The organism is Exiguobacterium sp. s35 (assembly GCF_018617535.1).
GTDB lineage: Bacteria > Bacillota > Bacilli > Exiguobacteriales > Exiguobacteriaceae > Exiguobacterium > Exiguobacterium aestuarii.
Map to the genome: position 1 here is coordinate 1268656 of NZ_JACSKI010000001.1, position 57671 is coordinate 1326326.

Below are 57671 nucleotides of genomic sequence, written 5' to 3' on the forward strand. Positions count from 1 at the left end.
AAGAACTGAGACATGGATAAGATCAACAAGAGCACTCCGAGCGAAAACGCAAGGTGAGATGTAACTTTGAAAACGCGACTCCGTAAAAAAGAGTGGCTGTATTCAAAGCGACGGACGATCAATACATGAATGAGTTCAAAAAGAATGACTGCCGCCGTAAAATAGAAGGTCATCATGATATGAAAGCCAAAAAAGAACATGGCCAGTATCCCTAGTCCAAGATTATGAATTCGATTATGGACGTCATCCCGATCCCCAACGGTCGTTTGTACATGTTGCATCCAATCACCTCACTCTAAAAACCAAAACTACGTAGCTATCCTTAATGACAATTTATCACATTTTTCCAACCCTTAAACTCGAAGTCATGACTTTTTACCTAAACGAAATATTTGGAAATTAACTGTAATAAAAAAAGTGCTGATCGCTCAGCACTTTACGCATTCGTCTCTTCAGTCTTGTTAAACTTCCGCTTCAACTTCAGTTTCTGCTTCGTTCCACCAAAGACAGGACCACTCTCTTCTTCGTTAATGTCCGTCTCCTTCTTCAGAACGAAATAAGGACATCCGAAATTGCAATACTCGTATACATAGTCCATCACGTGATCAATCCGGTTCTCATACGTCGCTAACTTTGATTGCGGTTCATAGAACCCCTTCAAACGCAGCTGTCCGTGTCCCCAGTCACCGACAATATAGTCGTATTTATCAAGCACGTCACTATACCTTGCGATAAACGCTTCTTCATCAAATCCGTCGCGCTTCTCTTCTAAAACGGTATATCCGTGGCGATTCACTCGAATCATCGCTCCCACCTCCACTCTACTATCATAGCATGTCCCGCTATGACGGCTCTATCCTTTTCGAATGACCTCATGACGAGCGACAATTGTCTCTCGCAACACATCTCGTAGTAATTCCGGCATGAAATATCGCTTCGGCTGGTCTGCTAAGTATGGAAGGAGCGGTCCAAACGTCAACATATCGACCGTCGCGACGCGATATGTCCGATTCAAATCTAGCTTTTCTCCCATGACGTAGTACTGACCGTCCCGCTGTTCGATTTGATAGTAACTCGGCTCACCGAGTACGGTGCCTCTGAATCCTAGACCTCTGACGTGCATATTCGTGAACGTTTCCTCATTTACGTCATGTAAAAATCGTTCGAGCGTCTTACCGTCAAGTGTCAGGACACATGGGTTGATTGGATGTGGACAAATCCGATGCAACATGTTCAGCGTGACTTTTCCTGGAGCGAGACCGTCTAGGACGACTCCGGACGGAATGATTCCGACATCGGCTGCACACCATTCGACCATCCCTTCTACAAGCAACTCACCAAGCGGAGAATGCCCGAACCAATCAGATGCATATCCTTCAGTTTCTGCAATTATGATATCAAGGAGGCGTTCGGCATCTGCCCCTTCTGTATCTAACAACGCCAACGTATCTGGACTATCTGATTGTTGTGACAGTTCGTGGAGGCGAGCTTCTTTCGAAACGACTCCTGACTCATCGAGCGTCAGCGTCACTTCCCCGACATACTTCCCATATTTCCCGGCTTGTGCAATGAGCACTCCGTTCGTCGTCACGCCTTCATCTAAAACGTGATGCGTATGGGCCCCGAGAATGACGTCAATGTCAGGATACATGTCTGCTAATCGTTCATCCCCGAAGAAACCGAGGTGACTGAGTGCGATGATGACATCACAATGTGCCAACCGCTCTAACGCTCGCTTTGTCGCTTCGTAAGGCGATTCGATTTGCCAACCAAGTTCGGGATACAACTCTTCATAAGGGGCTGTGACACCAAATAAGCCAATTTTCAACCCATCACGCTCAAGAACAAGCGTTTCTTCGACCCAATGTGGTCGCGACCCGTCTGCTTCATACACATTCCCAAGCAAAATCGGGAACGTCGCCTCTTCATACAACTCGGCTAACCAATCGTGCGGAAACGTGATGCCTTCATTGTTTCCAATCGTAACGGCCGTCGGTTGAAGTCGCTCGAGTAAGCGAACGTTCAACTTCCCACGCGTCACTTCAGTCGCCGGATGTGTGCGATCGGCATGATCCCCTAAATCAAAGTAGAGGGTATCGTCCGTACGACGTTCTTCTAGAAATGAAACAAGTTTCGGCCATTGGTCGAACTTTGAGTGAAGATCATTGTAATGAAAAATAGTAAGTTTCGTCACGGCCATCCCTTCCTTCTAAAACAGACTAATTTGTCTAGGTGCAAGCTCGTATTCGAGCCCGAGAATTTCAATCAAACGTTTGGCGTTCGGAGCCGCGTCCCCGGCCGAGTTGTTGTTAAAGTATACATACACATCTTTCGCTTCACGGTCAATCTCACGGAGCGAGGCGGCGAGTTCCTGAAGTTCTTCCTCACTATAGCGATATAGACAACGGACGTGTCGCCATTCTTGACTCGTCATGCCCGGCTTTTTGAGCCACCCTGACGTATTACGTCCATGTAATCGAACGACGGCTACCTCAGGGTGTGTCACGACCGGCACGAACGGAATACTGCTCTCTTTCGTTTGTGGCTCATCACAAATCGTGTTGATGAATCGCTGTTCCTTTAAAAATTGAAGCGTACGATCCCGGAACGCTTCAGAGAACCAAGTCGGATTACGAAACTCGATAGCAATCTCATAATCGGAGAGTTCGGCACGGAGTGTTCGCAAATAGTCGAGATGTGGTTTCGATACGTCGAACCAAGGCGGAAGTTGGACGAGCACGGCACGTAACTTCCCTGCCTGTTTCAATGGGTCAACAGAAACACGATAACGCTCAAACAACTCAATAAGTGGCATTTTTGGTTCACGGTCATGCCCGCTCATTTCCCGGGAAACTTTGACGACGAATTGGAAATGGTCCGGCGTCTCGGCATCCCACTTCTCGAAATTTTTCACGGGCTGTATCGCATAAAATGTCGAATCGACTTCAACGGTCGGGAAGTGACCCGCGTATGTCGATAGTTTATGTTTTCGTTCCTCTGGGGTTGTATATAACAGATCGTGGTCACCCCATCCAGTCACACCAACGTAAATCATAGTGTCCTCCTTTATGACTCCGAAATGACGGTCGCTTTCCGTTTCGACCAGTTCCATGTGCCTGTATACGTAATGAGCAACAAGACCAGTCCCATGATGAACGGATAGCGCATATCAATATCAAACACAATACCCGCGAGTGTCGGTCCTAAAATATTTCCGATACTCATATAGGCGTTGTTCATCCCCATCGCGAGTCCCTGCTCGTTTCCGGCAAGTTTTGAGACGAGCGTGTTTAATACCGGGCGCAAGATGGACGTCGACAAGAAAATGACGAGTGTCACTGCAAAGAACAACATATACGTTCCTGCGAAGAGCGATAATAAGAAACCAAACGCCGCGAGTGCGATGAAGGCGAGGACGACTTTGACCTCTCCCATCAGCTCGACTAAACGGTCGACCGCGAACAATTGGACGATGACGCTGACGATGCCCGTTCCCGTCACCATGATGGCAATCTCTTGAGGCGTCGCGCTGAACATCTCGCTGACGTATAATCCAAGCACTGATTCATACGCCATGAGTCCGAACGCCATGACCAAGTTGATCAATAACACGAAGAAGTATGGCTTGCGTGTCGACATGACCAATTGTGTCGGTAAAGATTCCTTTATTTTCGGTGCCACGTAAGGAGCACGGTCCGGTTCTTTTAAAAGAAGGACGGATGAAATGACAGCAATGAACGAAACGATTGCTGAGACGAGTAATGGTGTCTTTAGCCCGAACTCGGCAAAAAATCCACCAATCCCTGGTCCGACGACAATCCCTAGCGACATTGCCGCGGAAATATAACTATTCCCTCGTGCTCGTTGTTCGAGCGTCGTGATATCCGCGACATAGGCAAAGATGGCAGGAATCAATAACGCTGCCCCGACTCCCCCAATGGCACGCGATACGAGCAAGATTGTTAAATTATCCGATAGGTAGAAGACGCCCATCGAGATGGTAAATCCAATGAGACCCAAAATAATCATCAAGCGACGACCATACACGTCTGCCCATTTCCCCGCAATCGGTGACATGACGAGCTGAGCACCCGCGAATACGGAAATCATCAACCCGGCGGCGGTTCCCCCTTCGCCAATCATCTTTAAGTAATCCGGAATAATCGGGATGATGATCCCGAAGCCGGCGACGGCGATAAACATATTTAACATGAGGATCGCCAATTGATTTTTTTGTTTTGTTGTCAACGCATGTCACTCCCTTTTCATCTTTCCATTTTACTGTTTGAGCTCACATATGGGCAAACAATAAGACAGAAAAAAGCCCATCCTTGACCAAAGGATGGGCTAGACTTATGAGATGCGTGACTGAGCAAGTGATTCTTGCGATGCACCCTTCGGAAGAAGGAGTGTGATCGCATAGACAATCATCGTTGGAACCGCCCAAGCAAGACCGATTTCCGCCATTGGCAAGCTTGAGATCCAAGAAGTGACCGCAGACGGCTGGATGCCATTCCACGTCTCAAACAATGAAAGAACGAGTGCCGTGTAAATCGTAGCCTTCATCGCCACACCAGGGTTGCGTTGAAGTCGTTCTGTCACCGACACGAGCACGAGCGCGATCATGACCGGATAGAGAAGCGTGAGAAGTGGGACCGCGATTTGGATCAACGTGCCCAATCCGACGAGTGAGATCAAATAGCCGAACAATGTAGTCGCGATGACGACATGGTGGTATTTGAGTGAATCAAACTGGTTGCTGATGAAGCGTGAAAACTCCGAGATGAGTCCGACCGCTGTCGTCAAACAAGCGAGGAAGACCGCTAACCCGAGAGCGAGCATTCCGACTTGTCCGTATGACGTACCAGCGAACGCTTGGAGAAGGCTTGCGCCACTCGTTGTTCCTTCTGCGACCGTCATATTCGCACCGATTGATCCGAGCGAGATGTAGACGAGCATCAAACAGGTAACCGCGAGCATCCCTGCAGAGCGAAGGAGTGAAGACGCTTCTTTTTGGTCACTCAATCCATTGGCTTTCAACGTGACGAGGACGATTGCCCCAAAGACGAGGGCCCCGAATACATCCATCGTCAAATAACCTTGTTGGAAACCTTGACCGAGTGCGCCAACCCATGTCTCAAACCCTTCTGCTGGAGCTCCTGGCTCTCCGAGAGGAGCGACAAGGTTCGTGATTCCAATCGCTGCGAGCAAGAACAAGAGGATTGGTGTGATGATTCGTCCGATGACTTCAATCAACTTTTGAGCACGAAGCGTTAAGAAGAACGTCAACCCGAAAAAGACGGTCGAACTCATCGCAAGTGTCAAAGTTGAAGGTGCATCGAGAAACGGAACAAGTCCCATTTCATACGTGACAGCAGCCGTACGCGGGATTCCGAAGAATGGTCCGATGGCTACATACATCAATCCCGTCAAGACGAGCGCGAGACGTTTTGGAATATAACGAGCAATTTGGTCTGTTCCGCCGCCTACCCGAGCGACTGCGAACAAAGCAAGAAGCGGTAAACCGACACCCGTAATGACGAACCCGATCATCGCCGGTACGAGGTTTTCCCCCGCCAAGGCGCCGAGCTCTGGTGGGAACAGCAAGTTCCCGGCCCCAAAGAATAAAGCAAAAATCGTAAACGCTAACGGGAACAATGTCGATTTTTTCATACAACTACCTCCATACACTTGATAATCCGAACGACTTAACAAAAAAATAATAACTAAATTTTCTGACAATATATCGCTTGGTCTATTCCATTATACACACTTCCTATCGTTTGACCACCCCATCTCCAAAAATCGAGGTTTATTTTTTTGAAATGTGGATTTCACTAAAAATCCTCCTTCACTACGAAGGAGAATGTAAGCGTTTAATAGCGAATTTCGAACTTCCGAAATCCTTGATCATCTGTTTTCGCCTCGTCAATTCGCTCGACGCCGACGAAACGATTTCCATCTTTTAAAGCTTTTTGAAATGACTCGATGTCTTCATTTGTGCCTTCTACGTGAAGTTCGACCGTTCCGTCATTCAAGTTTCGCACCCATCCTTTGATTCCGTATTGGCGAGCGGACTCTTGGGAAAAGTATCGAAACCCGACGCCTTGGACACGTCCAGATACGATCAAATGTTTGGCGACTCTCATTCTATATTCCTCCTTTATTTTGACAAAGATGTTTAGAGATCCTTACTTTAGGAAACAGTATTTAAGTAAAATAATGGAATTGGAGTGGTTATATGAATGCAGTTATCGATATCGTCACGAGTTTTTCGAATTGGCTTTGGGGCGTGCCAATCATCTCGTTACTCGTCTTGTCTGGTGTGTTTCTCACGATCAAACTTGGTTTCTTTCAGTTTCGCTATCCAATCTACATATTTAAGCAAACATTCGGCAGCATCTTTAAAAAACCAAAAGGTGAAGGCGACATAAGCCCGAGACAAGCCTTAACGTCAGCGCTCTCTTCAACAGTCGGAGCCGCGAACATCATCGGTGTACCTGCAGCGATCATGTTCGGGGGACCGGGTGCCATCTTCTGGATGTGGGTCATCGCCATCATCGGCATGGCCATCAAGTTCTCGGAGAGCGTACTGGCCGTCCACTATCGTGAAAAGAATGACGCCGGCGAATTTGTCGGGGGACCTGTCTACTACATATCAAAAGGCCTTCGTTGGAAATGGCTTGCGACTTGGTTCGCCTTTGCCCTCATGATCGAACTCATCCCGAGTATCATGGTACAGGGGAACGCTGTCAGCTCCGCAGTCCGTGAGACGTTCAACGGAAACACGCTCATCACCGGCATTGTCGTTGCCGTTCTTGTCGGCATCATCGTCTTCGGTGGTCTGAAACGAATCGCGAAAGTGACCGAGATCGTCGTTCCTGGGATGGCACTCGTCTACGTCGGGGCCGGACTCATCATCGTGTTGATGAACCTGTCTGAGATTCCAAACGTACTCAGTCTTATCTTCTCTTATGCGTTCGAGCCGATGGCCGCGTTCGGTGGTTTCGCCGGAGCCGCAGTCGCCGAAACGATTCGTTGGGGTTTCGCCCGCGGACTCTATTCGAATGAAGCCGGTCTTGGGACGGCACCAATCGCCCATGCCGCTGCACAGACGGATCATCCGGTACGCCAAGGATTCTGGGCGGTCATCGGAATCGTCATCGATACGTTGATTATTTGTAGCACGACAGCCTTCGTCGTCTTATCTTCAGGTGTGTGGACGGCGGATGGGGCAATGGAAGACCCAGCAGCGTTGACGACGATCGCCTTCCGTGAATACTTTGGGTATACGGGAAGTTTACTCGTCACCATCTCCCTCATTTTCTTCGTGCTCTCGACGATCATCGTCATCATCTTTTACGGTTCGCGTCAGGCCGAGTACTTGTTCGGTTTGACAGCAGGAAAAATCATGAAGGCGGTCTATATCGTCTCGATTGTCATCGGTTCGATTGGAGGCGCTCAAATGATTTGGAACTTCCTCGACTTGATGCTCGCGATGATTCTCATCCCGAATATGATTGCCGTATTGTTACTCAGCAGTGAGGTGAAGCGATTAACGACCGAATTCTTCACGTCCGAGAAGTACTATAAGAAAGATATCGCCGAAGAAGAGGCGTCTTAACCAACAATCCGACTGCTCACGCAGTCGGATCTTTTTTTAGGATGCCGGTTCAACTTTCTCGATTCCAGCCTTGATCGCTTGTACCGAGGCATCAAACTTCTGTTGTTCTTCGTCCGTCAATTCAATCTCGATGATCTTGCGAATGCCGCTCCGGTCAATCAAGGCCGGTACACCGATATGCACGTCATTCGCCCCATACTCGCCTTCTAAATGAGCCCCAATCGTGACGACAGAGTTTTCATTTCGAACGATGGCTCGAATGATACGTAGCAAGCCAACCCCAATCGCATAATAAGCGGCACTCTTATATTCAATGATCTGATAAGCAGCGTCTCGCACATCTGTATAGATGGATTCCAAGTCCTCAAACTGATACTGTTCGTTCTCTGCCAACAGTTCATCGATACTCTTTCCATAGATGCGCGCGTTGTTCCATGCGACAAATCCCGTATCGCCGTGTTCTCCCATATAATAGGCGTGGCAGTTTCGTGGCGACAGTTCGAAATAGTCTCCAAGTTTGTAGCGGAGTCGTGCCGTATCGAGGACAGTCCCTGAACCGATGACACGTTCTTTCGGTAGACCCGATGTTTTCCATGCGACGTGTGCCATGACATCGACCGGGTTCGTCGCGACGACCAAGATGCCGTCAAATCCACTCTTCATCAAGTCTTCCGTCACGGTGCGGACGACTTTCGCGTTTTGCTCGACGAGGTCCATCCGTGTCTGCCCGAGTTTTTGCGCCGCTCCTGCAGTGATGACGACGATGTCTGCGTCTTTACAATCTGAATAGTCCCCTGCCCAGATTCGGACCGGTGTCGGGGCAAAGGAGATCCCGTGATTGAGGTCCATCGCCTCCCCTTCTGCCTTGGCATGATTCGAGTCGATTAAGACGAGCTCCTCACAAAGGGCTGCCGTCGATAATTGATAAGCAAAACTGACTCCGACCCAACCGGCACCGATCACGGCGATGCGGGTGATGTCTTTCGGGTCAATATCATCTTTATGCGGAATACGTGTCATGTAGATCCTTCCTTTCTATATATCATTCTCTTTTTAGCATACCCGACTCTTCCATCTTTAACGACAAAAGCCGCATGAAAAATACATGATTACGTTAAATATCCTACTTCGGTTCAAAGATTCCTGTATTCCGAATATAACCGAAAATTTGAATTGTCTCACTTTCCAAGGTGAACGGAATTCTTTCTCTCTCTAAAATTGAAATGAGTTCGGTGGACATATCACAAACGTCTGGGTCAAGAATCACTCCCTTATAGAGCAGTACGCTTGGTCGCAAACGAATCCATTCGATGGACCGTAAACGGGATTCCAGCCAGATTTCATCCCACTCTCCCCACAATATTTCATACTCGGATAACGAATCACTTGGAAATAACGTATCCTCCCCTAAGTATTTCATTTGATACGGCGGCGCATGCGTCAACGTTTCAGAAATAGCTCGATTGAGACGTTGCCATTTTGTCTCGTTCATCACCGATGTCAATTGGTGTCTCTCTATGTATTGGAATTCCTCTCGTCGGTTCATGCTGTTGAACCTTCTATCGTAAGCTCTAATTTTTCAATCGTTCGTAACACTTCTTTACGGTTCCGCTTGCTTTTCATCCAAGCGGGTAATCGACTTTCGAGACTACGGTTCGTTCCCTCGCTCGTCCGAATCTTCGCCTCGATATAATCCTTAATATAGTTGAGGTGTTCACGGTTGTAAGCCCATAACACATGACCACAACAACCTGTTTGTAAAAATAGCGGCAAGCTAAAATGAACATCGATTGCTTCTCCGACGTATTTAGCACCGCTCTCCTTTGTTTGCAAATGACTGCAATGAAGACAACTTAGGCGCACCTCATCATTCTTTTCCCACACATCGGCCTGTCCCCCACATCTCGGGCAAATGACAAGCATGGGATTCATGAATGAATAAATCTCTCGTCTCTCTACTAAAAATCGATGGGTCACGTTATCGCCTCCTTATTTCATTATACAAAAAACCAGCGAAGCTTAGCTTCGCTGGTTTCAAAGTCACGATTATCCAATCGAACCTTCCATCTCGAACTTGATGAGACGGTTCATTTCGACCGCATATTCCATTGGCAATTCTTTTGTGAATGGCTCGATGAAGCCCATAACGATCATTTCTGTCGCTTCTTCTTCCGAGATTCCACGGCTCATAAGGTAGAAGAGTTGCTCTTCTGACACTTTTGAGACTTTCGCTTCGTGCTCGAGCGACACTTGGTCGTTCAAGATTTCGTTGTACGGGATTGTATCTGACGTCGACTCGTTGTCCATGATGAGCGTGTCACACTCGATGTTCGAGCGCGCGCCCTTCGCCTTACGTCCGAAGTGGACGATTCCACGATACGATACTTTTCCGCCTTGTTTCGAAATCGATTTCGAGACGATTGACGAAGATGTGTTCGGTGCGAGGTGAATCATTTTCGCTCCAGCGTCTTGGTGCTGCCCTTTACCAGCGAGGGCGATCGAGAGTGTCATCCCACGTGCGCCTTCCCCTTTCAAGATGACAGCCGGGTATTTCATCGTGAGTTTCGATCCAATGTTTCCATCGATCCACTCCATTGATCCACCCGCTTCACAGACTGCACGTTTCGTTACCAAGTTGTAGACGTTGTTCGCCCAGTTTTGGATTGTCGTGTAACGGCAGTATGCATCTTTGTTGACGAAGATCTCAACGACCGCTGAGTGAAGCGAGTTCGTTGTGTAAACCGGTGCTGTACATCCTTCGACGTAATGAACCGATGCGCCTTCGTCGACGATGATGAGCGTACGCTCGAACTGACCCATGTTTTCCGAGTTGATGCGGAAATAAGCTTGGAGCGGTTGCTCGAGTTTTACACCTTTTGGTACGTAGATGAACGAGCCACCCGACCAAACAGCTGAGTTGAGGGCCGCGAACTTGTTGTCTGTCGGCGGAATCAACTTACCAAAGTACTCTTTGAAGATTTCTTCGTCTTCTTTGAGTGCTGTGTCTGTATCTTTGAAGATGACACCTTTGGCTTCGAAGTCTTCTTGCATGCTGTGGTAGACAACCTCAGACTCATACTGAGCCGAGACACCTGCCAAGTATTTTTGCTCTGCTTCTGGGATACCGAGCTTGTCAAACGTACGTTTGATTTCTTCTGGTACCTCATCCCATGAGCGTTCTGTCTTTTCAGATGGTTTGACATAGTAAGTGATTTCGTCGAAATCAAGTGCCGAGAGGTCTCCGCCCCATGTCGGCATCGCCATCTTGTTGAAGTGATCCAACGACTTCAAACGGAAGTCGAGCATCCATTGTGGCTCTTCTTTCATGCGCGAGATCGTCTCTACGATTTCTGTCGTCAAGCCGCGGCCTGAACGGAAAATCGAAACGTCCCGATCATGGAAGCCGTATTTATAATCGCCAATTTCCGGCATGTTCTTTGCCATATCGGTCTCCTCCTTCTCCTTACGCGTCCTCGTCTACTCCTTTTTCAAGCGCCTTCCACGCGAGCGTGGCACACTTGATTCGAGCCGGGAATTTCGATACGCCTGAGAGCGCCTCGATATCACCGAGGTCAAACGTATCCGTGTCGTACTCTTTGCCTTGAACCATTTCAGAGAAGATGTTAGCGAGTTGAAGCGCCTCTTCTACTGTTTTTCCTTTGACGATTTGGGTCATCATCGATGCCGAGGCGAGACTAATCGAGCAGCCTTCTCCTTCAAACTTCGCATCTTTGACGATGTCGTCTTCGACTTGTAGTTGAAGACGAAGCGAATCCCCACATGTCGGGTTGTTCAAGTCCACCGTCACGCCATCTTCGATGACGCCACGGTTTCTTGGGTTTTTATAGTGATCCATGATGACCTGGCGGTACAACATGTCGAGATTATTAAAACTCATAATTGAAATACTCCTTCGTTTGACGTAATCCCTCGATGAAACGGTCGACCTCTTCTTTTGTGTTGTACAAATAGAAGCTCGCCCGCGCCGTCGATGATTGCTTCAAAAGACGCATGAGTGGTTGTGCACAGTGGTGACCGGCACGAACCGCGATGCCTTGCATATCGAGAACGGTCGCGAGGTCGTGCGCATGCACGTCTTTCAAGTTGAACGTAACGAGACCGACGCGATCTTCAGGACCATAAATCTCGATTCCTTCAATCGTTTTCATCTGCTCGATCGCGTAAGAAGCGAGTTCACGTTCGTGTGCTTCGACGTTCTCAAGCCCGATTTCTTCTAAGAAATCGATGGCTGCCGCAAGTCCGACCGCCCCAGCAATGATTGGTGTTCCCGCTTCGAAGCGGTAAGGGATGTCTTTCCACGTCGATTCATACAAATCGACATAGTCGATCATCTCGCCACCGAACTCGACCGGTTCCATGTTTTTGAGAAGTTGTTTCTTTCCGTATAAGACACCGATTCCAGTCGGTCCGAGCATCTTATGTCCAGAAAAGGCAAGGAAGTCACAGTCGAGCGCTTGAACGTCCAGTTTACGATGCGGTGCACTTTGTGCGGCATCGACGACCATGACGGCACCTTTCTCATGCGCAAGTCGAGCGACTTCGGCAATCGGATTGATCGTACCGAGCACGTTCGAGACGTGGCTCATCGCGACAATTTTTGTCCGGTCCGATAAGACGGCTTGAACGGCATCCAGTGTGACACGTCCGTCCGGCGTGAGTTCGACGTAACGAAGCGTCGCGCCTTTCCGCTTGGCAAGTTGTTGCCACGGAATCAAGTTCGCATGGTGTTCCATCGGAGTGAGGACGATCTCGTCGCCTTCACCGACATTTGCATCTCCGTAGCTCGATGCGACCAAGTTGATGGCCGTCGTCGTCCCACGTGTGAAAATGATTTCTTCAGGAACCGCCGCATGGATGAACGAGCGAACGCGTTCGCGTGCTCCTTCATACGCATCCGTTGCTTGCGTCCCGAGCGTATGGACGCCACGATGCACGTTCGAATGGTTGCGACGATAATAGTCCTCGATCGCCTCGATGACAGCGAGCGGCTTTTGTGAGCTCGCCGCGCTATCAAGATAAACGAGCGGGTGTCCATTGATTTCCTGATCTAAAATCGGAAACTGTTCACGAATCGAGGCGTTCAACATCTTAACGTACTTTCCCTTCGATGACTTCGCGGAGACGGTCTTTGACCGAATCGATTGCGAGTTCTTCGACGACAGGCGTCAAGAATCCGTGGATGATTAAACGCTCTGCCTCTTGGCGAGACAATCCACGGCTCATCAAGTAGTACAATTGAACATCATCGACACGGCCGACTGATGCCGCGTGACCTGCCATAACATCATCTTCATCGATGAGAAGAATCGGGTTGGCATCCCCACGTGCTTTTTCAGAGAGCATCAAGACGCGCTCTGTTTGAACACCGTTCGATTTTGAAGCACCGTGGTGAATCATCGATGTCCCGCTGAAGATCGCAGTAGCTGCGTCTTTTTGAACACCGTGAATCAAGATGAACCCTTCAGATGCTTTTCCGAAGTGGTCGGTACGGATGTTGAAGTTTTGTTTTTGTGCACCGCGACCGATTGTCACAGCTTTTGTATCCGAATATGTGTTGTCTCCGACGAGGTGAGTCTTCGTTTCGACGACCGAGTTCCCGTCATTCATGTGACCGAGCGCCCAATCGAGGCGACCGTTCGCATAGACGACACCGCGACGGTTCATGAACGTGAGGGCTGATTCAGCGAGCTGATCGACACCACCGAAGACGACTTTCGCGTTCTCTCCAGCGAATACTTCCGTCACGACGTTGACCATATGCGGTTCGTTCGTACCAGAGAGGAAGTTTTCGATGTATGTCACTTCACTACCTTCGTCAGCGACAAGGATCGTGTGGTGATAGAGGGCACCGTTCGCCTGTTCCATCGTGAAGATGGCTTGAAGCGGATCTTTCAATTGTGTGTTTTTCGGTACGTAAATGAACGCCCCACCGTTTGTGAGGGCAGCGTTCAACGCCGAAAGACGTTCTTCATCGACACGTACGCCTTCCGTCATGAAGTATTTCTCAACGAGCTCTGGATGTTGCTCCATCGCTTCTTTGATTCCCATGAACAAGACGCCTTCTGGCATCGACAATTCGTTATAGACGACATGACCGTTGCGTTCAACGAGCACGTTTGTCCGGTGGTCTCCGAGAAGTGATTCGATATCAGCTGTCAAACCGTCTTTCGGTTCGAGATTGACATCACCCGCTGCGAAGTCCCATTTATCAATCTTAATCTTTTCAACTTTTGGCAAAGCAAGTGTCGGCGCAAGTTCTGCTGCCTCTTTACGTCGGTTGACCATCCATGCTGGTCCGCCGAGCGCTTCTGCACGTGCCGACAACGCTTGTGCATCCAATTCAAATTGTACGGTCATCGTACAGCCTCCTTACGCTTCTGTGTCTACTGTCATTCCGAGTTCTTGCTTCACCCAGTCGTAACCTTCTGCCTCGAGTCGCTGTGCGAGCTCTTTTCCACCAGACATGACGATTTTACCTTCCATCATGATGTGTACGAAGTCTGGTTCGATATAGTTGAGGAGACGCTGATAGTGCGTGATGATCAAGCAGCCGAACTCTTCTGAACGCATTTCGTTGACACCTTTTGCGACAACTTTAAGCGCATCGATATCAAGACCTGAGTCGATTTCATCCAAGATGGCGATGTTCGGTTGGATCATCATCATTTGAAGAATTTCGTTACGCTTCTTCTCACCACCTGAGAATCCTTCGTTTAAGTAACGGTGTGCCATTTCTGAAGGGATTTCGAGAAGTTCCATCTTCGCATCGAGTTCACGGATGAACTTCATGAGTGAGATTTCCTGACCTTCTTCACGACGTGAGTTGATTGCTGAACGCAAGAAGTCTGCGTTTGTCACACCGCTGATTTCAGCCGGGTACTGCATCGCAAGGAACATCCCTGCTTGTGCGCGCTCGTCGACTTCCATCTCGAGGACATCTTCGCCGTTTAATTCGACGCTTCCCCCAGTGACCTCATAAAGTGGATGACCCATGAGTGCTGATGCGAGTGTTGATTTACCAGTCCCGTTTGGACCCATGATGGCATGAATTTCGCCACCTTTAATTTCTAGGTTAAGACCTTTGACAATCTCTTTTCCTTCGATTGAGACGCGGAGGTCATCAATTTTCATTTGTGGTACGTTAGACATTCGGATACCCCTTCCGTATTTTCTCGCCATAGTGAATGGCGTAGATTAGATATATTCTAATCTTAGACTAGTCATTTTTTTATTTCAAGCGACTCACCTTAGAATTCATTCTCAATAAAATGATAAAAGTTGAGAATGCTAATAGTAGGAAATCAAGACATTATCCGGCATTCTCTTCGATGAGTGCGAGGACGGCTTTCCGCTCTCGTACTGCGGCCGCGAAGAAGAAGGCACCACATCCCGTCAACACCGCCAAACTTCCGAACACCGGAAGCGATGATTGGCCAAACGTATCCAGTAACACCCCACCGATAATCGGTCCAATCGTCTGACCGAGTGACGTCAATCCCATCGCCCCAAAATAAGTTCCCCGTAAATGTTCGGGAGCCAGTTCATCCGTCAATACATCTGTCATCGTGAACATCAACACTTCGCCGACCGTGAAAATGGCCATTGCAACGAATAACACCCACTCCACTGTCGCAAATCCGATGAGCAAGAGTCCGAACGACAATGTTGAGATTCCAAAAAAGAGTGACTTGATCGGAGAGACACGAATCCCGAAACGCATAATCGGATATTGCACGATGAGCACCGTGATTGCGTTCGTCGTCAATAAGTAAGCGAACAATCTCGAACCGTCTTCTAACCCGTCGCTTAATGCGATGAATTGAGGAAGCGTCGAATTGAACTGACTGTAACCGATAATCGCGAAGATCATCCCGATGATGACCGCACGGAATGTCCGGTCGTCTCGTAAAACGCGAAACGTCTCCGTCAAGCGTGGCCGTGCCTTGACCCCGTCTCCTTCTTCAAATGGATACTTATAAAACAAGATCGAGATGATGATTCCATACAATATGTATACTGCCGTCACGACAAAGAATGCGGTCTTCACTCCGGTGAGAGATAAGACGACCGCCAAGAGTGGCCCGATGGCCGCGGCGATATTGATCATGAAGTAACGGACGTTATAGACGATGACCCGTTGGTCTGCCTGCGTCGTGTCACTGATGAGTGCCCGCGAAGCCGGTTCTAAGAAAGATCGCGACATGCCCATCAACATCGATAACATATAAAACCAAATCAGCTCGGTCGCGAGCGCGAGACCAGCGAACGTGACGGCATTGAGCACGATGCCGATCAACATGAGCTGTTTTCGCCCATATCGGTCAGAGAGTGTCCCCCCAAAGAAGCTCATGAACAGACCCGAAAGTGCCGTCACGGCAAAGATTGTTCCAATCACACTCGCCGAAAAGCCGAGCGTGGCCAGATAGATTGCAAAAAATGGCATGACAAAAAACGTCGCCAGTCGTGCAAAAAATGTCCCGAACAGGACGCCCCACGTCAGTGGATGAATCTGTCTGAGCTTCATCCAAATCCCCCCTTTTCTTTCATATATGTAGTGTACTTCTCTTTATGAAAGAACACTAGACAAAAAAAGACCCAGGGGATGACCCCTGAGTCGAGACTGCTTATTGTTGTACCGGTACGACCGCACCTTTGTATTCGTCTAAGATCCACTGTTGTGTCTCTTCAGAAGTCAATACTTCGAGGAGTGCTTTGACGCGCTCATCTTCTTCGTCCCCTTCACGTGTGACGATCAAGTTGACGTATGGTGAGTCTTCGCCTTCGAGTGCGATGGCATCTTCAAGTGGGTTGAGACCTGCGTCGATTGCGTAGTTCGTGTTGATGAGGACCGCATCGCCTTCTCCGTTGTTGTAAGCTGTCGGAAGAAGTGCTGCTTCAACGTCTGTTTTGAACTTCAAGTCTTTAGGATTGTCAACGATGTCAGAGACTGTCGCATCGACCGTCTTGCCTTCAGCAAGTGTGATGAGACCTTCTGATTGGAGCATCGTGAGAATTCGTCCGTGGTCAGCGACCGATGAACTCATGATGATTTCTGCGCCTTCAGGAAGTTCATCGAGCGATTTGTATTTCTGTGAGTACACACCTATTGGCTCGATGTGAACGCCACCCGCAGATGCGAATTTGTAGTCTTTGTTTTCAGCCATTTGTGACTTGAGGTATGGCTCATGTTGGAAGTAGTTCGCATCGAGCTCACCGCTTGCGAGTGTCTTGTTCGGAAGTACGTAGTCTTGGAACTTCTTGATTTCGAGTTTGTAGCCTTTTGCTTCATATTCTTCTTGTACGTGCTCTAAAATCTCAGCGTGCGGTACGTTCGACGCACCGACAATCAATGTTTTTTCATCGCCAGAACCTGTTTCTGCCTCTTCTCCGCCGCAAGCCGCGAGAACTGTGAATGCTGATAAAGCTGTCAATCCAAGTACTGTTTTCCAAGTTTTCATTATGAATCCCTCCAAATGGTGTATGTGTAATTAAGCTGAACGTTTATCAATTTTTGTGACGAGTCGGTCACCGATGAACTGGATGACAAACACGATGATCAAGATGAGCACCGTCGCCACGAACGTGACGTCGTTTTGTGAGCGTTGGAAACCTTCCAAGAAGGCCAAGTTCCCGAGTCCGCCGCCTCCGACGACACCGGCCATCGCCGTATAACCGACGATTGCCACAATGGTCACCGTGAGTCCTGAAACGATTGCCGGAAGAGCTTCCGGAATCAAGACTTTGTAGATGATTTGCCATTTCGTCGCTCCCATCGATTCGGCCGCTTCGATGACCCCACGGTCGACTTCACGAAGCGCAAGTTCGACCATTCGAGCATAGAACGGTGCCGCTCCGATGATGAGCGCCGGAAGCGCCGCCGTCGAACCGAGCATCGTACCAAGCAGGAACAACGTGAACGGGATGAGTAAAATGATTAAGATGATGAACGGGATCGAACGAAACACGTTGACGATTGCGCTGACGAAGACGTAAATTGGACGATTCTTCAATAATAGCGATTCGTTTGTAATATAAAGAATCAAACCTAAAGCGAGTCCAATCACAAACGTCGCGACACCCGCGACGAGCGTCATGTATAACGTCTCCCATGTCTGTTCCATCATGATTTGCCAGTCTACGTTAGGAAACATCGCTTTCCACCTCCACTTCTACTGATTGCGAACGAATCGACGCGATGGCGCGTTCGATTTCTCGTGCTTCCCCAATCAATTGGATGAATAGCGTGCCGAGCGCACCGACTTGTGACTGAGTCACGTTCCCGCCGATGATGTTGAATCCGATGTCGTGCGTCTTAAGGACGTCAGACAAAATCGGTTGTTCTGCCGTTTCGTTCAAGAATTTCAATTTGACGATTTGCCCACTCGGATAGCGTGCTTTCAAATGTTCGAACGTGAGCGACAGATCGTCGACCGCTCCGATTTGTTTCACGAATTCTTTTGTGATTGGCTGCTCCGGATGTTGGAACACGTCAGAGACTTGACCTGTCTCAACGACTTTCCCTGCCTCCATCACGGCGACGCGATGACAAATCTTTTGGATAACGTGCATCTCATGTGTGATGAGGACGATTGTCAATCCGAGTTTCTTATTGATGCTGACGAGCAGTTCAAGAATCGAATCCGTCGTCTTCGGGTCGAGCGCGCTTGTCGCTTCGTCACAGAGGAGCACCTCTGGATTTGTAGCGAGCGCGCGGGCAATCCCGACTCGCTGTTTTTGACCCCCGGATAATTGTGACGGATAGCTGTCTTCGCGACCTGATAGTCCGACGAGCTCGACGAGTTCCTGGACCCGACGCTTCCGCTCACTTGCCGGAACCCCGATCAATTCGAGTGGGAAGCTGATGTTTTCTGCGACCGTGCGCGACCACAGAAGGTTAAAGTGCTGGAAGACCATCGAGACGTTCTTGCGAACCCCTCGTAATTCTTTCGGGCTGAGCTTCGTGAGTTCACTCCCGGCGACCTCGATTTCACCGCTAGACGGTGACTCGAGACGGTTGAGCAATCGGATGAGCGTCGACTTCCCCGCCCCCGAATATCCGATTATTCCAAAAATTTCACCGCGATCAATCGTTAGTGACACATCATCGACCGCCTGGACACGACCATTCTTCGTATCGAACCATTTGGCGACGTTTCGTAATTGAATCAATTCCTTTCCCTCCTGACAACAAAAAAAGCGCGCACGTTTGAGCAAACGTGCGCACTTTATCGTACGGACAACGATTGCTCTCATCTCTCAAGGTTTCTCACCTTGCTGGAATTAGCACCATTTCGGATTGCTCCGCGGTTGCTGGGCGTCATAGGGCCAGTCCCTCAGCCTCTCTTGATAAGAGTGTTGTGTATTCGATTAGCTTTATCATAGCGACAGCTTTTTCTGCTGTCAAATCATTTTTTCAAAAAAATCAAAAAAAGGTGCCGTCCGAGGACGACACAGAACGTAGCACCTTGAGTCACGGAAGGACAGCCCATAGATGAAAATCTTTTGCCCGTTCAAGATTTACATCCTTATATGGGGGAGATTCACCAATCATCACTCGATCTTGACTTGGACCGTGCGATTATACGGAACGTCTTTCTTCGCTTGATTTTTTTGGGGGACAATCGAAGGGAAGATTGACGTGTATTCGTATAAAGGTAGCAGCGGCTTCACCAAAACGTCTTGATGTCGGGAATATCGCGTCCTATTTTGTGTTCAAGTAAGATGTTGTAATGAATATACCATTCGTGAACTTTCTGTGTCAACTGATTATTTAAAATTTTCAGATTATTCTAATGTTCCTCTCTCACTTTACGAAAGAGAGGACGTGTTGAACGTTTTGAAAAGCGTAAAGACGATCCCGAACCTCGCCATTTTCAAGCTTTAACAGCGCTGGGACGCTCATCACCTGATAAGCTTCAAGTTCTTTTGGGATATAGTTCGCATCGCGCTTTTCAATCTGAATTTCAGGGTCGACCGCCTCGACAACCGTCAACATTTTCTCCGCGACAGCGCATGTACCACACATTGGGGCGTATATATATAAGTATCCGTCTGTAATCATTTTTCTCACCTCTCTTGTCATTATAATAGTCGTTCGAGTCCCGTTCAAAAATCGTGCTCTCGTGAAATTTCAGAATTTTTCAATGATTCTCTTGACTCTTCTGTCGGATAGGAATAATATGGGTTCTAACTTTATCGCTTTTGTACATAACAGCAAAGAAGAAGGACAGGTGAATGAATGATGACGGAACAGGCAACAGGTACGACAAAGCAATTTACGATGAACGTCTTAAACGGTCTCAGTATGGCGATTCTGATCGCCCTCATCCCGAGCGCGCTGCTCGGTGAACTCACGAAAGCTATACTCCCTTATTTTCCGTCTCTTCAATTCATATTGGATGCGACGACGATTGCGATGCGACTCCTCCCGGCCATTATCGGTCTTGCCGTCGCGATGCAGTTCGGACGATCGATTTTAGAGGCTGGAACAATCGCCATCGCAACCTATGTCGGCAGTGGCGCCGTTCGAATTAACGAAGGTGCGTTCGTGATGGCCGGAATCGGTGACGTAATCACAGCCGGTGTGACCGCTGCGATCGCTACGATTCTTGTCATGAAGCTCGCCCCGCATTTGAAGACGTATACGGTCATCGTCATGCCGATGACAGTCATTGTCGTCGCAGGCGGCATCGGTGCCTTCTTATTGACGTATATCTCACAGATCACGACATACATCGGATACCTCATCATGACGATGACGGATCTTCAACCGGTTCTCATGGGCATCTTGATCGCGATGGCGTTCTCGCTCATCATCGTCTCGCCGATTTCGACTGTCGGAATCGCGACCGCGATTAGCTTATCAGGCGTTGCAGCCGGTGCGGCAAACCTCGGCGTCGTCGCCGCCGGGTTCGGTCTCGCCATCGCGGGTTGGCAGGCGAACGCGACCGGTACATCGATCGCCCACTTCCTCGGATCGCCGAAGATTCAAATGGCAAACTTCGTCCGACGCCCGATTATGATGCTTCCGATTTTGGCGAATGCGGCCATCCTCGGTGCGCTCGCTGGTATATTAAGAATCGAGGGGACTCCAATCAGCGCAGGGTTTGGCGTATCTGGACTCATCGGACCGGTAAACGCGCTACATCTCATGCCGGGCGGGTTCGCCTTGTTCAACGTGCTTCTCGTGATCGTCTTGTTCGGGCTCATTCCAGTCGGACTTGGGATTTTCTTCTATCGTGTGTTCGAACGGGCGACACTCGTCAAATCGGACCACTACCGACTCGATTTCGAGTAAACAAAAAAAGCCGGCTTCTCCAATTAGGAGAGGCCGGTTTTACTTATCCTTGAATCATCGCTTCATATTCTTCTGCAGACATGAGCTTGTCGAGATCCGACTCTTCCGTCAACTCAACTTCGACCATCCATGCATTTTCAAACGGTGACTCGTTGACGAGTTCTGGAGAATCGGCAAGGTCCTCGTTCACTGCTGTGATGCGTCCAGATACTGGCGCATACAACTCAGAGACCGTCTTGACTGATTCGACTGAACCGAATGGCTCGTCGAGTAGGATTGTACCGTCAACTTCTGGGAGTTCCACAAACACGATATCCCCTAGTTCGCTTTGTGCGAAATCCGTGATGCCGATGCGGGCTTTCGTTCCGTTCACTTCTACCCACTCATGTTCTTTTGAATAACGTAAATTTGCTGGTACTTTGCTCATCCTAACTTCCCCCTCAAATAAATTAGACTCACATCTGTATTATAGCACTTAGCCCCAAACGTCCGTAAAGGACTTTTCTGAAAATCCGACCGTCGTTTTTTCACCATTTGTGACGATTGGACGCTTCAAAAGCATACCATTGCTTGATAATAGCTCGAGTTGTTCGTCTTCTGATAGATTTGGTAGCTTGTCTTTGATGCCTTCGTTCCGATAGACTTGCCCGCTCGTATTGAAGAACTTCTTAAGCGGTAAGTCTGATTGTTTCCACAGCTCGGCGAGTTCTTCTTTCGTCGGTGTCGATTCGACGATATGAACGTATGTATACTCGACCCCTTGCTCTTTCAACCATTTTTCTGCTTTTTTACACGTACTGCATGGTGGATAGCCGTATAGTGTCACCATCTGTTCATCACCTCTCTCATCAATGTAGCATATTCAGAGAAATCAATTCACGTCTCAAGCAACCGTTCGATCTCTCGTTTCATCGTTGGGTTGACCTCATATCGCTCTTCGATAAAACGTAAGATGACCGCCGCCGCGACGCCCGACTTGCCATATCCTAATACCCCGCTCATCAAGAAAGAAATCATCTCTGGATGTCTCGTCTCGACCCGACGTGTCGGGTTGAACGGGTCTCCTTGTCCACCGAGCGCCTTCAAGACGTTTTGAACGGCCGCGACTTGGACGAGTTCGAACCCGGCGAGCATCTCGCCCCGGCGTTCCCGAAGCAAGCCGACATATAGGTTCGTCAATGCTTCTTCATAGTAGTAAGCCGTCGCTTCACGCGCGATTTCAAGACGCGGTGTCGCAAACACGTCGAGTGCTTCGTCCCGTCGCCAGACGACGCGTCCTGGTGTATAGGCGATCGCTGCGAGTTCATGTACTTCAAAGACGGCGAATTCACCGTAGATGCCATCGTGATACATGATCTTATGTCCGTCTTTCGTATTTTGGAATTGATAGTGAAGCGGCTCGACTTCAAGCCAGTCGAGTCGGTCGATAAAGCGTGCCTTCTGCCCGTCCTCGACAATTAAAAAGAAATCGAGGTCCGAATAATCATCCAGTCGCTCCGTCTCTAGTCCGATCGACCCTAATGCCAGCAACATCAGCGTTCCTTCGTGTGCGGCAACCGATTCCCCGATTTGTTCCATTCGTTCAAGCAATCTATCGCGTGTTTTCATCGTCTCTCCCCCTCGTTTCTATTGTACGTGGCAGAGCTCAAAAAAAGAAAGGGCCGACCGCGTCCGGTCCACCCTTTCTGTCGATTGAATTACACGATAAACTTGTTCGCTTTGATGAGGCTCGCAGCGACTTCACGCTTCGTCCCGATCACATTGATCGGCTGGTAGCGGCTGAACTTCTTCATTGCCGAGAGAAGCATGCGCTGCTCGTCACCAGACGCCGCTGCATACAACACTTCTTTCGCCATGAGTTCGACTTGTTTGAACACTTGTTCCGCAAAGATTTCCGTGTAGCGGACTTTGAGCGTGTTCTTCTCTTCGCCTGAGCGTCCGATCGCTTTGTCTGTACGAGCGATGGCTGCTTCAAGCGCGTAGATGGCACTGATCATGTCTGCGATCTTCGCCAAGATTTCTTGTTCGTTTTGAAGGTCTTGTTGATATTTCTGAACCGCTGTACCTGCGACCATCAAGTTGATTTTCTTCATGTTCGAAAGGAGCATCTTCTCGCGTGCGAGTGGTGAGCCGTCCAATTCTTGCGGCATGTAGCTCATGAGCTCTTTTTGAAGTTTTTGTGCTTCTGCGAGGAGCGGCAATTCACCTTTCATCGCTTTCTTGAGAAGTGTACCCGGAACGATCAAACGGTTGATCTCGTTCGTTCCTTCAAAGATGCGGTTGATGCGTGAGTCACGATAGAGGTTTTCGACTTCATACTCTGCCATGAATCCGTATCCACCATGGATTTGAACTGCTTCGTCGACAACGTAGTCGAACGTTTCAGAAGCGAATACTTTGTTGAGTGAGCATTCGATCGCATATTCAGCAATCGCTTGTGCGACTTTTGATCCATCGCGCATGTTCTCGTCACCAAGTGCGTCGAGGCTATCTTGGAACAAGCCGCCCGTACGATACACTGAGCTTTCCATCGCATAGATGTTCGCTGCCATCGTTGCCAATTTCTCTTGGATGAGCGGGAATTGGCTGATTGGTGTCTTGAACTGCTTGCGCTCGTTCGAATATTGTACCGAGAGGTCGAACGCACGTTTTGAAGATCCGACTGCTCCGACTGCAAGTTTGTAACGACCGACGTTCAAGATGTTGAAGGCGATGACGTGACCTTTTCCGACTTCACCGAGAAGATTGTCGACTGGTACTTCGACGTCTTCAAGGATGAGCGTACGTGTCGACGATCCCTTGATCCCCATCTTCTGCTCTTCTGCGCCAGTTGAGACTCCTTTGAAGTCACGCTCGACGATGAAGGCACTGAACTTGTCGCCATCGATTTTTGCGTAGACGACGAAGACGTTCGCGAAGCCAGCGTTTGTGATCCATTGCTTCTCACCGTTCAAGACGTAGTGCGTGCCCGCTTCGTTCAAGACAGCCGTCGTTTTCGCACCGAGGGCGTCAGACCCTGAGCCTGGCTCCGTGAGCGCGTAAGCCGCGATCCATTCTCCTGTCGCGAGTTTCGGCAAGTACTTGTGCTTTTGCTCTTCTGATCCGAAGAAGACGATCGGGAGTGTCCCGATTCCGACGTGTGCGCCGTAGCTGAGTGCGAACGAACGAGCTTTCGCGAAACGCTCCGTGATGATCGAAGAAGAGATTTTATCGAGTTGGTAGCCGCCGTACTCTTCTGGAACGTCTGCTCCGAGGAGACCGAGCTCGCCCGCTTCTTTCAACAATTCGACAGAGAGGTCGAACTCGTGTTTTTCGATGCGCTCGAGAACTGGCATGACGCGGTCATCGACGAATCCTGCCGTCGTGTCCCCAATCATCTTATGCTCATCTGAGAAATCCTCTGGTGTGAAGAGACGCGATGCGTCGAGTGCGTCAATGACAAAGCTACCGCCTTTAATCAATTCATGTTCTGTACGTTCCATATCCGATTCCCCCTTAAAGTAATTCGAAGACACCAGCCGCGCCCATTCCGCCGCCGATACACATCGTGACAACCCCATACTTCTCATTACGTCGTTTCATCTCATGCAAGATCGAGACAGAAAGTTTTGCTCCTGTACAACCGAGTGGGTGACCGAGGGCGATAGCGCCACCGTTCACGTTCACTTTCGATGGATCGATTCCGAGTTCACGGATGACACCGAGTGATTGGCTCGCGAACGCTTCGTTCAACTCGAACAATCCGACTTCTTCTAACTTCACGCCAGCCATTTCGAGTGCTTTTGGAATGGCGACGACTGGACCGATCCCCATCACTTCCGGACGGACACCGCCGACTGCGAACGAGAGGAACTTCGCCATCGGTTGTAACCCTTGGCGTTCTGCTTCTTCACGGTCCATGACGAGGACAGCTGCCGCTCCGTCTGACACTTGTGAGGCGTTACCCGCCGTGACCGAACCTTTGATTTTGAAAGCTGGGCGAAGTTTACCGAGCGCTTCGATTGTCGAATCGGCACGGACACCTTCGTCATGCTTCACGACTTTCTCCACTTCCGCAACTTTACCGTCTTCACCGAGCACGTGCTCGATGACCGTCACAGGAACGATTTCTTCCTGGAACTTGCCACCCGCGATCGCTGCAGCCGCTTTTTGGTGACTGTTGATAGCAAACGCATCTTGGTCTTCGCGCGAGATGTTATATTCGGCCGCGACACGCTCTGCCGTGTGACCCATGCTCATGTAGTACTCAGGTGCCGTCTCCATGATGTGTGGGTTTGGACGGATGACGTGACCACCCATCGGTACTTGGCTCATCGATTCCATACCGCCGGCGATGATCGCCGTTGCTTGACCGATCATGATTTTTGCCGCCGCATCCGCGATGGCTTGAAGACCTGACGAGCAGTAGCGGTTGATGGTGATCGCTGGAACTTCGTGCGACAGTCCCCCCCGGACCGCCGCATAGCGAGCGATGTTCATCCCTTGCTCCGCTTCTGGCATCGCACAACCCATGATGACGTCATCAATCGGGCCTTTATATCCTGAACGCTCAAGCGTTGCCTTGATGGCATATCCCGCGAGCTCGTCCGAACGAACGTTACGGAACGAACCGCGTTTTGCTTTTCCGACCGGCGTCCGTGCGCCGGCTACGATGACTGCTTCCCTCATCTGTTATGTCCCCCTTTATCAGTTCCGTAGTGGTTTGCCTTTCACGAGCATATGTTGCATCCGTTGTTGTGACTTCGGCTCCCCGATGAGGCTCAAGAAAGCTTCACGCTCGATGTCGAGGAAGTACTGTTCGTCGACGAGCGTACCGTATGCCAAATCGCCACCACTGATGACATGTGCGAGTTTCTTCGCAATCTTCAAATCATGCTCTGAAATATAACCGCCGTAGAACATTTCATACGCCGCGAGTTCGAGCGTCGCTTTACCCGTTTGACCGACGACTGGCAATTTCTCACGAACCGGTGCCGTATACCCATCGGCAAGTTCAAGTACCGTCTGTTTCGCATCGAACGTCAAGTGATCACGGTTCATCGAGATCCCGTCGACTGCACGGTGGTAACCGAGTGTCTTCGCATCAAATGCCGACTTCGATACTTTCGCCATCGCGATGTTCTCGAACGTCTGTTGCGCCGCCTTCTCGATGTTTTGCATCGATTTTGGCGTCTGTTCAAGGAGACGACGATACGTGTTGACGTTTCCGCCCCCACCTGGGATGAGACCGACACCGACTTCGACGAGACCCATATATGTCTCAAGCGCGGCTTGCATACGTGCTGCCGGTAAGCTAATTTCTGTTCCGCCACCAAGCGTCATGCCGTATGGTGCGGCGACGACCGGGCGACTTGAATAACGAATCTTTTGAACGACTTGTTGGAACTTGTTGATGATCCAATCGAGTTCGAACCAGTTCTCGTCTTCTGCTTCCATGAGCATCATCGCAAGGTTCGCACCGACACAGAAGTTCTTGCCGTCGTTCGCGAGGACCATTCCTTTGAAATCTTGCTCCACGCGGTCAATCGACTGTTCGATCATCTGCATGATATCGACACCGATCGCGTTGTTTGGTGATGTGAATTCGAGTGCGACGACGTCATCGCCGATATCGACGAGGCGTGCCCCACCGTTCTCTAAGATGATGCCGTTTGATTTTGCGAGTGGCTTGAGTTTCAATTCTTTCGGGTTGACGGTCTTCTCGACGTACGCCTTCGACGCTTTATCGTAATACTGGTCTCCCTTATAGAATGACGTGTTACCTGCAGCAAGCATCTCATCGATCCATGCCGGGACGTCGTAGCCCTCCGCTTTCATACGTTCGACTGATTTTTCCACACCGAGGGCATCCCACATCTCGAACGGTCCGAATTTCCAACCGAAGCCCCACTTCATCGCATCGTCGATGGCGACGATTGTGTCTGCGATCTCACCAGTAAGACGTGCAGAGTAAGCGAGCGTCTTCGCTGTGATTGGCCAGAGCAGTTGTCCGACGCGACCTTTGTTCAAGATGGCACCTTTCAACTTCGCTTTCGAACCAGGAAGTGACTTGATTTGATCGAGCTCAGGACCTGTAATCGCTTTCAATTGTTCGTATTCGAACGTCTGAAGATTCAATTCCTGAATGACCTTTCCTTCTTTCTTATAGAAACCTTGACCGGCTTTCTGTCCGATCCAGCCTTTTTCCACGAGTTGCTTCATCTCTGAAGGGACGTCGAACGTGTCCTTCTCTTCCCCAGCTTCGAGCGTCTCGTAGACGTTACCCGCCACGTGGACGAACGTGTCGATTCCGACGACATCGAGTGTGCGGAACGTCGCTGATTTCGGGCGACCGATGAGTGGACCTGTGATTGAATCCATCTCTCCGATTGACGCGTTTTGCTTGAGCATCTCTTCGAACGTGACGAGGAGACCGTATGTCCCGATTCGGTTACCGATGAAGTTCGGCGTGTCTTTGGCTTCGACGACACCTTTCCCGAGTCGGTCTTCCGCGAAGCGTGACATGAAGTCGATGACCGGGCGTGCTGTCTTCTCCGTCGGGATGAGTTCGAGCAACTTCAAGTAGCGCGGTGGGTTGAAGAAGTGCGTTCCGAGGAAGCGTGATTTCAATCCTTCCGGAAGGGCACTTGCCATCGCTTCGATGGAGATCCCTGACGTGTTCGAGCTGAGGATCGCATCTTCACGGATGTAAGGTGCAATCTTCTCGAAGAGCTGTTGCTTCACATCGAGGCGCTCGACGACGACTTCGATGACCCAGTCCGCTTCTTTCAAACGCTCTAAATCATCTTCTAAGTTCCCGACTTCGATGAAGTTGAGATGGTCGGCTGTCGCAAGTGGTGCCGGATTTTGTTTCAATAGCTTCTGGCGGTTTTCTGAGGCGATGCGATTTCGTACTTCTGGTGACTCGAGCGTCAACCCTTTCGCTTCCTCTTTTGCTGTCAATTCACGTGGTACGATGTCGAGCATGAGCGAACGAATCCCCGCGTTCGCCAAGTGAGCCGCAATCCCCGCCCCCATTACTCCTGAACCGATGACGACCGCAAAACGAATTGAGTTCGTCAAACGGAGGTCGGTTGATTGTTCGATGTGACTCGTCATAGTGTTCCCCCCTAAAATGAGAATGAATAGTGATTCATTTCACGCGTAAAAAAAATCGCAATCACCATCGTGTTTACTCTTCTATCATAAATGAATGAACATTCATTCGCAAGCGTTCATTTTTCAATTTCATTCCATTTTTTGATTGAACGATTAGTTTTCAATCGATGTGGTATAGACAAAAAGAGTCAAATTCAGAAAGGGGAATGTACGCATGCGCGATAATCGTCTGAACACTGCAGGTAGTCGAAAGGATTTTGAGTCGTTTAAAAAGGACGCACAAGAACAGGCGCACCAACCAGGAATCGATTCGAAGATGGAGCCCTTCCCGATTTATGAACGGGAAGACTATAAGGGAAGTGACAAGTTAAAAGACAAAGTCGCGATCATCACCGGCGGGGATTCCGGGATTGGGAAATCGGTCGCCATCTTCTTCGCCCATGAAGGTGCGAACTCGGTCATCGTTTATAAGGACCAAAACGAGCTCGAGGACGCGGAAGCGACGAAAGAACGGATTGAAGACTTGGGCCAAGCCTGTCTCTTGCTACAGGGAGACCTCGGGGAATCTTCTTTCTGTCAACGAATCGTCGAGGAGACGCTCGAGACGTTCGGTCACATCGACATCCTCGTCAATAACGCCGCCGAGCAGCATCCGCAGGAATCACTTCTCGACATCTCGGACGAACAACTCGAGAAGACGTTCCGCACGAACATCTTCAGCATGTTTTACTTAACGAAAGCCGCGCTCCCCTATTTAAAAGAAGGAGCCAGCATCATCAATACGACCTCGATTACGGCATATGAAGGAAACGATCAGCTAATTGACTATGCGTCGACGAAAGGCGCGATCACCGCGTTCACCCGCTCGCTCGCCAAAAACTTGGCGGACAAAAAGATTCGCGTCAACGGGGTCGCCCCCGGACCGATTTGGACACCGCTCATCCCATCGACGTTCGATGCGGAGAAGGTCAAATCGTTCGGGGACTCTTCCGGTATGAAACGTCCGGGGCAACCGGCCGAACTCGCACCGGCCTATGTCTATCTTGCAAGCGATGACTCGACGTATGTCAGTGGCCAAGTCATTCACGTCAATGGTGGTACAGTGATTAATGGATAATTTTGAAACAGGCTCAGTCATCAGGTACTGAGTCTGTTTTTATGGGAAATTAATCCACTACATGATACAGTGGTTAACAGATATTACTTCGTTAATCAGATGAAAGGAAGGAGTTAGTGATAGATGATTCATTATCAATTGACAAAAAATGATTTTTTCATGCTACAAAAAAATTTTATTGAAAACTCGGTTTCGGAAAAACGGAAATCTTTACTTATCACGATTGTACTCATGTTGCTGACAGCTTTTTATGGATTTGCCCTCGCAATCACCTTGTTACCTGAAACAATGTCCGCCGCCATCATCCTCATACTCGCTGTCGGTACCGCTGTTGTAGCACCGCTTCTCTTGTTCCCATTCTTCAAGAAAGTGCATTTTACAATTAGGCTGAAACTATTACGTTCCATATTTCGACAGGAATCGAAATGGCCACGTGACTTGACATTATCAATTTATGAGAACGGAATTGAAGTCAACTCTCTCCACAACGCCGTCAATAAACAGATTCGAGTCTCATGGAAAGCAATTGAAAGAGTAAGCGAAGACGAAACCCACTATTATCTATACATCGAAGCGACGGAAGCAATTATTATACCGAAGCGAAAGTTGCGTGAGACTAATCAAACAACCATCAATCACTTGTTACAAAAATACTTAAATATCACTCTCTAAGCAACTATATTCAAGGTTCAATACTCCCTAGACATACATGCATATGACAAACTACAAAGGAGCAGATGTTATGGTCACCACGTACAAACTGACGCTTGAAGATTTTTCAGCTTTCCAAAACGACATGATTCACCATTCTGATCAACATAAACGAATTCGCAGCGTATGGTTGAAATATATGAATATTCCGCTATTCGCGCTTGGGTTCATTGCTACAATCTTATTATTTCCTAATCTCGAATCGACGATGACCCGATTGTTGATCACATTTGGAATTGGGATGCTGTTCGCCCTATTACTTAGACCGCTGTTTAAAGATTTACATGCCCCACTCTACCTTTGGCAGATCCGTCGCATCCTCAAAAAACAGAACGTTTGGCCAAAAGACATTAAGCTTCAGTTTTCTGAAACTCACGTCGAAATGCAAGCCGTTCGCGGTAGTATCCACCGTACGACACAAGTTCCTTGGACATCTATTCTTCGCGTATATCAAGACGAGTCGTATCGCTTCCTTTATTATGAAGAGGATGAAGCTTTGATTATCCCGAAAATGAAAGATGGGATTACCGAAGTCGAACAAAGTGAAATCGATCGGATACTCGAAAAACATCTACACACAGAAAAGCACACAAGTTCAACGTGAACTCGTGTGCTTGTTTTATTTCTTCACCATTCCTTTTAACACGAACGCCACGTTTGCCGGACGCTCCGCGAGGCGGCGCATGAAGTATCCGTACCAGTCACGACCGTATGGCACGTAGACACGGACTTTGTATCCTTGGCGCACGAGCTCGAGTTGACGCTCGACGCGGATGCCGTATAACATCTGAAACTCGAACTGGTCGAGTGGGATGTTGTTTTCTTTGACGTGCTCGATGACGGCGTCAATCATATGGTCATCGTGTGTCGCGATGGATGCGTAGTTCCCGTTCGCAAGATGGAGTTTGACGAGCTTCACGTAGTTATGGTCGACGTCCTCTTTTTCAGGGAACGCGACCGTCGCCGGCTCTTTATATGCCCCTTTGACGATTCGGAGGTTCGGCTTAAGCGGTGCGAGGTGATTGATGTCATCTTCCGAGCGATACAAGTACGACTGGATGACCGTCCCGAGACCGTCAAATTCAGCCTTCAGCTTCTTGAACAATTCGAGCGTCTTCTCACAACGCTGCTCGTCTTCCATATCGATGGCCACAAAGACCCCGACTCTTTGTGCGACCGTTAGGATTTGACGCATGTTGTCTTCAATCAATTCGTCCGAAATGTCGAAGCCGAGTGACGTCAACTTGAGTGACATATAGGCGTCCAATTGTTCTTCTGCCATAATTTCAATCGCACGAATGATTTCGTCGCGATTCGTATTCGCTTCTTCGACCGTCTTGATAAATTCCCCGAGATGATCGACCGTGACCGACAACCCTTTCGCGTTGAGTTCGCGAATCGTTGGAACGGACGCCTTAAAGTCTTCCCCTGCTACAAAGCGTGATGCACCAAATCGTAAACCATATTTCTTCGCCAAACTGTTGAGTGTTTTGTTTTGTGACATGTAGATAAATCCATCGCGCAACACTTTTTCCATCTGATTTTCCCCCTTACTTTTACACCCATCTATCTCTATGATGATGTCTGCAATTATTATGACACACAAACGTCAATTCGTCTGTATTTTTGTAACCGTTTGCAGCACTTTCTTCCCAACTTTTCAAAAAAGACAGACGCCCCGTAGGACGGCTGTCTTATAGGCTTGTCGAAGGTGCGACATAGAGCAAAATACTGAGGAAGATGAACACACTTCCGGCTAGGACGAACAAGTGCCAAATCGCATGATTGAACGGCAGTTTTTGCCACACATAAAACACGATTCCGACCGAATAGGCGATCCCTCCCGCGAGGAGAAGCATGAACCCTTGATGACCGAGTGATTCATATAACGGACGGATGGCGATGATGCAGATCCAGCCGAGTGCGAGATACGTCACATTCGACACCCACATATACTTCCCGGTCGAAAACAGTTTCCAGACGATTCCGAGAATCGCCACACCCCATACAATCCCGAACAACGTCCAGCCGAGCGTCCCATGAAGCGTCACAAGGGCAAATGGCGTATAGCTTCCGGCGATGAGTAAGTAAATCCCCGCGTGGTCGAACACTTGTAGCACCCGCTTCGCTCGTGGATGCGGGATGGCGTGCATGAGCGTCGAGAATAAGTAGAGTAAAATCATCGATGCCCCGAACACGCTGACCGCCGTAACGTTCCACGTGCTCCCACTTTCTGTCGCACTCATGACGAGTAGGACGAGGGCGACGATGCTGAAGATGACTCCTAAGCCGTGCGTGATCGCGCTCGCGATCTCTTCTCCGAGCGTGTCGGCATGGAGCATCTCTTTGAGTTGTTCTTGTTTCATATGCTCCCACCTTCCATAACTGTTCCCTCTAGTATGGACATTTCCCGATTTAAACGCAATCGAAAACACGGGCTACCGATTAGCCCGTGTCGAGATTATGCGACTTCTTTCACTGGAATGTCACATTCCATTTGTGCAGCCCGCATCGCGCGTGCCCGTTTGTGGAACAAGACGAGCAGCGTCAACGTACCGAGTGTCGAAATGACATACGGAAGGACCCCGTCCAGCTTGAATCCGATTGGTGCCGTCAAAATATAGAACCAGACTGCATACAACATGAACGTCCCCGGAAGGAGCGCGATGTAGTGGTTGCGTCCTTTAATATACAGGTACATCGCCCCGACGAACAGTGCGATGACCGCTGTCGTCTGGTTCGCCCAGTTGAAGTATTGCCAAAGCATCTGGAAGTCCATGTTCGTGAGCACGTATGAGATCGCGAAGAGTGGAAGTGCGATCCAGAGGCGTGACGAGAACTTCTTCTGTGCGATCGACAAGTAGTCCGCGATAATCATGCGAGCGCTACGGAATGCCGTGTCGCCTGATGTGATTGGCAAGACGATGACCCCGAGAATCGCGAGCGTCCCACCGATGCTACCGAGCATGAGTGTCGCCACTTCTTGGACGACGAGTGCCGGCGTCCCTGAGTTGATGAGTCCGAGCAATTCACCTGGCTCAAAGATGGCCATCGCAGCCCCAGCCCAAATCATGGCGATGACCGCTTCGGCAATCATCATACCGTAGAAAATTTCACGGCCGTTGCTTTCTTTCATCGTCGTCCGCGAGATGATCGGGGACTGTGTCGCATGGAAGCCAGAGAGCGCCCCACACGAAATCGTGAAGAAGAGGAGCGGCCAGATTGGCAAGCCGTCCGGATGCATGTTCGTCAATGTCATTTCTGGGATTTGGTAGCCTTGTGCGAACAAGCTGACCGCGATCCCGATGGCACTGACGACGAGTAGTGCCCCGAAGAACGGATAGATGCGCCCGATGATCTTATCGACCGGGAGGAGCGTCGCCAAGATATAGTAGGCGAACACGCCGAAGATGACGAACATGAGCGTCGATGCGTTTCCATCAAACAAGTTGTTGATCATGTTACTCGGAGACGTGACGAACACTGTTCCGACGAGTAAAAGAAGTAAAAGTGCGAATCCGTTGACGATATGACGGAGCGAGCGTCCGAGGAACTTCTCCGCTAGTTGTGGCAAGTGTGCCCCGTTATTCCGAAGGGAAATCATTCCTGTCAAATAGTCGTGTACCGCCCCGGCAAAAATCGACCCGAAGACGATCCAAAGAAATGCGACCGGTCCGTAGAGCGCCCCCATGATCGGTCCAAAGATCGGTCCGACACCGGCGATGTTCAATAATTGAATCATCGAATTCCGTTTTTTACCCATCGGCACGTAGTCGATGCCGTCCTGAGAAGCATAAGCGGGCGTCGTCCGCTCTTCCTTGATGCCGAACGTCTTCTCGACGTAACGACCATATACCAAATACCCGACCAAAAGTAGTGCGAGTGCGACAAAGAATGTAATCATCTGTCAGTCCCCTTTTCCGTCCATATGTAGCTGATCCCCGTCAGCTTTTCGGTTTACACGTGTCATGTAACCGATTACATGATTGATTATACAAGAAGAATCCATGTAATGTAAGGGTTTTCATTCACATTTTTGCCACAAAAAATGAGCCCCCATTCAGGAAGCTCATTTCCAATTAACGAAGCGCAGGTTCACCGACGTGGCCGGCACCAACGACTTTCATTTCTGACTTCGTCTGACCATCTTTTTCACTGACGACTTCTACTGTTTGGCGAAGTTTGAGCGGTTTGACAGACAGTACGTATTCTCCGTTCTCATTCGCGACCGTCTCAGCCAAGACGCGATTGCCATCGCGAAGCGTCACGTCTGCTCCAGGGGCTGTCATTCCCGTCACGCGTTTCGCACCCGGTTTGATCGTATCCACTGTGAGGTTTAACACGAACTCTGGTGCTGTCGGCTCAAGACCGAGCGTATACGTCCGGAAGAGACGACCCGCTGCGTCCGCACGTGTCGCGTCTGTCGCTTCGATGCCTTCGTAAAGGTTCAAGTACTGCTTGCCGGCATCTGCTGTCTCAAATGTCACAGAACGTTTCGCGTCCGCGACAATCTTCCAGTTGTTATCGGCTTTATAGTCCAAGTTGCTGCCACTCGACACGATATAATCCGAGATGACGTTACGTGTCTCATACGCTGAGCGATAGACGATGTTCTTCCCGCCACCGAGACCTGGGAATGAAGACGACCCTGCACGATAGTTGTTCGTCGCGACCAAGAACTCTTGGTTCATCGTGATCGGTTGACCGTTATATTCGACGTTCTTCACGCGGTTGGCGTTCTCGTTGACGAGTTTCCCACCGACATCGAACTTCGCCGGACCTGTGACATCGATCTCATACGTCAAGCCGTCGAGGACGTCGAAGTTATAGCTGCGGAACTGGAGGTTGAGGAGGTTTTCGCCGTCCGCCTCGATTTGGTCATATGCCCCCGCTGACATCTCGAGCCAGTCCATGACGTCCTTCCCTGTCACTTTGACGACTTCGAGCGTGTTCGGATAGACATAGAGGTCCGCCACGTTCTTCAAGGCGATTTGACCTTTCGGGATATTCGTGTAATAGCTCGCGTCCGTCAATTCACGACCGCCCGCTTTGAACGATGCCCCTGCCGACAAGAGTGGCAGACCTTTATAAGGTGAAAGCTCTGGGTTCGTCTCAAGTTCTTTCTCGACGTACCACTTCTGGGCGTTCGTCACGAACTGAACCGACGCATCATCACGGACGAGTGCGAAGTAGCTCTGAATATCGTCTTGAATCTGTCCGACCGGCTGGTTGATGTAGTCGATTGTCGCCAAGTGGTCGTCTTCAATCAACGCCTGAATCGTCGGGTCGATCGCTGTATCAGCCGTCACCGTGTCGAGCGCGGCCGATGCGTCAAGAATCTGCCATTTGCCGTCGACGAGTTCGAGTTCGAAATCGATGACCCCGAGGTCTTTCCCTTGGTTGTTCGCCATGACGACCGGTTTCCCGTTGATCGTCCCTTTTGCCATATCGACGTTCGGGAACGAGGCGAACATGCCTTTCGCATCCGGGAAGCGACCGTGCTGGTGTCCCGTCATGACCATGTCGAGTCCGTCAATCTTCGTGAGCGCATACCCGACGTTCTCTTCGCTGTCGAGTTGTTCGTCCGCGAGTGCCGCACTTTCGCCGATGCCTGAGTGCGCGAGCGCGACGACGACGTCTGCTCCTTGGTCTTTCAATTTTTGAACCGATTCACGTGCCGATGGGATGATGTCCTCTGCCGTCACACGACCTTGTAGGTTCCCTGAATCCCATGACATGATCTTCGGCGGTACGACACCGAACACACCGACTTTGATTGTATGTGTTTCCCCGTCCAAGTCTGTGACCGTCCGTTCGATGATCTGGACCTCTTGTCCATCCACGTTGAACTTCGAGACGATTGGGTTGCCTTCTAAGTCTTTGACGTTCGAGTTGACGAAACGGAGCTTCCCTTTCGATCCTTCCATCGCGTTGTATAAGAATTCGAGACCGAAGTTGAACTCGTGGTTCCCGAGTGTGACAGCGTCATAGTTGAGTGCTGCCATCGCCTTATACATCGGATGCTCGAACGCTTCATTTTTCCCAGCTTGAAGCTCACGGACGTAGTCGCCAAACGGTGTCCCTTGAATCGTATCGCCGTTATCGAACAAGAATGTGTTCGCTTCCCCAGCGGCTGTACGATGTTCATTGATGAGTGTCGCGACTTTCGTCAACCCGATCGTATTGTCGACCTTGTCTTGGAAGTAGTCATAGTTCGTGATGTTCGTATGTAGGTCTGTCGTCTCTAAGAAACGGAGCTTGACGATATCCTCATCGACCTCTGCCAAAACGTTCGGTGCCTGTAGCGGTAAAACGGTTGGTAATACGAGCGCGGTCGCGATCGACCATTTCCATGCACTTTTCATGTGATTGTCCCCTTTGTCTGGTTGATAAGTGTCTAACCATACTCAATATAACACCAGCCTCGTTGACCTTCTATTAAAATTTTGTATAAAAAAGACCCAATTTCCTTTACAGAAATTAGGTCTTTCGTCTTATGAACGTTTAATTCGTACAGTGAACGGGCCGTTCCCTTCCACATTCTCGAATGTGACGGAAATCGGGTACGCATGTTTGCTGTGGACCGGGTTCTCGAGACGGATTGTCGTGAGACCGACAACTTCTTCTCCACTCATGAGTTCAAGTGGGAGTTGTTCCACATTCAAATCGTGAGCATAGCCGTTTCGGAGAAGGAGTGTCGTCGTGACACGTGTCTCTTCTTGCTCGACGGCGACGAGCATCATGTTGAACTCGTCTTCCGCGACCGGTGGTGTCGCAACGTTCGTGCGCATCACTTGTTGCCACGCTTCTGCCGAGAACTGTTCCATCGCCTCGCGTGAGATGGCTTGTAACGCGTCGATTGGGTTCATTTGGAAGACGAGACGAAGTGGTGCGGACGTATCGATCTCGCCAAATAGTTCATCCTGAAGAAAATCGAGGTAGACGGGCTTACTCGTCCACGGCTCGAAGTTCGGGAGCGCCGAACGTTCCAACACTTTTCGTCCGAGCGGCATGTTGTTCGCGTCGAGCAACAAGACCGGGAGTTCGTTGATCTCGAACGAACTCGGGAGCGTGTTGCGGAACAACGCAACAATCGACAAGTCCTGACCGAGTGACTCGGCGCTCAGCAGTTCGATCGAGAGCTGGTTGTCGAGGAGTGCAGGGAGTCGTTTCGCATGATAACGGAAGACGTACTCATCTTCTTTCGGGATCCCCATCTCATCATCGAAGACGAGCGTCAACCGACGCCCTTCTTCCGTTTTGCCTGTCTCGATTTGTTTTCGCTTACGAAATCCTAACATTACACTTCCTCCTCTGCCGTCTCGACGAAGTACAGGTCGAGCTGGCATAGTTCTACCGTCACGTCACGGGCGATGTTGACATACGTCTGTTCGAAGATGTCCAACCCTTCTTTGCTGAAGAGACGACTCGGATCTTCTTGGGCATAGCTCCGTAGACCGATTCCTTCCTTCAATCCGCTCATCATCGTCAAGTGGTCCGTCCATTTCGTATCGAGGGCACGAAGGAGCGACTCTTTCGTGAATAAGACGACGTCTTCTCGTGTAAGGCGCGCTTCTGTTTTTTGGATGATCTCTTCCATCCAATCCTTCAACGCTTCTTTCAACTCATACGTATCCGCGATGTCGTTCGACCAAGTCGGCTCTTGCATCGTCAAATAACGCAAATCTTCTTTTAGTTCGGCGACTGGCCACTCTTCCGGGACGAGTTCGTCTGACACATGCATATCGATACTGTTCTCGAGGGCGAGACGCATCATGCTGAGTACGTTTTTCGTGATGGCATCCGCATCGGCATTGACGGCCTGGTCGCGAATCGTATAGATGATGTTCCGTTGTTCGTTCAAGACGTCATCGAGCTTGAACAAGTAGTCGCGGATCGATACGCCGATTCCTTCAATCGTCGTCTGGGCATACTCCACCACATCAATCGCTTCTTTTGACGAGACCTCACCTGTCGCGTTTGGCTTCAGTTTCTTCTCGACGCGTTCTAGTTTTTGTGCGGCATACCGTTTCACGATCTCATCTTCGAGCGAGACGAAGAACTCGGTCTCCCCCGGGTCACCTTGGCGCCCAGAGCGTCCACGAAGCTGGTTGTCGACACGTTGCGACTCATGACGTTCCGTCCCGACGACGAATAGCCCACCTGCCGCTTTCGACTTCGCATCGAGCATGATGTCCGTTCCGCGTCCGGCCATGTTCGTCGCAATCGTCACTTTCCCGAATTGCCCGGCGTCGGCGATGATATCGGCTTCTTGTGCGACCGTCTTCGCATTCAAGACGTCATGCTTGATCCGTTTCTTCTTCAAATGTTTACTGATCGCCTCAGATTGCGCGATCGATGTCGTCCCGATCAAGACCGGACGTCCCATCGCATGCAATTCGTCGACTTTTTCCGTCACGGCCGCATACTTCTGTTCGATCGTCATGAAGATACGATCCGGATGGTCGATTCGCTTTCGTTCACGGTTCGTCGGCACTTGCACGACGTCCATGTTATACGTCTTCAAGAACTCTTGACGTGACGTCTGTGCCGTCCCCGTCATCCCGCCGACGAGCGGATACATGCGGAAGTAGTGCTGGATCGTAATTTCCGCCGTCGTCTTGTTCTCCTCCGTGATTGTGACGCCTTCTTTCGCCTCAAGCGCCTGATGCAATCCTTCCGAGAGGCTACGTCCTTCCATGATGCGTCCCGTGAACAAGTCGATCAGTTCAATCTTGTCGTCACGGACGATATAGTCGACGTCGAGCTCGAACAATACGTTCGCACGGAGCGCCTGGACGAGATAGTGATAGAGCACCTGGTGCGACGCGCTGAACAAGTTGTCGATGGCGAACAACTCTTCGATTTTAGTGATCCCGGCTTCTGTGAACGAGGCCGCTTTCGATTCCAAATCGACTTCATAGTCCGTATCCTCAAAGCTCGAGATGACTTGTTGCGAGAGTTGTTTCAAGCGGATATGTGAACGGTCCTTTTGTGCGATGATGAGCGGCGTTTTCGCCTCATCGATCAAGATGCTGTCCACTTCGTCGACGAGGGCGAAATGGAACGGGCGCTGGACGCGCTCTTCCGGTTTCCCGACGAGGTGGTCACGTAAATAGTCAAACCCGAACTCGGTCCCGACCCCGTACGTGATGTCTGCCTGATAAGCGGCGCGCTTCTCGTCTGGCTCGATGTCTGGCACGTTCAACCCTACCGTCAACCCGAGGAAGTCATGGATCTTGCCAATCTGTTCGGCGTCACGTCTCGCCAAGTAATCGTTCACGGTGATGACGTGGACCCCTTTTCCTTCAAGTGCCTTGACATAACTCGGTAAAGCGGCGACGAGCGTCTTCCCTTCCCCTGTCGGCATCTCCGAGATGTTCCCTTCGAGAAGGGCGAACCCGCCGATGAGCTGGACGTCGTAATGGCGCATGCCGAGCACGCGGACCGACGCTTCGCGGACGAGGGCAAACCCTTCTTCGGCGATGTCATCGACTGTCTTTCCATCCAAGAGGCGCACTTTGAGCGTCTCCGTATATGTACGCATCTCGTCATCCGAGAGTGCTTGCATCGTTGTCTCTAATTCGTTGATTCGCGCGACCCGTCGTTCGTACGCTTTCAAACGCCGGCTTTGATCATTCGTTAATTGTTTTACAAATTGGATCACACTAATAGCCTCCATCTTTCTGTCAATTCATCTGTTACATACTCGTCTATTATAACGAAATTCGGACGAATTCGGAGATTTTTTTACGAAAACTTCCTAAAAGTTGGTTTTTGAATTCTTAAAAACCTATAAATTTTGGTTAATTTTCAAAAAGTATTTGTAAAAATATTTTCAATTCACTATTTGAGACGGCGTGAGACCGTGTTACGATGAGAAAAACAGAACATTTGTTCGTAAAAAGGAGTGGTGACGATGCGCAGACGAATCTTTTGTATCGACAGCGTCTCGTTCTATGCCAGTTGCGAGTGTGCCGCGCGCAACAAAAATCCTTACCATACGAAGCTCGTCGTCCTCTCGAACTTGCAGGACAGCGGGGCACTCGTCCTCGCGGCGACCCCGAAGATGAAGCAGCTCGGCATCAAGACCGGGTCGCGTCGTTTTCAGATTGACCGCCTTCCGTGGCACGAACGGCGGGACGTTTTGTACGCTGAGGCGCGAATGAGTCATTATTTGAACGTCTCGATTCAAATCATCCACATCCTCCATCAGTTCGCCCCACCCGAAGCGATTCGCGTCTATTCGATTGACGAGACGCTCGTCGACATGACCGGGACGGAGCGGCTGTTCGGAAGTGACGAGCACGTCGCCCACCTCATGCGTGCGACGATTTTTCGCTATACGGGTATCCCCGTGACAATCGGCATCGGACCGAACAACGTCCTCGCCAAGCTCGTCCTCGACTTACATGCGAAAAAGAAAGGGGTCGCCACGTGTCTCCTCCACGACGTCGAGCGACTGATTCATCCGGCCCCGATCGAAAAGATGTGGGGCGTCGGGACGAAGATGGCGGTCCACCTGCAGCGGCTCGGCATCTTCACGATTGGTGACTTGGCCCGCTATCCACTCGAGTCACTGCATGAAAAATTCGGCGTCATTGGGGCAGAACTGTGGCATCACGCCTGGGGTATCGACGAGTCCCCCACCATCTTGCCGGCGAGTTCGTTGTTCGGAGCGAAACGGACGCGCCCGAAGTCGATTGGACACGGCATCACCCTCATGAAAGATTACGCGACGTATTCCTCAATCCGGCTCGTCTTACAGGCGATCGCGGTCGAAGTCGGGATGCGGACCCGGCAAGCGGGACTCGTCGGAAGGACGATTCATCTCGGGGTGCGCTATACGCGGACGAGTGACCGGGGTGGTTTCAGTAAACGAAAGAAGCTCCCCCGCTTCACAGCGGACGAGCAAGAGTTTCTCCCAATCTTGTTGCAGCTATTTTTAGACGGCTGGGAAGAGACAGAGGCCGTCCGTTACGTCTCGGTCGCCCTCGGCAAGCTCGAACCGCGGAGCGACCACGTCCAGTTATCTTTTTTTGAAGACGAATGGGCGAAGGCGAAGCGGCTCGACTTTCTCGATTTGATTGACGGCTTGAACGTCCGGTTCGGTCGCGGCACGATCCGACCGGCATCGAGCCTACTAAAAGACAGTCCGCTCCAGACGCGCCAACGTTTAATCGGCGGACATAAACAAGGAGGCGATTCCTCATGAGCAAGACCCGCTATCGTGATCGGGGTGAATTGAAATGGATCCCATTTCTCATGCCCGAGCACGTCGCCCTACTGAAACGTTACTATGCCCAAATCCAAAAGATCGAGCTACCCGATTTGGACGAACAACTCCTCTATCTGTGGCAGACCGAGCTCGAACGGGCCATCCGTGAAGGTGACCAGGTCGAATTGACACTGTTCGTAGATGGTTTGACGACAAGCATGCGCGGTTACGTCCATGCCATTTATTACGCAGAACGAGAAGTCGAACTGTTCGACGGCGAAGTGCGCCGCGTCCCGTTCGGTGACATCTTGTCCGTTCGTTAAGACGCCTCGATCGCTTCCTGGGTCGTCTCGAACGTCTCGATTCCGTCTAGCAGCCCATAGTGAGCAAGCGTCGCGCGGACCGATGGCGACAAATGCGCGAAGATGACATGACGATCAGCCGCTTTCAGTTCAGTGACGACACGACGCAGCTCCTCGACCGCGGTCACATCGATGACCGGGCAGCGGTGGAAGTTGAAAATGAACACGTTCGGCTCCCGATGGATGTGATGGAGGACGTGCTCGAACAGCTCGACCGCACCGAAAAAGAGTGGGCCTTCGACACTGAAGACGATTTGTCCATCCCGCGTGACATAACGTTCTGTCCGCTCACGCACATCGATCGTATCCGCCATCCGCTTCGCGAAGAGCGCGAGCGCACAGATGACACCGACCTCGACGGCGACGACCAAGTCGACGAATACCGTCAACAGTAGCGTCACGAGGAGGACGAGCGATTCGGATGAACGATGACGTAACATCGCCATCACGTGATGACGCTCGGACATGTTCCAGGCGACACGCATCAAAATCGGGGCGAGTGCGGCGAGGGGCACGTAACTCGCGAACGGCGCGAGGACGAGCACCGCAACGAGTACGGTAATGCCGTGGATGACACCGGCACGTCGGCTGACCGCACCCGCCTGGATGTTCGTCGCCGTCCGAGCGATGGCACCTGTCGAAGGGATTCCACCGAAGAACGGTGTGATCACGTTCGCGAGCCCTTGACCGAACAGTTCCTTGTCCGGCTTCATCTTTGTTCCCGCCATCCCATCGGCGACCGTTCCTGAAAGAAGTGACTCAAGGGCACCAAGGAAGGCGATGGCGAACGCGGATGGAAGGAGCGTCGTGATCAGGTCAACGTCAATCGCGAGCAAGTTGAATGTTGGCAGTCCACTTGGGATGCCGCCATATGCACTTCCGATCGTCGCGACCTCACCCGGGATGAGGAGACTGACGAACGTCGGGACGAGCATCGCCATGAGTAAAAGCGGTAGACGGAACGGCAATTTCGGGACGAGCCAAAGCGTCAAAAAACCGATCCCGGCAATGACAATCGGCCACATCGATGCGTCAGGCAACGCCTGACCGAGACGAAGCAGATTCTCGTGAAAATGTGGCGCCTTCTCAAACGTGACCCCGAACAACTCATCGAGCTGGTCGACGAAGATGACGACGGCGATTCCTGCCGTGAAACCGATCGTGACGGCACGGGGCATGAAGCGGATGAGTCGTCCGACTCGGAGTACGCTCATGAGGAGCAGTAACACACCTGCGAGGACGGTCGTGATGAGTAACCCTTCATACCCGTATGCGAGAACGACACCCGAGACGATCGGGATGAACGCCCCCGTCGGTCCGGCGATTTGAAACGTCGAACCTCCGAACAGGCTGACGAGGATCCCAGCGAAGATGGACGTGTAGAGTCCATACACCGGTGGGACCCCAGAGGCGATGGCGAATGCCATGGCGAGCGGGATCGCGACGACACCGACCGTGATCCCGGCCGAGATGTCCTTTTGCCACATCTCACGTGTGGAGAGTGAGTCTTGCATCATACATTCCTTCTTTCCAATCAGTTCAAAAGCGAGTTTAGTGTACGCCTGTAAAGAGGGCTTGTAAACGGGTTGAGAAAAACATTAACAGAATGTACAAAGAACAACATCCCTCTTTGAATGTTTCTGTATTCTTGCGTATATACGTTTTGAAGATTGAAGACATTTTAGGACTTTTTAAGAGCACCTGAGTAATTTGGTTTATTTTTACTTTTTAAGTATTTTTATGGTTATTATTATTTTCTTTTATGCTATTCTTTTTCTGTACCACAATATACTTGAAATGGGGAATGAAGATGAAGCGTAAGTCGATGATCTCAATGGGGTTAGCTGTAGGATTGTTAGCACTCGGGGGAGCTGCTCAGGCAGGTACAACATATTCAAACTATGACACCACAGTCGCATCGTTTAACGGAAGTGGATACACAGGGTATCAGACAAAATCTTCTTCAAATGCTTCGGGAACACTTGTATCAAAAACAGTTGGCGGGTCTTATACTGTCGATGCAAGAATGACTGCCTCTTCTGGTACAGGTTCTTGGGTTCGCTCTGTATCGGATAATGAGACTCGTTCATTATCAAATTCAATCTCTTCAGGGAGATCAACACGTGTCCAATTCAGTAACGATTTGACCACACCAGTGAGTGTTCAAGTCACAGGTCAATGGAAGAGTAACTAACGATAATAAAGCGCGGTTTCGTTCTAAACGAACAATTCCGCGCCTTTTTAATTCATACAATTTTCTCAAGCTTGCCACGGTTGATTCGATAGACATCCTCACATAAGTAATCGATATCCTCTTGATTGTGACTCGTCATTAAAATAGTCTTCCCTTCTTCTCGAAAAGCAAGTAATAGTTCACGTAACGATTCGACACTATCATGGTCTAATGCATTGAACGCTTCATCCAAAATCAAGATGTGTTGATTTTCCATAATCGCCTGTGCGATAGCAAGTTTTTGCTTCATTCCAAGCGAATAGTTTTTCACTTTTTGTGAATTGTCTGGGTTTAATCCCAAAATCAACATTGTTTTTCGAATTGTCTCTTCATCAATCTGATTTTGAATTTGTGCTAGTTCTTTTAAGTTTTCAAATCCTGTCTTATTGGCAATATAACCTGGACGATCGATAATCATACCGACACCTTCCGGGAAGCGCTGCTCTTTTCCAATTTGTTTCTCCTCAACGTACACTTCTCCATGATCAGGGAACACAAATCCACACATCATTTTGAACAAGACGGATTTGCCAGATCCGTTCGGTCCGACAATTCCGACAATCCGCCCTTGTGGAACAGTCAAATCCACCGCATCAAATAACAAATTGCCTTTGTAGGATTTCGTTACATTTTTTAATTCGATCACTGCAGTCATATTCATCCTCCTCATACATGCAAACTTCTTCTTAACAACAACGTAATCCCGAGCATCAGTACAATCAGTGCTCCAAGCAACTGTATAAACACGGTCCACATCGAAGTAGACTCAAGAACGATTAACGCGTTCATTCCAATCGGTAACCAGTTGACTTGCAGGCCTGGAAATAAAAATAAAGACAACAGACCGATAACGGTCGGTACAACATATACTTCTCGAATCATCCAAGACAGCATGAAGCAAAGCAACGTATACACGAGGCACTGCAAAACAGTACTCACAAACAGAAAACCTAGGATGCTTGTAAAGGGATACCCCTGATAAGTTTGATAGACGTCAAATGGTACATTCGACAGAAACGCCATCAGTAAGGTTAGTCCAATTAAACTGAGTGTAAGGATTGAGAAGAACACAGTCTCTTGAAGGAAAATATTGCGAAACCAGCGATGCGGACTCTTATAACGAATCAACTTGTAATGACTAATTTCCAAAAGTTCTCGCTGCATGCGAAGTTGACTCATATAAGTTGCCCCAAAAAAGAGAATCACATAGGACATAAAGGACAAATAGGAAAAATAATCTGCCCCCACTCCAATGAAGGTTGCTACGATCGCTTCATCAGCCGTCGCCCCTTCTCGACTATTCAAAATTCCATTGTAAGAAATATGAAGGATCGCCAACCCGGCATATAAAAGGTATGCTCCGCTCCCGGTCCATTGCTTCCAATCTATTCGTTGAATCGTTGAAAGTTGACGGAACAGCAGCCCTTGACCCAAGATTATTCCTGTCAGGATGAGCGCAGCCACAATCAAATTTGAATACGAAACGGACGTCATTGAAATAGATAAATATGTCGTCGGCGACAGAAATGAGAATTGCTCGGGAAATAGTTTAAATCCTACGATCCCGAGTAAAAATGTGAAGATTGCCTGTGTGTATAACCATCCTTTTTTAACGTGAAGGAGAAAGATTCCAGCTAACGAAAAATGAACTGTCGTCAGGAAAAGGAACCATAGACAAAGTTGAACGGGTAACGGGTACCAAGGAAGCGAAAAGCGACTTTGCAATACACTCGTCGCATTGACTTCGGTGACCATCTTCGTGTAATCACTCCAACCGGCTTCATATGGCAGTCCAATCATCATCAACGTACTGAGTATAAACAACACGGTAAATAACGGTGCGGCCTCTACAAAAAATAGTTTTAGCGTTCGGTAAATCCAAGCTTGTGGAGTCAACATTCGAATGAGTACCTCATGACGATACTCCCGAATCAGAATCCCAACTGATAAAAATAACATGACAGGAAAGACAAAGTACGTCAGAAGATACATATCCGTCATAAGGGCATAAAATCCGTCCCATACATTCACCTCAACCTGATTCAAACGTACCGTGTCTAATATCTGTCGTTTTACTCTCAAACTATAGAGAAAGATGATGACCCCAACAAAGAGCCAGCTCCTTTTTGTAAATTCATTCATCAATCGATCAACGACCATCATTTTTCCTCCTCAAAAACTCCACTCCCGGCGTAACCGTAGATGGAATAAATAGATGCCGACACCAATGGAGAGAAAAAGAAGGAAGGGCACGAAAATTGTCCAAATCGGATGTGCCGTAATATTAAACGGAAATAGTGTGCTAAGTGGCGAGAATTGCGGAACCTGAAAAATCCCTGCCACAAAATTAAGAATATGGTATGCCAAAAATGGGATAGAGATGGCTACAAATAAGTTGTCGAGTGTCAAAATCAACAGATACGCCATCGTCGCATACAACGACCCGTTCACACCAATCCAGACAGCATAAGAGAATCCATAGAGCATCGGATGAATCTCTTGCAAAAAGGAAAATGTCGTAGTCGGGATCACTACTCCGTCTGTCACAGCGGTGTACTCAACTAAATGGAATAGAGGTTCCACGTACATGACAAATAAAAACGTCATGAAAATCATGGAAAATAGTACGATTCCGCTCAAAATCGCATTAACCAAACCTTTCGCAACCAGATACACAGATAAATCGATACGTGTTCGTGTGTACGTCAAAAAATTGTGCCGATATTCAGCCAAGATGTTTGGCAAAAAGATTAAGATGGCTAGCACCGGAAACAGCATGGCAGGAATGGTAGATACACTTTCTTCAAACACCTCGATCGGGTCAAAGAACTGATACCGATCCCGAATGGTCATAAATTGCACGAACGGCATGATAAAAATGATACCGATGTACACCGTGAGAGAACGAGGTGTCCATAAATTAGTGAATTCACGTCGAATAAGCTGCTTCATTCGTTAGTCCTCCTTTTCCGTGGAGACCAATTGATTGGCCATCCAATAACCGAGCACGTTCAATAACAATAAAAGCGCGAGACTCCACACGTTCAATCGTCTGTTTATATGTAGATTGATCACACCCCATACCATCGATAAGACCAGATAAATCGTCAATCCAATCAATAAAAGAAAGTTGCCGATTTTACGTGAATCAATGACATCAATGACAACCAGCAATCCGTTCTCCAAATATGAGATTTCATTCGAGATGAGTCCCACAGCACCCGACCACCGCTTAGCATCTGAGAAGATCTGTTCAGAATTGCTGTAGTCTGAAATCGTCACACCGTGAATCAATCGACTCGTCTCGAGAATGGCTTGACTCATTTCTTCATCTGTTGAAGATTCATCAATATTCATGTATACGGCATCCGCAAACACCAAATCATAACGCCCACCAATGACAATCGACGTGATGAACAGGAAAATCGATACGATCGCGATGCTAAATCCGATTTGAAGCAGTTGCTTCGCAAAACGATTTTGTTGAATTTGCATCATATGAATGATGGATTCAGCTTGCTCAGCCCCTCCAAATCGATTGAATGCAATGCGAGTGGCGTCTGACTCTGAGTGACCTTTAATCATCAAATCATGAATCGACTGCTCTAAATGAGTTCGCGTCTCCTCTTTTAACTCAATGGTTTCTTGAAGGCGCGGGTCTGCGTTTTGATAGAGTTCGTCAATGTATTCATCCACGTGCTTCAAACGGATCACCTTCTTCATGTAAAAATAGGTCCATTAATTGTTTCACAAGACGCCATTCCACTTTCTTTCGTGCCAAGACGGCTCGTCCATCTGTCGTGATCCGATAATACTTCCGTCTTCCCCCTGGCCCTTGCTCATCTCCCCAATAAGATTCCACACTCCCTTTTTTCTCAAGACGTTTTAAGGATAAGTAGAGTGTCCCTTCCTTCAACTCGAACGCTTCATCAGTACGTGTGTGTACGACTTTGGCGATTTCGTAGCCATACATATCCTGATTGTTGAGTAACGACAGAATCATCGTATCGATATGACCTTTCAGCATTTCTTTATCGATTTCCATAGTGCCCTCCATTCATCACCTAATTCAACTTACCTAATTTTCCCATGCTAATACCTTGTTATGCAATGTATTTTTGTTTTTGAGTCTTATGGGTACATCAACATTAAAAATCAGATGAAAATCGAGACCATTGGGCATAAAAAAAGAAGACAGGGTCACTGTCTTCCAACACTTCATCACATTTAATTCGTCGGAGCCTCTACGACTTGATCGCCATCTTCCGCGTCTTTCGCCAACAACTTCACGTGACGACCGAACAGCCACATGACGACGAGATGGGCTTTCGCCTGTGTCTTCGTATAGAACCACCATGGGAGGGCCGGCACGAACTCATGGATGGCGACGAGTCCTTCATCCGATTCTGGTAAGCGTCTGAACTCGAGACGACCTGTCTTGTCCTCTTCACTCAATTTGACGAACTTGCCCCCATCAATCGCAAAGGATGCCATATCGTCTGTCGCTTCCTGTTCAAGCGATAGATGAAGCGCGACGAATGACGGATCGAGCAGCGCGATTTCCCAATCGTCGTCTTCTTTCGTCGTCTGGATAAGCGGATACATGAAACGACCGAGCCATTCGAAGTACGTGTCCGCCATCCAAAGCGCCGACTTTTCTTCCGGCAGACCAAACCGCTGAATCGAGCGGACGGTGTATGACTTTGGCTGCTTTTTCTTCTTACCGCCTGAGGATTGTTCCTCTTCCTCTTCAAGCGCATGTTCGACAGCCTGTTTAAACGGAATCTCTCCCTGTCCGATGCCTTCGACGGTATCTTCTGCCACCATCGCGTGCCCCATGCTCTCGACAAGCGGATAGACGGTCGCCTTCGGTTCACCTGTGACCGCCATGACCCACAGGCGCGACAGTTTGATTGTCGGGAACGGGAAGTCAATCAAGACGCGACGCTTATCCATGACTTCGGCCGTCTGTTCGATCATCTTCCGATACGTCATCACTTCGGGACCCCCGATGTCGATATGACGATCATAGAGCGATTCGGCACCGACGACCGAGATGAGTGCCTGAACGGCTTCTCGAATATCAATCGGATGTGTCTCCGTCTTCGTCCAACGTGGCAAGATCATCGACGGCAACCGTTTGACGAGTTTCGCTAAAATCGGGAACGACGAACCTTCCGGACCGATGATGAGCCCCGCTCGAATCGTTGTCACCGGCACCCCTTGTCCGCCGAGAATACGTTCGACCTCGAGTCGACTCTTCAAATGACGTGACAATGTCTTCTCTTGTTTTGGAATGATGCCGCTCAAATAGACGATTTGCTCGATATCGTTTGCCTTCGTCGCTCGGGCGAAGTTATCGGCGATGAGCGCATCCATGTCCTCGAACGTCGCCTGCGTCAAGCCACCGTCCGGAATCATCGAGTGGACGAGGAACATCGCATAATCTGCGCCCTCACATGCCTCACGTGTCTGCTCATACGAGAACAAGTCACACGCACGCCACGTGATATGGGCTTCATCTTCTTTATTTTTCGTCGATCGCGATAATGCAATGATGTCATACTCTTCTTTCAGTTGCTCCATCACGTTCGAGCCGATATAGCCGCTCGCCCCCGCAATGACAATCGTTTTCCGCATAAAGCTCACTCCCCTTCATTTTCACATAGAGGTAATGTACCCGTCTTTTCGAAAAGATAAATCAGTCTAAGTATGTAGAGCCTGTCCGTTCGATTCGTAATAAAATGAGAATAATTAGAAAAAGGAGGAATATTCATAGGATTTTGGTATTTTTTTTTGCTTGGGTTGGGAATTCCCCTCGTCGTGAGAGGGGTTGAGAGTAGCGCGAAACAAGGTGGATTGATTTTAGTTGGGCTCGTGATGGTCGGGGTATCGATATTCATGTTCCAAGATGGGGCGCTGATGTAGTAGCGAGCTGGTTTGAGCAAATCACCGGTCGATAAGTCACATTCTCGAGTAATCGCGAGGTCCATTGACAACCTTTTAACGTCTTCAATCTTGAATTGATATGGAAGGAGCTCGACAATGAAACAGTTCAAACGAGTAGGTGTCCTAGCGTTATTCGCCTTGATTGGATTTGCTCTTTTCCATTATGCGACCGAGTCGAAGACGGGTTCCGCTGCATGGACGACAGAAGCTGCGACACATCACTTCAAAGATATCTTAGAAGCGCAGCGAGAGGCGATTGAAGCGCATACTCCTCTTGAAAATATCGAGCGAACGAAACTGTCACACGAAAATGACGTCGTCCGGCTTCTACTCGGCCAGCGGGATTGGGTCGAGCAATTCCACTATACGATTCAGGAGGTACAAGTGGATGAAAAAGGTGGACTTCTATACGCAAACGCGTATGTGACAAGAAATCTTCAATTTGAGAGTGGTGTCACGACCGGGCTTGGTGACGAGATGACGATTCAATTAAGATCTCCGAATGAGGCAATCGAAGAGGTGGAGCTCGAAAATCATAGCGTGACACAAGCAGGCCAACCCTTTTTCAAACGCTGGATCAGTCGAGTGTTTGACTGAACAAATCCCACTTTCCGATTGGAGAGTGGGATTCTTTTTAAAACGATAACTCTAAACCAGTACCATCATCAAGAAGTTCTCCGTTTTTAGCGGTATAGTCGACACGAATCTCGGCTCGCTTCAGGATGTCGTTCTCTTGTAACGCAGACATCCACATTCGAACGCGTTCTTCGTCATCAGCTTTCGGCTCTCGATGAAGCGTCAATAAGATTGTCGGCGACACGTCGGCTGTCTGATAGGCGATTGGATTTGCCGAGGAGACATCGAGTTGTCGGATACTTTCTTCGTCATATAGGACGACATAGGTGACGTCTGCACCAAACGCCGTATCAATCGAATCTTCAATCGCCTCTGTGACCGCATCCTCCCATTTAGATGAAAGAAACGTATCAACGATTTCTCCGGTCGACTCATCCTCGTAGACATAAAACTCCGTTCCCGTCACCGAATCCATCGCAATCGCCGCATATTCAAACGGAAAGTTACCCATGTTGTCGAATAATACGTCCTCTGTCAATTCAGCATCTTCGAATCGTTCGGCTACATAAGGTTCGGCCATCTTGATCACGTTTGCTTCCTCATCGGGATCTGGTTGCATCGACCGATAAAAGGCAAATACCAACCCCGCCACCCCAATCACAATCACGCCAAATCCGACCAAAAGCCACTTCAAGTAACGTTTCATGTCGACTCCTCTCATAACTGTTTGTTCATGGCGATGGACGCTTCTTGGAATCCGAGTCGTTTATATAATCGCTGTGCGTCTGGATTCGTACCGAATACACTTAGTCCAATGGATGTTGCGCCAAGTTCTTCTGAAGCTACTCTTTCAAGTTTCTCAAACACCGCTGTCGCATATCCTTGTCCACGGTACGTCTCTTCAATCAAAATATGATAAATGAAGACGCGTTTCGATTCAGCTTGAAACGCATACCACAAAATCCCGACACGAGTGTCTCCGTTTATCACATGAACAATCGTCTGTCCTTCCCCGGGTTGATTGTCTGGGAAGAGACCTCGAATCAATTGTGTGGATTCCTCTTGCGCTAACACTATCGGAAGCTGATAGTTTCGCGCAACACCTTTTGCATAGTCGTCAATCAACCAAGTCACATAATGCGAGACTTCTTGTTCCGTCATCTGATCAAAATGAATGGTCATTTGTTTACCCCTAATCGTTTTCACCTAGTGTAACATACAATTTCTGGGATTTTTAATCTTAGTGAAGTTCAGGATTTTGTAAGGTTACCGCATACAACATGTAAGATGCTCCCTTCATACTCGGAAGAAGAAATTGAAAGGAGATAATCACATGACAGCAACACCTACAAACGAACGAATCAATGTTCTCGATACCCTGCGAGGCTTCGCCTTATTCGGGATCATTTTTATGAACATTCTCAGTTTATTACGTCCGAGCGACCCGAACACCATCATGGAACATTACTATGTATATGCCCTGCACATCTTCATCGATGGAAAGTTCTTTATGATTTTCTCATTTTTGTTTGGTGTCGGATTCTACCTCTTTATCCATCGAGCAATAGAACGCGGAGATCGCGCCTACGTTTTATTTACGAAACGATTGCTCCTCTTACTCGGCTTCGGCTTGATTCATATGCAATTTCAGCCGGGTGAGGCGTTGACGATTTACGCTGTGAGCGGGCTACTCCTCCTGTTTGCATACCGCCTTCCTCGGTCAGTCAATTTGATTCTAGGTCTGATCGGGCTAGCTGCCCTCACTTACACCGGGACGAAACTGTTGATGCCACTTGCTCTCATCTTGCTCGGGCTTGCAGCGGGTCAGTATGAGGTGTTTCGTCGCATCAATACGCACCGGGTAAGTTGGCAGCTTGGACTAGTCGTCACCGGCATCCTATCTGCCGGATTTGTATGGCTACAATATACGAATTTACCAAGCTCATCGTATTTCAACGTCGGCTACACCCCGACCAATGAAGAAATTCAAGCATATATCCGTATGCTCGACTATTCGAATTGGTCAGCTCCCTTTTTAGCGGCGTTCTATATCACCGTCCTTGTCAATATGAGTCAACTACGGACGACACGTTCCTGGTTTGCCCCACTTCAAGAATTTGGTCGTATGGCGTTGACGAATTACTTGCTTCAGACTGCACTTATGGTGACTGTTGCTACATTCGGACAGACGTTCACAACGATTGAAACAGGACTATGGGCAATCGTCATCAACATCGTATTGATCGTATTCAGTATGTTATGGCTTCGCCATTTCACATACGGACCGATGGAAAAGGTATGGCGGCTTGGAACGTACTCTCGCTTCGGACAAGGCACCCTATCGTCAAAATAATATAATGTTGAGGAAGGACGGCTGTCAAAAGTGTTCTTCCTCAATTGTGTTTGCAGGAGTGAATTCAATTTCATATGCTTCACCAAGCTCTCCTTGTAAACGCTGCGAAAGTAAGTTGCCTTCACGATTATGTCGTTCCACCTTGGTCTCCCATCCTACAGCAAGTGTATCCGTGTCCCACTCAATCCATTCTCCGAATCGACTAACCCATTCATGGAAATCACGCTTCAATTGGTCAGAAATCACGAACTCATCCATCTCTATATTGTATTGACAGACCGCACACCATGTCGGGTCTGCTCCCATATCAGCCTCTATCGTAATTCTTTTCAAATTCTCACAATCACAAATTCTTTTCATCAATTCGCTACCTTCTTCCTCTTTAAATACACATCCAGGCATAAATATATGATTTTCTCTGTTCATTTAACTTAAAATTTCTTCTGTCTGACTATAGTAAATACTAAACAAGAGTCGAACCTGTTTTACGAGGTTCGACTCTTTTCATGTTTTCGGGACCCAATTGTTTTCAAATCCATTTTGAACGGCATAGTGATATAAATGAATGAGTTTCGACTCTTTGTATGTAGACATGTGCTCTACCGAGCGCAGTTCATGATTCCGCTCTACCAAAGTATAGAGATAAGCGATGTTCGCTAGTCGATTATTCTTACTCGTATTGCATGTCGGACACGAAAGAACAAAGTTCCACAAGACATCATTTTGCATATAAGACCAAGGAATGAAATGGTCAACGTGAATCTGCTTTATAGGTTTTAAACAATAGAAGCATGCTGCATAACCGTGACTTAATAGAATTTGTTTAAACTCCTCAAGTGATTGGCGGACAGATACAAACTCTAACTTACTTAAGATACGTTCCATCGCCTCTTTGGAATTGTATTTCTCTAAAAAAACAGCTAACTGATAATTTGTCACATTCATTAACATACGCTTGTATTTTTCAAAAAATACAACATAAACAGGAACGAGTTGAATCCACTCCTCTTTTCGATTAAAGGAGTAAATCGTTTCGTTAAAGGAATGATAGAAAGAACCATATACGTATTTTTTATAAAATTGATTCACATTCCGAATCAATTGATTTTGTTGCTGTTCTGGTAAGCGGTCGAAGTTCCAAACTGACGGAATGTTGTGTTCTTTCTGAAAGGAGAGCATCGCTTTTTCAACAGCGCTCTGCTTCCCAAATTGATTCATTTGTGTCAAACCATGCGTCACAATGAGATTCCAATAGATTTTCGTCACATGTTTGGCAATCTTATGAAATGAAACGACACCTGATTCATTTAATTCTGACGTACATTCAAGTAACGCCTTCATCAAAATGTGTTTGTATGTGGTCGTATGAGAAGCGCTCATTAGAAATTGTTGTGTAAAACGCCATAAGTCTGATTCAGTTAAATAGACGTCTTTTGCCTCAGCGACACTTAAATCCCATCCCAACAGCTTCACCTCCATCTATTCGTTGCACCATTGATTATAACGAATACAGATAGGAAGTGGATCGCGATGCATCAGACAGGAGCGGAAAACTCTCTTTTGATTTGTTCGAGGTCAATCATCGTTTTTTCGTGAACATACTGAACGAGTGCATCATACTGTTCGACCGTGTTCAGTTTTTTAAATTTATCTACATCGCCTTTAAAGCCTGCGAAATATTCACTTTGATATTCTGGGTTGTTGAAAAGTCTCAAATATTCCATATAGTCTTTGATGGTCATTTGGCTCACGATATGAGATAAAATGGTCTCCCACTCTTTTATCCGGCCCTCATGAATCTGTTTTTTGATGACAATGTCTCGTGCTTGCTCCATTTTGATTTGTTGAATACAATGCTCCACTTCCAACTTATATTCAAGTAACTCATCACGATTTCGAGTATCCAACGTAGGAGTCACTTCAGTTAAATAGTATTGATAGCGTTGCTTTCGCGGATGCATGTTCTTGCCTTTGACTATCTTAGAGCTTTGATTGGAATCATCGGATTTATTTAATCGTTTCTTTAAATTGACTGACCCTAGAGCTCCAATGATTTCTTTGTTATGTTTTAATGCAAGTTCGACCACTGTCGGACCATATTTTTTGACTCCATTCACGATCATTTCCGTCGATTTTTTAGACATGAGGAATTCTCCTTTGGTATGTATATTTTCATGACGATTTTAAAAAAACAACTCGTAGTTTCTATTCAACAAAGGGATGCTCAACCCCTTGAATCCATTCGAAAATCTAATGAACAGTGTCTGTTACCCATAAAGAAAAGGATTAATGAGCAGATACTCAATAATCCTTCGTCAAATCACTTCTTCTCTTGTTGCTTCTGCAAATACGCTTCACGAAGCTTGTTCAATCGTTCCTTCTTGTTCGAGACAGTCGGCTTTTTGCCGTCTTGATACTTCGCCGCAGCTACCTTGCTTCTCGTGTCTAATTGATATTTCCCCATGCTCTTCACCTTCCTTTCATCGTGGCTGACTCTCAATCAAAAGCAAAGACCCTCTAATCTCAATGAAATTAGAAGGTCTTCATGAAAATCATTGATCGCAGTCGTTACAGACTGCTTCAAAATGGAGACGGCGGGAGTCGAACCCGCGTCCGAAGGCATCGTAACGTATGCTTCTACGTGTGTAGTTTATCTATTGAATCTCGATGTGACACTGCCGATAAACAGGCGTTGTCGCATCCAGTCTGTTTCATCTCTTCTTCGCGCCCTCAGACGGCGAGGTTGAAGCGTAGCTTGCTTAGTTTGAGACCCTGAAAGTCATCCACACAAGCGATGGATGTCAGGATCCGCAGGGCACTTAGGCTGCTGCGAGTTGTGTGTTAGTTTTGCCAGTTATAGGCGTTTGCGTTTTAACGAGGCCGCCCCCTCGACACGCCACATACGACCGACCTACCCCCGTCGAATCCATAACGTCCCCGGGGTGGTAATTGGTACTATATTTAATATACCACAATCAGGATTCGTTGTCAGTATTTTTGCCGATCGCGCATCGCACGGTCGACGTCACGTTTCGCGTCTTTCTTCTTCAAGTCCTCACGTTTGTCGTACTTCTTCTTCCCTTTTCCGACGCCGAGCAGGCACTTGGCAAACCCGTTCTTGATATACACTTTGAGCGGGATGATCGTGTAGCCGTCACGCCCTGACGCCCCGATGAGCTGATTGATTTGCTTCTTATGCAACAATAGCTTTCGGACGCGGAGTGGTTCATGGTTGAAGCGGTTCCCCTGGTCGAACGGGCTGATATGACAGTTGTGAAGCGTCGCCTCGCCCCCGTCGAATCGGACGTACGCATCCGCGATGTTAATCTTCGATTGACGGACCGACTTGATTTCCGTCCCTGTGAGCACCATGCCCGCCTCAATCGTATCCTCGATCGCGTAATCGAAGGACGCCTTGCGGTTTTGGGCGAGTGCGTTCGAATCTTTCTTCTTGGCCATACACATTCAGTCCTTTATCTACAAGATACGGAGGAAGGGACGAGCCCTTCCCCGTCAGCGACGTTTCTTCGCTCCTCGTTTGGCGTCGCCTTTTCGTTTGTGCTTGTCTTTCTTCTTCAGGTCGAGTGCCGAACGGCCTTGGGAAGACTTCTCCCCGTCTCGTTTCGGTTTCTCACCTGGTTTACCCGGCTTTCCAGGTCTTCCTGGTTTGCCACGCTTCTTCTTGTCGTCCCGACCTCGACCGCCACGACGGTCTTTCTCGTCCTTCTTCGGACGACCGCCTTTCGCTTTGATCGTCGTCGGTTGGCGACGTGTCGATGGTTCCCGTTTCGGCATGCCGACGACCGTGAAGTCGATCGTCCGCTCGTCTAAGTTGACGGCGTCGACTTTGACACGGACGGCGTCCCCGATCCGGAACTGACGTTTCGTCCGCTCCCCGAGCAGCATGAGCTGTGATTCGTCGAAGTGGTAGTAGTCATCCATCGACTGGAGACGGACAAGTCCTTCGATCGTATTCGGGAGCTCGATGAACATCCCGAAGTTCGTGACGCCAGCGACGACACCATCGAACTCTTCACCGAGATGGGCTTCCATGTATTCGGCTTTCTTGAGCGCCTGTGTCTCGCGCTCTGCGTCGACCGAACGACGTTCCCGTTTCGATGCCTGTTCAGCGATCGCCCCGAGACGGTCCTCATACTTCGCAATCGTCTGCTCCGACAAGTCGTTGTTGAAGACGTACGTGCGCATGAGACGGTGGACGATCAAGTCCGGGTAACGACGGATCGGTGACGTGAAGTGCGTATAGAAGTCCGTCGCGAGTCCGAAGTGACCGAGCGAGACGTCGTCATACTTCGCCTGTTGCATTGAACGAAGCATGATCGTGCTGATGACCGGCTCTTCCGGCTCCCCATCAATCGCCTTCAAGATCTTTTGAAGCGTCTTCGGTTCGACCGTCTGTCCTTTGATGCGTTCGATATGAACGCCAAAGTTTGCGACGAAGTCGAAGAAGAAGTCGAGCTTGTCCGGTTTCGGATTGTCGTGGACACGATAGATGAACGGGACGTCCATTTTGTGGAAATGTTCCGCGACCGTCTCGTTGGCCGCGAGCATGAACTCCTCGATCAACTTCTCGGCGACCGAACGTGGACGAAGCACGATATCCGCCGGCTTCCCTTCCTCGTTGACGACGACTTTCGCCTCGGCGAAATCGAAGTTGATGGCACCACGTGAGTTGCGTCGTTTCCGAAGGACTTCCGCGAGCTCGGCCATGAGGTCGAACTCACCGATGAACGGCTCGTACTTCTTCAACGTCTCTTCGTCATCGCGCTCGATGATTTCACGGACGTTCGTATACGTCATCCGTTCCGTCGTCTTGATGACACTCGGGAACAAGTCATGGCGAACGACCTTCCCGTTTTGCGGGGAAATCTCCATGACACAGCTGAGCGTCAAGCGGTTGACGTGCGGGTTGAGGGAACAAATTCCGTTCGAGAGTCGGTGCGGCAGCATCGGAATGACGCGGTCGACGAGATATACACTCGTCCCACGCTCGAGCGCCTCGACGTCGAGCGGCGAGCCCTCTTTCACGTAATGCGAGACGTCGGCGATATGGACACCGAGCTCGTAGTTCCCGTTATCGAGTTTTTTGACGTG

The 57671-nt window shown here is 49.0% G+C and carries 57 protein-coding genes, 1 other RNA gene and 1 riboswitch (2 of these 59 only partly in view); of the genes, 10 read left to right on the forward strand and 48 right to left on the reverse strand.

Annotation, left to right across the window (positions count from 1 at the left end):
* The 7 genes from KNO75_RS06545 to KNO75_RS06575 all read right to left on the reverse strand — a co-directional run.
* On the reverse strand, positions 1 to 281 hold the 5' portion of the coding sequence (locus KNO75_RS06545; protein ID WP_074033530.1) for a hypothetical protein. It extends 25 nt beyond the left edge of the window; the window shows 281 of its 306 coding nt (coding positions 1-281); the start codon lies at positions 279 to 281; its stop codon lies off the left edge, out of view.
* 155 nt (positions 282 to 436) lie between these two features.
* Positions 437 to 805 carry a YutD family protein gene (locus KNO75_RS06550; protein ID WP_074033531.1) on the reverse strand — a complete coding sequence of 123 codons (369 nt, stop codon included), beginning with the start codon at positions 803 to 805 and terminating at the stop codon, positions 437 to 439.
* A 48-nt stretch (positions 806 to 853) separates the two neighbouring features.
* Positions 854 to 2200: a bifunctional metallophosphatase/5'-nucleotidase gene (locus KNO75_RS06555; protein WP_214820546.1), complete on the reverse strand. Its 1347-nt coding sequence runs from the start codon at positions 2198 to 2200 to the stop codon at positions 854 to 856.
* Positions 2201 to 2209: 9 nt separating this feature from the next.
* The gene (locus KNO75_RS06560; protein WP_214820548.1) at positions 2210 to 3055 is read right to left on the reverse strand and encodes a DUF72 domain-containing protein; all 846 of its coding nucleotides are present in this window, start codon (positions 3053 to 3055) and stop codon (positions 2210 to 2212) included.
* A gap of 11 nt (positions 3056 to 3066) precedes the next feature.
* Positions 3067 to 4248, reverse strand: coding sequence for an MFS transporter (locus KNO75_RS06565; RefSeq protein ID WP_214820550.1), 1182 nt, complete (start codon positions 4246 to 4248; stop codon positions 3067 to 3069).
* A 105-nt stretch (positions 4249 to 4353) separates the two neighbouring features.
* Positions 4354 to 5673, reverse strand: coding sequence for a branched-chain amino acid transport system II carrier protein (gene brnQ / locus KNO75_RS06570; RefSeq protein WP_214746231.1), 1320 nt, complete (start codon positions 5671 to 5673; stop codon positions 4354 to 4356).
* A gap of 203 nt (positions 5674 to 5876) precedes the next feature.
* Positions 5877 to 6149, reverse strand: a complete 273-nt coding sequence (locus KNO75_RS06575; RefSeq protein ID WP_214820552.1) for an acylphosphatase — start codon at positions 6147 to 6149, stop codon at positions 5877 to 5879.
* Positions 6150 to 6241: 92 nt separating this feature from the next.
* Here KNO75_RS06575 and KNO75_RS06580 point away from each other — a divergent pair, with 92 nt between their 5' ends.
* Positions 6242 to 7624 (forward strand): alanine/glycine:cation symporter family protein, encoded by a 1383-nt coding sequence (locus tag KNO75_RS06580; RefSeq protein ID WP_214760106.1) that lies wholly within the window; start codon positions 6242 to 6244, stop codon positions 7622 to 7624.
* A 36-nt stretch (positions 7625 to 7660) separates the two neighbouring features.
* Here the strand turns inward: KNO75_RS06580 and KNO75_RS06585 are convergent, their stop codons facing one another.
* The 13 genes from KNO75_RS06585 to KNO75_RS06645 form a co-directional block, all read right to left on the reverse strand.
* Entirely contained in the window at positions 7661 to 8644 is a 984-nt protein-coding gene (locus KNO75_RS06585; RefSeq protein WP_214820554.1) for an L-lactate dehydrogenase, read from the reverse strand.
* A 103-nt stretch (positions 8645 to 8747) separates the two neighbouring features.
* On the reverse strand, positions 8748 to 9170 hold the full coding sequence (locus KNO75_RS06590) for a DUF6678 family protein (RefSeq protein ID WP_251126059.1): 423 nt from the start codon (positions 9168 to 9170) through the stop codon (positions 8748 to 8750).
* Positions 9167 to 9601 carry a hypothetical protein gene (locus tag KNO75_RS06595; protein WP_214820556.1) on the reverse strand — a complete coding sequence of 145 codons (435 nt, stop codon included), beginning with the start codon at positions 9599 to 9601 and terminating at the stop codon, positions 9167 to 9169. The genes KNO75_RS06590 and KNO75_RS06595 overlap by 4 nt, the downstream gene beginning before the upstream one ends.
* 69 nt (positions 9602 to 9670) lie before the next feature.
* Positions 9671 to 11068: a Fe-S cluster assembly protein SufB gene (sufB, locus tag KNO75_RS06600; RefSeq protein ID WP_047795116.1), complete on the reverse strand. Its 1398-nt coding sequence runs from the start codon at positions 11066 to 11068 to the stop codon at positions 9671 to 9673.
* Between the two features lie 19 nt (positions 11069 to 11087).
* Positions 11088 to 11522: a Fe-S cluster assembly sulfur transfer protein SufU gene (sufU, locus tag KNO75_RS06605; protein WP_026825487.1), complete on the reverse strand. Its 435-nt coding sequence runs from the start codon at positions 11520 to 11522 to the stop codon at positions 11088 to 11090.
* The gene (locus KNO75_RS06610) at positions 11512 to 12732 is read right to left on the reverse strand and encodes a cysteine desulfurase (RefSeq protein WP_031422927.1); all 1221 of its coding nucleotides are present in this window, start codon (positions 12730 to 12732) and stop codon (positions 11512 to 11514) included. Before KNO75_RS06610 ends, sufU begins: the two co-directional genes overlap by 11 nt.
* Position 12733: 1 nt before the next feature.
* Positions 12734 to 14002: a Fe-S cluster assembly protein SufD gene (gene sufD, locus KNO75_RS06615; protein WP_214820558.1), complete on the reverse strand. Its 1269-nt coding sequence runs from the start codon at positions 14000 to 14002 to the stop codon at positions 12734 to 12736.
* A 12-nt stretch (positions 14003 to 14014) separates the two neighbouring features.
* On the reverse strand, positions 14015 to 14776 hold the full coding sequence (gene sufC / locus KNO75_RS06620; RefSeq protein WP_214694014.1) for a Fe-S cluster assembly ATPase SufC: 762 nt from the start codon (positions 14774 to 14776) through the stop codon (positions 14015 to 14017).
* A gap of 178 nt (positions 14777 to 14954) precedes the next feature.
* Positions 14955 to 16169 carry an MDR family MFS transporter gene (locus KNO75_RS06625; RefSeq protein WP_214820560.1) on the reverse strand — a complete coding sequence of 405 codons (1215 nt, stop codon included), beginning with the start codon at positions 16167 to 16169 and terminating at the stop codon, positions 14955 to 14957.
* Positions 16170 to 16269: 100 nt separating this feature from the next.
* A complete protein-coding gene (locus KNO75_RS06630; protein WP_214820562.1) occupies positions 16270 to 17103 on the reverse strand; it encodes a MetQ/NlpA family ABC transporter substrate-binding protein in 834 nt (277 codons plus the stop codon).
* Positions 17104 to 17133: 30 nt separating this feature from the next.
* Complete coding sequence (locus KNO75_RS06635) at positions 17134 to 17796, reverse strand: methionine ABC transporter permease (RefSeq protein ID WP_012726857.1); 663 nt, start codon at positions 17794 to 17796, stop codon at positions 17134 to 17136.
* A complete protein-coding gene (locus KNO75_RS06640) occupies positions 17786 to 18814 on the reverse strand; it encodes a methionine ABC transporter ATP-binding protein (protein WP_214693486.1) in 1029 nt (342 codons plus the stop codon). The genes KNO75_RS06635 and KNO75_RS06640 overlap by 11 nt, the downstream gene beginning before the upstream one ends.
* A gap of 77 nt (positions 18815 to 18891) precedes the next feature.
* Positions 18892 to 18998, reverse strand: a riboswitch (SAM riboswitch).
* A gap of 450 nt (positions 18999 to 19448) precedes the next feature.
* Complete coding sequence (locus tag KNO75_RS06645; protein ID WP_214693488.1) at positions 19449 to 19706, reverse strand: thioredoxin family protein; 258 nt, start codon at positions 19704 to 19706, stop codon at positions 19449 to 19451.
* A gap of 177 nt (positions 19707 to 19883) precedes the next feature.
* Between KNO75_RS06645 and KNO75_RS06650 the strand changes: the two genes are divergently transcribed.
* Positions 19884 to 20942, forward strand: coding sequence for a PTS sugar transporter subunit IIC (locus KNO75_RS06650; protein ID WP_214760097.1), 1059 nt, complete (start codon positions 19884 to 19886; stop codon positions 20940 to 20942).
* Between the two features lie 43 nt (positions 20943 to 20985).
* Here KNO75_RS06650 and gcvH read toward each other — a convergent pair whose 3' ends face one another.
* The 6 genes from gcvH to KNO75_RS06680 form a co-directional block, all read right to left on the reverse strand.
* The gene (gene gcvH, locus KNO75_RS06655) at positions 20986 to 21369 is read right to left on the reverse strand and encodes a glycine cleavage system protein GcvH (protein ID WP_026825478.1); all 384 of its coding nucleotides are present in this window, start codon (positions 21367 to 21369) and stop codon (positions 20986 to 20988) included.
* A gap of 48 nt (positions 21370 to 21417) precedes the next feature.
* On the reverse strand, positions 21418 to 21771 hold the full coding sequence (locus tag KNO75_RS06660; protein WP_214693491.1) for an arsenate reductase family protein: 354 nt from the start codon (positions 21769 to 21771) through the stop codon (positions 21418 to 21420).
* A 47-nt stretch (positions 21772 to 21818) separates the two neighbouring features.
* Positions 21819 to 22550, reverse strand: coding sequence for a hypothetical protein (locus tag KNO75_RS06665; RefSeq protein ID WP_214820564.1), 732 nt, complete (start codon positions 22548 to 22550; stop codon positions 21819 to 21821).
* Between the two features lie 89 nt (positions 22551 to 22639).
* Positions 22640 to 24424: an acyl-CoA dehydrogenase family protein gene (locus KNO75_RS06670; RefSeq protein ID WP_214820566.1), complete on the reverse strand. Its 1785-nt coding sequence runs from the start codon at positions 24422 to 24424 to the stop codon at positions 22640 to 22642.
* A gap of 13 nt (positions 24425 to 24437) precedes the next feature.
* Entirely contained in the window at positions 24438 to 25610 is a 1173-nt protein-coding gene (locus tag KNO75_RS06675; protein WP_012726865.1) for an acetyl-CoA C-acetyltransferase, read from the reverse strand.
* 18 nt (positions 25611 to 25628) lie between these two features.
* Positions 25629 to 28040 carry a 3-hydroxyacyl-CoA dehydrogenase/enoyl-CoA hydratase family protein gene (locus tag KNO75_RS06680; protein ID WP_214820568.1) on the reverse strand — a complete coding sequence of 804 codons (2412 nt, stop codon included), beginning with the start codon at positions 28038 to 28040 and terminating at the stop codon, positions 25629 to 25631.
* A gap of 214 nt (positions 28041 to 28254) precedes the next feature.
* Between KNO75_RS06680 and KNO75_RS06685 the strand changes: the two genes are divergently transcribed.
* The 3 genes from KNO75_RS06685 to KNO75_RS06695 all read left to right on the forward strand — a co-directional run bounded on the left by KNO75_RS06685 (position 28255) and on the right by KNO75_RS06695 (position 30472).
* Positions 28255 to 29157 (forward strand): SDR family oxidoreductase, encoded by a 903-nt coding sequence (locus KNO75_RS06685; protein ID WP_214820570.1) that lies wholly within the window; start codon positions 28255 to 28257, stop codon positions 29155 to 29157.
* Positions 29158 to 29280: 123 nt separating this feature from the next.
* Positions 29281 to 29829, forward strand: a complete 549-nt coding sequence (locus KNO75_RS06690) for a YcxB family protein (protein WP_214820572.1) — start codon at positions 29281 to 29283, stop codon at positions 29827 to 29829.
* Between the two features lie 70 nt (positions 29830 to 29899).
* A complete protein-coding gene (locus KNO75_RS06695) occupies positions 29900 to 30472 on the forward strand; it encodes a YcxB family protein (RefSeq protein WP_214693509.1) in 573 nt (190 codons plus the stop codon).
* A gap of 15 nt (positions 30473 to 30487) precedes the next feature.
* On the opposite strand, the gene KNO75_RS06700 is transcribed toward KNO75_RS06695, so the two are convergent.
* The 6 genes from KNO75_RS06700 to secA2 form a co-directional block, all read right to left on the reverse strand.
* Positions 30488 to 31405: a proline dehydrogenase family protein gene (locus tag KNO75_RS06700; protein ID WP_214795503.1), complete on the reverse strand. Its 918-nt coding sequence runs from the start codon at positions 31403 to 31405 to the stop codon at positions 30488 to 30490.
* A 157-nt stretch (positions 31406 to 31562) separates the two neighbouring features.
* Positions 31563 to 32234 carry a PAQR family membrane homeostasis protein TrhA gene (gene trhA / locus KNO75_RS06705; protein WP_051829405.1) on the reverse strand — a complete coding sequence of 224 codons (672 nt, stop codon included), beginning with the start codon at positions 32232 to 32234 and terminating at the stop codon, positions 31563 to 31565.
* Between the two features lie 95 nt (positions 32235 to 32329).
* Complete coding sequence (locus tag KNO75_RS06710) at positions 32330 to 33772, reverse strand: carbon starvation CstA family protein (RefSeq protein WP_214820573.1); 1443 nt, start codon at positions 33770 to 33772, stop codon at positions 32330 to 32332.
* A gap of 175 nt (positions 33773 to 33947) precedes the next feature.
* On the reverse strand, positions 33948 to 36233 hold the full coding sequence (locus KNO75_RS06715; RefSeq protein ID WP_251126060.1) for a bifunctional 2',3'-cyclic-nucleotide 2'-phosphodiesterase/3'-nucleotidase: 2286 nt from the start codon (positions 36231 to 36233) through the stop codon (positions 33948 to 33950).
* A gap of 129 nt (positions 36234 to 36362) precedes the next feature.
* A complete protein-coding gene (locus tag KNO75_RS06720) occupies positions 36363 to 37169 on the reverse strand; it encodes an SLAP domain-containing protein (protein WP_214795499.1) in 807 nt (268 codons plus the stop codon).
* Entirely contained in the window at positions 37169 to 39535 is a 2367-nt protein-coding gene (secA2, locus tag KNO75_RS06725) for an accessory Sec system translocase SecA2 (RefSeq protein ID WP_214820575.1), read from the reverse strand. The genes KNO75_RS06720 and secA2 overlap by 1 nt, the downstream gene beginning before the upstream one ends.
* 252 nt (positions 39536 to 39787) lie before the next feature.
* Between secA2 and KNO75_RS06730 the strand changes: the two genes are divergently transcribed.
* Positions 39788 to 41083 (forward strand): Y-family DNA polymerase, encoded by a 1296-nt coding sequence (locus tag KNO75_RS06730; RefSeq protein WP_214820577.1) that lies wholly within the window; start codon positions 39788 to 39790, stop codon positions 41081 to 41083.
* Complete coding sequence (locus KNO75_RS06735; protein ID WP_214795493.1) at positions 41080 to 41409, forward strand: YolD-like family protein; 330 nt, start codon at positions 41080 to 41082, stop codon at positions 41407 to 41409. The genes KNO75_RS06730 and KNO75_RS06735 overlap by 4 nt, the downstream gene beginning before the upstream one ends.
* On the opposite strand, the gene KNO75_RS06740 is transcribed toward KNO75_RS06735, so the two are convergent.
* A complete protein-coding gene (locus KNO75_RS06740; protein ID WP_251126062.1) occupies positions 41406 to 42962 on the reverse strand; it encodes a SulP family inorganic anion transporter in 1557 nt (518 codons plus the stop codon). The genes KNO75_RS06735 and KNO75_RS06740 overlap by 4 nt on opposite strands.
* Before the next feature lie 290 nt (positions 42963 to 43252).
* Here KNO75_RS06740 and KNO75_RS06745 point away from each other — a divergent pair, with 290 nt between their 5' ends.
* Positions 43253 to 43642, forward strand: a complete 390-nt coding sequence (locus KNO75_RS06745; RefSeq protein WP_251126063.1) for a hypothetical protein — start codon at positions 43253 to 43255, stop codon at positions 43640 to 43642.
* Positions 43643 to 43694: 52 nt separating this feature from the next.
* Here the strand turns inward: KNO75_RS06745 and KNO75_RS06750 are convergent, their stop codons facing one another.
* The 6 genes from KNO75_RS06750 to KNO75_RS06775 all read right to left on the reverse strand — a co-directional run bounded on the left by KNO75_RS06750 (position 43695) and on the right by KNO75_RS06775 (position 49321).
* Positions 43695 to 44336 (reverse strand): ABC transporter ATP-binding protein, encoded by a 642-nt coding sequence (locus KNO75_RS06750; protein ID WP_214820587.1) that lies wholly within the window; start codon positions 44334 to 44336, stop codon positions 43695 to 43697.
* A gap of 11 nt (positions 44337 to 44347) precedes the next feature.
* Positions 44348 to 45841 (reverse strand): hypothetical protein, encoded by a 1494-nt coding sequence (locus KNO75_RS06755; RefSeq protein WP_214820589.1) that lies wholly within the window; start codon positions 45839 to 45841, stop codon positions 44348 to 44350.
* Between the two features lie 12 nt (positions 45842 to 45853).
* Positions 45854 to 46633, reverse strand: a complete 780-nt coding sequence (locus KNO75_RS06760) for an ABC transporter permease (protein WP_214820591.1) — start codon at positions 46631 to 46633, stop codon at positions 45854 to 45856.
* A gap of 3 nt (positions 46634 to 46636) precedes the next feature.
* A complete protein-coding gene (locus KNO75_RS06765) occupies positions 46637 to 47377 on the reverse strand; it encodes a permease prefix domain 1-containing protein (RefSeq protein ID WP_353047568.1) in 741 nt (246 codons plus the stop codon).
* Positions 47370 to 47726: a PadR family transcriptional regulator gene (locus KNO75_RS06770; RefSeq protein WP_214795479.1), complete on the reverse strand. Its 357-nt coding sequence runs from the start codon at positions 47724 to 47726 to the stop codon at positions 47370 to 47372. Before KNO75_RS06770 ends, KNO75_RS06765 begins: the two co-directional genes overlap by 8 nt.
* Before the next feature lie 182 nt (positions 47727 to 47908).
* The gene (locus tag KNO75_RS06775) at positions 47909 to 49321 is read right to left on the reverse strand and encodes an NAD(P)H-binding protein (protein ID WP_214820595.1); all 1413 of its coding nucleotides are present in this window, start codon (positions 49319 to 49321) and stop codon (positions 47909 to 47911) included.
* Positions 49322 to 49726: 405 nt separating this feature from the next.
* Here KNO75_RS06775 and KNO75_RS06780 point away from each other — a divergent pair, with 405 nt between their 5' ends.
* Entirely contained in the window at positions 49727 to 50227 is a 501-nt protein-coding gene (locus tag KNO75_RS06780; RefSeq protein WP_214795475.1) for a hypothetical protein, read from the forward strand.
* Positions 50228 to 50264: 37 nt separating this feature from the next.
* Here the strand turns inward: KNO75_RS06780 and KNO75_RS06785 are convergent, their stop codons facing one another.
* Together KNO75_RS06785 and KNO75_RS06790 are read right to left on the reverse strand one after the other, a co-directional pair.
* Complete coding sequence (locus KNO75_RS06785) at positions 50265 to 50912, reverse strand: hypothetical protein (protein WP_214795473.1); 648 nt, start codon at positions 50910 to 50912, stop codon at positions 50265 to 50267.
* Between the two features lie 11 nt (positions 50913 to 50923).
* Positions 50924 to 51388: a GNAT family N-acetyltransferase gene (locus KNO75_RS06790; protein ID WP_214820597.1), complete on the reverse strand. Its 465-nt coding sequence runs from the start codon at positions 51386 to 51388 to the stop codon at positions 50924 to 50926.
* A 151-nt stretch (positions 51389 to 51539) separates the two neighbouring features.
* Between KNO75_RS06790 and KNO75_RS06795 the strand changes: the two genes are divergently transcribed.
* Positions 51540 to 52559 carry a DUF418 domain-containing protein gene (locus KNO75_RS06795; protein ID WP_214820598.1) on the forward strand — a complete coding sequence of 340 codons (1020 nt, stop codon included), beginning with the start codon at positions 51540 to 51542 and terminating at the stop codon, positions 52557 to 52559.
* Positions 52560 to 52583: 24 nt separating this feature from the next.
* Here the strand turns inward: KNO75_RS06795 and KNO75_RS06800 are convergent, their stop codons facing one another.
* The 7 genes from KNO75_RS06800 to rnr form a co-directional block, all read right to left on the reverse strand.
* Positions 52584 to 52919, reverse strand: a complete 336-nt coding sequence (locus KNO75_RS06800) for a hypothetical protein (RefSeq protein ID WP_214820600.1) — start codon at positions 52917 to 52919, stop codon at positions 52584 to 52586.
* A gap of 144 nt (positions 52920 to 53063) precedes the next feature.
* Positions 53064 to 54023, reverse strand: a complete 960-nt coding sequence (locus KNO75_RS06805; protein ID WP_214820601.1) for an HNH endonuclease — start codon at positions 54021 to 54023, stop codon at positions 53064 to 53066.
* A gap of 71 nt (positions 54024 to 54094) precedes the next feature.
* Entirely contained in the window at positions 54095 to 54703 is a 609-nt protein-coding gene (locus tag KNO75_RS06810) for a hypothetical protein (protein WP_214820603.1), read from the reverse strand.
* Positions 54704 to 54879: 176 nt separating this feature from the next.
* Positions 54880 to 55023, reverse strand: a complete 144-nt coding sequence (locus KNO75_RS06815; RefSeq protein WP_214746089.1) for an alcohol dehydrogenase — start codon at positions 55021 to 55023, stop codon at positions 54880 to 54882.
* Positions 55024 to 55142: 119 nt separating this feature from the next.
* Positions 55143 to 55498: a transfer-messenger RNA gene (gene ssrA, locus KNO75_RS06820) on the reverse strand.
* A gap of 49 nt (positions 55499 to 55547) precedes the next feature.
* Positions 55548 to 56018 (reverse strand): SsrA-binding protein SmpB, encoded by a 471-nt coding sequence (gene smpB, locus KNO75_RS06825; RefSeq protein WP_214693541.1) that lies wholly within the window; start codon positions 56016 to 56018, stop codon positions 55548 to 55550.
* Positions 56019 to 56072: 54 nt separating this feature from the next.
* On the reverse strand, positions 56073 to 57671 hold the 3' portion of the coding sequence (rnr, locus tag KNO75_RS06830) for a ribonuclease R (RefSeq protein ID WP_214795459.1). It continues 807 nt past the right edge of the window; 1599 of the gene's 2406 nt are visible here — the last part of the coding sequence; the start codon falls outside the window, past its right edge — the gene reads right to left on this strand; it ends in the stop codon at positions 56073 to 56075.

Excerpts from the sequence above, each read along its gene's own strand:
- KNO75_RS06550 (WP_074033531.1), bottom strand. The coding sequence starts at position 805 with ATGATTCGAGTGAATCGCCACGGATATACCGTTTTAGAAGAGAAGCGC.
- KNO75_RS06555 (WP_214820546.1), bottom strand. The coding sequence starts at position 2,200 with ATGGCCGTGACGAAACTTACTATTTTTCATTACAATGATCTTCACTCA.
- KNO75_RS06560 (WP_214820548.1), bottom strand. The coding sequence starts at position 3,055 with ATGATTTACGTTGGTGTGACTGGATGGGGTGACCACGATCTGTTATAT.
- brnQ (WP_214746231.1), bottom strand. The coding sequence starts at position 5,673 with ATGAAAAAATCGACATTGTTCCCGTTAGCGTTTACGATTTTTGCTTTA.
- KNO75_RS06575 (WP_214820552.1), bottom strand. The coding sequence starts at position 6,149 with ATGAGAGTCGCCAAACATTTGATCGTATCTGGACGTGTCCAAGGCGTC.
- KNO75_RS06580 (WP_214760106.1), top strand. The coding sequence starts at position 6,242 with ATGAATGCAGTTATCGATATCGTCACGAGTTTTTCGAATTGGCTTTGG.
- KNO75_RS06585 (WP_214820554.1), bottom strand. The coding sequence starts at position 8,644 with ATGACACGTATTCCGCATAAAGATGATATTGACCCGAAAGACATCACC.
- KNO75_RS06590 (WP_251126059.1), bottom strand. The coding sequence starts at position 9,170 with ATGAACCGACGAGAGGAATTCCAATACATAGAGAGACACCAATTGACA.
- sufB (WP_047795116.1), bottom strand. The coding sequence starts at position 11,068 with ATGGCAAAGAACATGCCGGAAATTGGCGATTATAAATACGGCTTCCAT.
- sufU (WP_026825487.1), bottom strand. The coding sequence starts at position 11,522 with ATGAGTTTTAATAATCTCGACATGTTGTACCGCCAGGTCATCATGGAT.
- KNO75_RS06610 (WP_031422927.1), bottom strand. The coding sequence starts at position 12,732 with ATGTTGAACGCCTCGATTCGTGAACAGTTTCCGATTTTAGATCAGGAA.
- sufD (WP_214820558.1), bottom strand. The coding sequence starts at position 14,002 with ATGACCGTACAATTTGAATTGGATGCACAAGCGTTGTCGGCACGTGCA.
- sufC (WP_214694014.1), bottom strand. The coding sequence starts at position 14,776 with ATGAAAATTGATGACCTCCGCGTCTCAATCGAAGGAAAAGAGATTGTC.
- KNO75_RS06625 (WP_214820560.1), bottom strand. The coding sequence starts at position 16,169 with ATGAAGCTCAGACAGATTCATCCACTGACGTGGGGCGTCCTGTTCGGG.
- KNO75_RS06630 (WP_214820562.1), bottom strand. The coding sequence starts at position 17,103 with ATGAAAACTTGGAAAACAGTACTTGGATTGACAGCTTTATCAGCATTC.
- KNO75_RS06635 (WP_012726857.1), bottom strand. The coding sequence starts at position 17,796 with ATGTTTCCTAACGTAGACTGGCAAATCATGATGGAACAGACATGGGAG.
- KNO75_RS06645 (WP_214693488.1), bottom strand. The coding sequence starts at position 19,706 with ATGATTACAGACGGATACTTATATATATACGCCCCAATGTGTGGTACA.
- KNO75_RS06650 (WP_214760097.1), top strand. The coding sequence starts at position 19,884 with ATGATGACGGAACAGGCAACAGGTACGACAAAGCAATTTACGATGAAC.
- gcvH (WP_026825478.1), bottom strand. The coding sequence starts at position 21,369 with ATGAGCAAAGTACCAGCAAATTTACGTTATTCAAAAGAACATGAGTGG.
- KNO75_RS06660 (WP_214693491.1), bottom strand. The coding sequence starts at position 21,771 with ATGGTGACACTATACGGCTATCCACCATGCAGTACGTGTAAAAAAGCA.
- KNO75_RS06665 (WP_214820564.1), bottom strand. The coding sequence starts at position 22,550 with ATGAAAACACGCGATAGATTGCTTGAACGAATGGAACAAATCGGGGAA.
- KNO75_RS06670 (WP_214820566.1), bottom strand. The coding sequence starts at position 24,424 with ATGGAACGTACAGAACATGAATTGATTAAAGGCGGTAGCTTTGTCATT.
- KNO75_RS06675 (WP_012726865.1), bottom strand. The coding sequence starts at position 25,610 with ATGAGGGAAGCAGTCATCGTAGCCGGCGCACGGACGCCGGTCGGAAAA.
- KNO75_RS06680 (WP_214820568.1), bottom strand. The coding sequence starts at position 28,040 with ATGACGAGTCACATCGAACAATCAACCGACCTCCGTTTGACGAACTCA.
- KNO75_RS06685 (WP_214820570.1), top strand. The coding sequence starts at position 28,255 with ATGCGCGATAATCGTCTGAACACTGCAGGTAGTCGAAAGGATTTTGAG.
- KNO75_RS06690 (WP_214820572.1), top strand. The coding sequence starts at position 29,281 with ATGATTCATTATCAATTGACAAAAAATGATTTTTTCATGCTACAAAAA.
- KNO75_RS06695 (WP_214693509.1), top strand. The coding sequence starts at position 29,900 with ATGGTCACCACGTACAAACTGACGCTTGAAGATTTTTCAGCTTTCCAA.
- KNO75_RS06700 (WP_214795503.1), bottom strand. The coding sequence starts at position 31,405 with ATGGAAAAAGTGTTGCGCGATGGATTTATCTACATGTCACAAAACAAA.
- trhA (WP_051829405.1), bottom strand. The coding sequence starts at position 32,234 with ATGAAACAAGAACAACTCAAAGAGATGCTCCATGCCGACACGCTCGGA.
- KNO75_RS06710 (WP_214820573.1), bottom strand. The coding sequence starts at position 33,772 with ATGATTACATTCTTTGTCGCACTCGCACTACTTTTGGTCGGGTATTTG.
- KNO75_RS06715 (WP_251126060.1), bottom strand. The coding sequence starts at position 36,233 with ATGAAAAGTGCATGGAAATGGTCGATCGCGACCGCGCTCGTATTACCA.
- KNO75_RS06720 (WP_214795499.1), bottom strand. The coding sequence starts at position 37,169 with ATGTTAGGATTTCGTAAGCGAAAACAAATCGAGACAGGCAAAACGGAA.
- KNO75_RS06730 (WP_214820577.1), top strand. The coding sequence starts at position 39,788 with ATGCGCAGACGAATCTTTTGTATCGACAGCGTCTCGTTCTATGCCAGT.
- KNO75_RS06735 (WP_214795493.1), top strand. The coding sequence starts at position 41,080 with ATGAGCAAGACCCGCTATCGTGATCGGGGTGAATTGAAATGGATCCCA.
- KNO75_RS06740 (WP_251126062.1), bottom strand. The coding sequence starts at position 42,962 with ATGCAAGACTCACTCTCCACACGTGAGATGTGGCAAAAGGACATCTCG.
- KNO75_RS06745 (WP_251126063.1), top strand. The coding sequence starts at position 43,253 with ATGAAGATGAAGCGTAAGTCGATGATCTCAATGGGGTTAGCTGTAGGA.
- KNO75_RS06750 (WP_214820587.1), bottom strand. The coding sequence starts at position 44,336 with ATGACTGCAGTGATCGAATTAAAAAATGTAACGAAATCCTACAAAGGC.
- KNO75_RS06755 (WP_214820589.1), bottom strand. The coding sequence starts at position 45,841 with ATGGTCGTTGATCGATTGATGAATGAATTTACAAAAAGGAGCTGGCTC.
- KNO75_RS06760 (WP_214820591.1), bottom strand. The coding sequence starts at position 46,633 with ATGAAGCAGCTTATTCGACGTGAATTCACTAATTTATGGACACCTCGT.
- KNO75_RS06770 (WP_214795479.1), bottom strand. The coding sequence starts at position 47,726 with ATGGAAATCGATAAAGAAATGCTGAAAGGTCATATCGATACGATGATT.
- KNO75_RS06775 (WP_214820595.1), bottom strand. The coding sequence starts at position 49,321 with ATGCGGAAAACGATTGTCATTGCGGGGGCGAGCGGCTATATCGGCTCG.
- KNO75_RS06780 (WP_214795475.1), top strand. The coding sequence starts at position 49,727 with ATGAAACAGTTCAAACGAGTAGGTGTCCTAGCGTTATTCGCCTTGATT.
- KNO75_RS06785 (WP_214795473.1), bottom strand. The coding sequence starts at position 50,912 with ATGAAACGTTACTTGAAGTGGCTTTTGGTCGGATTTGGCGTGATTGTG.
- KNO75_RS06790 (WP_214820597.1), bottom strand. The coding sequence starts at position 51,388 with ATGACCATTCATTTTGATCAGATGACGGAACAAGAAGTCTCGCATTAT.
- KNO75_RS06795 (WP_214820598.1), top strand. The coding sequence starts at position 51,540 with ATGACAGCAACACCTACAAACGAACGAATCAATGTTCTCGATACCCTG.
- KNO75_RS06800 (WP_214820600.1), bottom strand. The coding sequence starts at position 52,919 with ATGAAAAGAATTTGTGATTGTGAGAATTTGAAAAGAATTACGATAGAG.
- KNO75_RS06810 (WP_214820603.1), bottom strand. The coding sequence starts at position 54,703 with ATGTCTAAAAAATCGACGGAAATGATCGTGAATGGAGTCAAAAAATAT.
- KNO75_RS06815 (WP_214746089.1), bottom strand. The coding sequence starts at position 55,023 with ATGGGGAAATATCAATTAGACACGAGAAGCAAGGTAGCTGCGGCGAAG.
- smpB (WP_214693541.1), bottom strand. The coding sequence starts at position 56,018 with ATGGCCAAGAAGAAAGATTCGAACGCACTCGCCCAAAACCGCAAGGCG.